Origin of the sequence: Bacillus sp. 166amftsu (assembly GCF_900107445.1) — a bacterium.
In the GTDB taxonomy this organism is placed as follows: domain Bacteria; phylum Bacillota; class Bacilli; order Bacillales; family Bacillaceae_G; genus Bacillus_A; species Bacillus_A arachidis.
In genome coordinates, this window is record NZ_FNQA01000022.1 from 1 (window position 1) to 47778 (window position 47778).

General features: G+C 31.1%; 51 protein-coding genes and 2 pseudogenes. 43 read left to right on the forward strand and 10 right to left on the reverse strand.

What is annotated here, in order from left to right; all coding sequences use genetic code 11:
• From BLV40_RS24435 to BLV40_RS24455, 5 genes and pseudogenes are all read right to left on the reverse strand, one after another.
• Positions 1-260, reverse strand: a pseudogene (locus tag BLV40_RS24435) (IS6 family transposase); the annotation flags it as partial.
• 208 nt (positions 261-468) lie between these two features.
• Positions 469-675, reverse strand: a complete 207-nt coding sequence (locus BLV40_RS24440; RefSeq protein ID WP_090694673.1) for a hypothetical protein — start codon at positions 673-675, stop codon at positions 469-471.
• A 320-nt stretch (positions 676-995) separates the two neighbouring features.
• Positions 996-3947, reverse strand: a complete 2952-nt coding sequence (locus BLV40_RS24445) for a Tn3 family transposase (RefSeq protein WP_090694675.1) — start codon at positions 3945-3947, stop codon at positions 996-998.
• A gap of 31 nt (positions 3948-3978) precedes the next feature.
• Positions 3979-4524 carry a recombinase family protein gene (locus BLV40_RS24450; protein WP_090694678.1) on the reverse strand — a complete coding sequence of 182 codons (546 nt, stop codon included), beginning with the start codon at positions 4522-4524 and terminating at the stop codon, positions 3979-3981.
• A 270-nt stretch (positions 4525-4794) separates the two neighbouring features.
• A complete protein-coding gene (locus BLV40_RS24455) occupies positions 4795-5493 on the reverse strand; it encodes a Crp/Fnr family transcriptional regulator (protein ID WP_090694682.1) in 699 nt (232 codons plus the stop codon).
• Between the two features lie 88 nt (positions 5494-5581).
• Between BLV40_RS24455 and BLV40_RS24460 the strand changes: the two genes are divergently transcribed.
• The 3 genes from BLV40_RS24460 to BLV40_RS24470 all read left to right on the forward strand — a co-directional run bounded on the left by BLV40_RS24460 (position 5582) and on the right by BLV40_RS24470 (position 8287).
• Positions 5582-6364, forward strand: a complete 783-nt coding sequence (locus BLV40_RS24460; protein ID WP_090694686.1) for an HAD-IIB family hydrolase — start codon at positions 5582-5584, stop codon at positions 6362-6364.
• Between the two features lie 143 nt (positions 6365-6507).
• Positions 6508-7200 (forward strand): M24 family metallopeptidase, encoded by a 693-nt coding sequence (locus tag BLV40_RS24465; protein WP_090694689.1) that lies wholly within the window; start codon positions 6508-6510, stop codon positions 7198-7200.
• A 442-nt stretch (positions 7201-7642) separates the two neighbouring features.
• Positions 7643-8287 (forward strand): alpha/beta family hydrolase, encoded by a 645-nt coding sequence (locus BLV40_RS24470; protein ID WP_090694692.1) that lies wholly within the window; start codon positions 7643-7645, stop codon positions 8285-8287.
• 1270 nt (positions 8288-9557) lie between these two features.
• On the opposite strand, the gene BLV40_RS24485 is transcribed toward BLV40_RS24470, so the two are convergent.
• Both BLV40_RS24485 and BLV40_RS24490 read right to left on the reverse strand, forming a co-directional pair.
• Complete coding sequence (locus tag BLV40_RS24485) at positions 9558-10472, reverse strand: Rpn family recombination-promoting nuclease/putative transposase (RefSeq protein WP_090694696.1); 915 nt, start codon at positions 10470-10472, stop codon at positions 9558-9560.
• 93 nt (positions 10473-10565) lie between these two features.
• Entirely contained in the window at positions 10566-11549 is a 984-nt protein-coding gene (locus BLV40_RS24490) for a DNA-binding protein (RefSeq protein WP_090694699.1), read from the reverse strand.
• A 356-nt stretch (positions 11550-11905) separates the two neighbouring features.
• On the opposite strand from BLV40_RS24490, the gene BLV40_RS24495 reads away from it, so the two are divergent.
• The gene (locus tag BLV40_RS24495) at positions 11906-13066 is read left to right on the forward strand and encodes a tyrosine-type recombinase/integrase (protein ID WP_090694703.1); all 1161 of its coding nucleotides are present in this window, start codon (positions 11906-11908) and stop codon (positions 13064-13066) included.
• A gap of 509 nt (positions 13067-13575) precedes the next feature.
• Here the strand turns inward: BLV40_RS24495 and BLV40_RS24500 are convergent.
• The 3 genes and pseudogenes from BLV40_RS24500 to BLV40_RS24515 form a co-directional block, all read right to left on the reverse strand.
• Positions 13576-14456 (reverse strand): annotated as a pseudogene (locus tag BLV40_RS24500) (Rpn family recombination-promoting nuclease/putative transposase).
• A gap of 517 nt (positions 14457-14973) precedes the next feature.
• Positions 14974-15246, reverse strand: coding sequence for an AbrB/MazE/SpoVT family DNA-binding domain-containing protein (locus BLV40_RS24510; protein WP_090694705.1), 273 nt, complete (start codon positions 15244-15246; stop codon positions 14974-14976).
• A gap of 136 nt (positions 15247-15382) precedes the next feature.
• Complete coding sequence (locus tag BLV40_RS24515) at positions 15383-15589, reverse strand: hypothetical protein (protein WP_090694708.1); 207 nt, start codon at positions 15587-15589, stop codon at positions 15383-15385.
• A gap of 227 nt (positions 15590-15816) precedes the next feature.
• Between BLV40_RS24515 and BLV40_RS29845 the strand changes: the two genes are divergently transcribed.
• From BLV40_RS29845 to BLV40_RS24705, 39 genes are all read left to right on the forward strand, one after another.
• Entirely contained in the window at positions 15817-16236 is a 420-nt protein-coding gene (locus BLV40_RS29845; protein ID WP_348519734.1) for a glycosyltransferase, read from the forward strand.
• Between the two features lie 63 nt (positions 16237-16299).
• Positions 16300-16596: a nucleotide disphospho-sugar-binding domain-containing protein gene (locus tag BLV40_RS29850; RefSeq protein ID WP_348519735.1), complete on the forward strand. Its 297-nt coding sequence runs from the start codon at positions 16300-16302 to the stop codon at positions 16594-16596.
• A gap of 271 nt (positions 16597-16867) precedes the next feature.
• Positions 16868-17023: a helix-turn-helix domain-containing protein gene (locus BLV40_RS29485; protein ID WP_244525451.1), complete on the forward strand. Its 156-nt coding sequence runs from the start codon at positions 16868-16870 to the stop codon at positions 17021-17023.
• A 297-nt stretch (positions 17024-17320) separates the two neighbouring features.
• Positions 17321-17512: a hypothetical protein gene (locus BLV40_RS29855; protein WP_348519736.1), complete on the forward strand. Its 192-nt coding sequence runs from the start codon at positions 17321-17323 to the stop codon at positions 17510-17512.
• Between the two features lie 117 nt (positions 17513-17629).
• Positions 17630-18304 (forward strand): RNA polymerase sigma factor, encoded by a 675-nt coding sequence (locus BLV40_RS24535; RefSeq protein WP_090694712.1) that lies wholly within the window; start codon positions 17630-17632, stop codon positions 18302-18304.
• A 75-nt stretch (positions 18305-18379) separates the two neighbouring features.
• Positions 18380-18754: a VOC family protein gene (locus BLV40_RS24540; RefSeq protein ID WP_090694715.1), complete on the forward strand. Its 375-nt coding sequence runs from the start codon at positions 18380-18382 to the stop codon at positions 18752-18754.
• Between the two features lie 142 nt (positions 18755-18896).
• Positions 18897-19415: a GNAT family N-acetyltransferase gene (locus BLV40_RS24545; protein ID WP_090694720.1), complete on the forward strand. Its 519-nt coding sequence runs from the start codon at positions 18897-18899 to the stop codon at positions 19413-19415.
• Positions 19416-19901: 486 nt separating this feature from the next.
• Positions 19902-21449: a M2 family metallopeptidase gene (locus BLV40_RS24550; protein ID WP_170833700.1), complete on the forward strand. Its 1548-nt coding sequence runs from the start codon at positions 19902-19904 to the stop codon at positions 21447-21449.
• A gap of 6 nt (positions 21450-21455) precedes the next feature.
• Positions 21456-22406 carry a hypothetical protein gene (locus BLV40_RS24555; protein WP_090694727.1) on the forward strand — a complete coding sequence of 317 codons (951 nt, stop codon included), beginning with the start codon at positions 21456-21458 and terminating at the stop codon, positions 22404-22406.
• Between the two features lie 2 nt (positions 22407-22408).
• The gene (locus tag BLV40_RS24560) at positions 22409-22762 is read left to right on the forward strand and encodes an HAD hydrolase family protein (protein WP_090694731.1); all 354 of its coding nucleotides are present in this window, start codon (positions 22409-22411) and stop codon (positions 22760-22762) included.
• Positions 22759-23457 (forward strand): glycosyltransferase family 2 protein, encoded by a 699-nt coding sequence (locus BLV40_RS24565; RefSeq protein ID WP_090694734.1) that lies wholly within the window; start codon positions 22759-22761, stop codon positions 23455-23457. Before BLV40_RS24560 ends, BLV40_RS24565 begins: the two co-directional genes overlap by 4 nt.
• A 14-nt stretch (positions 23458-23471) precedes the next feature.
• Positions 23472-24677: a glycosyltransferase gene (locus BLV40_RS24570; protein WP_090694738.1), complete on the forward strand. Its 1206-nt coding sequence runs from the start codon at positions 23472-23474 to the stop codon at positions 24675-24677.
• Between the two features lie 14 nt (positions 24678-24691).
• The gene (gene acpS / locus BLV40_RS24575) at positions 24692-25066 is read left to right on the forward strand and encodes a holo-ACP synthase (protein ID WP_090694739.1); all 375 of its coding nucleotides are present in this window, start codon (positions 24692-24694) and stop codon (positions 25064-25066) included.
• A 12-nt stretch (positions 25067-25078) separates the two neighbouring features.
• On the forward strand, positions 25079-25747 hold the full coding sequence (locus tag BLV40_RS24580) for a helix-turn-helix domain-containing protein (RefSeq protein ID WP_090694742.1): 669 nt from the start codon (positions 25079-25081) through the stop codon (positions 25745-25747).
• Between the two features lie 60 nt (positions 25748-25807).
• On the forward strand, positions 25808-26326 hold the full coding sequence (locus BLV40_RS24585; RefSeq protein ID WP_090694746.1) for a hypothetical protein: 519 nt from the start codon (positions 25808-25810) through the stop codon (positions 26324-26326).
• A gap of 60 nt (positions 26327-26386) precedes the next feature.
• Complete coding sequence (locus BLV40_RS24590; RefSeq protein ID WP_090694750.1) at positions 26387-27547, forward strand: NAD(P)/FAD-dependent oxidoreductase; 1161 nt, start codon at positions 26387-26389, stop codon at positions 27545-27547.
• The gene (locus BLV40_RS24595; protein WP_090694753.1) at positions 27547-28428 is read left to right on the forward strand and encodes a PDZ domain-containing protein; all 882 of its coding nucleotides are present in this window, start codon (positions 27547-27549) and stop codon (positions 28426-28428) included. The genes BLV40_RS24590 and BLV40_RS24595 overlap by 1 nt, the downstream gene beginning before the upstream one ends.
• A 2-nt stretch (positions 28429-28430) precedes the next feature.
• The gene (locus BLV40_RS24600; protein WP_090694757.1) at positions 28431-28676 is read left to right on the forward strand and encodes an acyl carrier protein; all 246 of its coding nucleotides are present in this window, start codon (positions 28431-28433) and stop codon (positions 28674-28676) included.
• A gap of 1 nt (position 28677) precedes the next feature.
• Positions 28678-30054 (forward strand): class I adenylate-forming enzyme family protein, encoded by a 1377-nt coding sequence (locus tag BLV40_RS24605; RefSeq protein ID WP_170833701.1) that lies wholly within the window; start codon positions 28678-28680, stop codon positions 30052-30054.
• Positions 30055-30064: 10 nt separating this feature from the next.
• Positions 30065-30817, forward strand: coding sequence for a class I SAM-dependent methyltransferase (locus BLV40_RS24610; RefSeq protein WP_090694763.1), 753 nt, complete (start codon positions 30065-30067; stop codon positions 30815-30817).
• Positions 30814-31242: an ApeP family dehydratase gene (locus BLV40_RS24615; RefSeq protein ID WP_090694767.1), complete on the forward strand. Its 429-nt coding sequence runs from the start codon at positions 30814-30816 to the stop codon at positions 31240-31242. Before BLV40_RS24610 ends, BLV40_RS24615 begins: the two co-directional genes overlap by 4 nt.
• Positions 31243-31248: 6 nt before the next feature.
• Positions 31249-31626: an ApeI family dehydratase gene (locus BLV40_RS24620; protein ID WP_090694771.1), complete on the forward strand. Its 378-nt coding sequence runs from the start codon at positions 31249-31251 to the stop codon at positions 31624-31626.
• On the forward strand, positions 31619-32410 hold the full coding sequence (locus tag BLV40_RS24625) for an alpha/beta hydrolase (protein ID WP_090694773.1): 792 nt from the start codon (positions 31619-31621) through the stop codon (positions 32408-32410). Before BLV40_RS24620 ends, BLV40_RS24625 begins: the two co-directional genes overlap by 8 nt.
• Before the next feature lies 1 nt (position 32411).
• Positions 32412-33254, forward strand: coding sequence for a serine aminopeptidase domain-containing protein (locus BLV40_RS24630; RefSeq protein ID WP_090694777.1), 843 nt, complete (start codon positions 32412-32414; stop codon positions 33252-33254).
• A gap of 264 nt (positions 33255-33518) precedes the next feature.
• On the forward strand, positions 33519-34259 hold the full coding sequence (locus tag BLV40_RS24635) for a sugar phosphate isomerase/epimerase family protein (protein ID WP_170833702.1): 741 nt from the start codon (positions 33519-33521) through the stop codon (positions 34257-34259).
• 13 nt (positions 34260-34272) lie between these two features.
• Positions 34273-34995: a phytanoyl-CoA dioxygenase family protein gene (locus tag BLV40_RS24640; RefSeq protein ID WP_090694784.1), complete on the forward strand. Its 723-nt coding sequence runs from the start codon at positions 34273-34275 to the stop codon at positions 34993-34995.
• Between the two features lie 27 nt (positions 34996-35022).
• On the forward strand, positions 35023-36570 hold the full coding sequence (locus BLV40_RS24645) for a class I adenylate-forming enzyme family protein (RefSeq protein WP_170833703.1): 1548 nt from the start codon (positions 35023-35025) through the stop codon (positions 36568-36570).
• Positions 36567-36830, forward strand: a complete 264-nt coding sequence (locus BLV40_RS24650; RefSeq protein WP_090694790.1) for a phosphopantetheine-binding protein — start codon at positions 36567-36569, stop codon at positions 36828-36830. The genes BLV40_RS24645 and BLV40_RS24650 overlap by 4 nt, the downstream gene beginning before the upstream one ends.
• Before the next feature lie 6 nt (positions 36831-36836).
• Positions 36837-37865: an LLM class flavin-dependent oxidoreductase gene (locus BLV40_RS24655; protein ID WP_090694793.1), complete on the forward strand. Its 1029-nt coding sequence runs from the start codon at positions 36837-36839 to the stop codon at positions 37863-37865.
• Between the two features lie 17 nt (positions 37866-37882).
• Entirely contained in the window at positions 37883-38908 is a 1026-nt protein-coding gene (locus BLV40_RS24660) for a hypothetical protein (RefSeq protein ID WP_090694797.1), read from the forward strand.
• 10 nt (positions 38909-38918) lie between these two features.
• Complete coding sequence (locus BLV40_RS24665; RefSeq protein ID WP_090694800.1) at positions 38919-39167, forward strand: phosphopantetheine-binding protein; 249 nt, start codon at positions 38919-38921, stop codon at positions 39165-39167.
• 5 nt (positions 39168-39172) lie between these two features.
• Positions 39173-40054: a hypothetical protein gene (locus BLV40_RS24670; RefSeq protein WP_090694803.1), complete on the forward strand. Its 882-nt coding sequence runs from the start codon at positions 39173-39175 to the stop codon at positions 40052-40054.
• A gap of 10 nt (positions 40055-40064) precedes the next feature.
• Positions 40065-41243, forward strand: a complete 1179-nt coding sequence (locus tag BLV40_RS24675; RefSeq protein ID WP_090694808.1) for an acyl carrier protein — start codon at positions 40065-40067, stop codon at positions 41241-41243.
• 50 nt (positions 41244-41293) lie between these two features.
• Complete coding sequence (locus BLV40_RS24680) at positions 41294-42244, forward strand: hypothetical protein (protein ID WP_090694812.1); 951 nt, start codon at positions 41294-41296, stop codon at positions 42242-42244.
• A gap of 81 nt (positions 42245-42325) precedes the next feature.
• On the forward strand, positions 42326-42838 hold the full coding sequence (locus BLV40_RS24685) for a glutathione peroxidase (RefSeq protein WP_170833704.1): 513 nt from the start codon (positions 42326-42328) through the stop codon (positions 42836-42838).
• Positions 42822-43925 carry an aminopeptidase gene (locus tag BLV40_RS24690; RefSeq protein ID WP_170833705.1) on the forward strand — a complete coding sequence of 368 codons (1104 nt, stop codon included), beginning with the start codon at positions 42822-42824 and terminating at the stop codon, positions 43923-43925. Before BLV40_RS24685 ends, BLV40_RS24690 begins: the two co-directional genes overlap by 17 nt.
• Positions 43926-43982: 57 nt before the next feature.
• A complete protein-coding gene (locus BLV40_RS24695) occupies positions 43983-45200 on the forward strand; it encodes an ATP-grasp domain-containing protein (protein WP_090694820.1) in 1218 nt (405 codons plus the stop codon).
• 287 nt (positions 45201-45487) lie between these two features.
• Positions 45488-46969: an amino acid adenylation domain-containing protein gene (locus tag BLV40_RS24700; RefSeq protein ID WP_090694823.1), complete on the forward strand. Its 1482-nt coding sequence runs from the start codon at positions 45488-45490 to the stop codon at positions 46967-46969.
• A gap of 47 nt (positions 46970-47016) precedes the next feature.
• A complete protein-coding gene (locus tag BLV40_RS24705; RefSeq protein WP_090694826.1) occupies positions 47017-47565 on the forward strand; it encodes a hypothetical protein in 549 nt (182 codons plus the stop codon).
• Positions 47566-47778 lie beyond the last annotated feature (213 nt).

Here is a 47778-nt window from a genome sequence, read left to right on the forward strand (position 1 = left end):
CTTTTTACTTTGATATATGTTTCATCGACTCTCCAAGAGTCATTGGTTTGCTTGAGATGACGACGGATTCTTTTGTCTAATTCAGGACCATACTGATGAACCCAACGCATAATCGTTGTATGAGCAACGATTATGCCACGTTCCGCCATCATTTCCACCAAATCACGAAAGCTCAAGTTGTACCGTAGGTACCATCTTACGGTTTGCAAAATAATATCATGATGATAATGCTTCCACTTGAATAAATTTCGCTTTTTCATACTGATCACGCACCTTTTTAGAGTAATAGTATCAGTATGTCCAAGATTTAGAGATTACTTGCAATTATCTTGAAGTTTTCGCACCAGAACCACCCCACTTATCAGTAGTCACTGTATCTAGAAAAAACCCCTTCAATTTACTTGCTGAAGGGGTTTCATATTTACATAATTATCGTTATTGGAAGTTAAATATTGTTTAAGAAAAGGTTTACTGTTCTTTATATTTTCCTGGATCATTAACAAAGAAACGAACTTCTCCACATGTGGAACAAACATATGGAATTACTTCACTATACGTTGCACTTACAACAGCATGTTGGGATGGTTTATTTAAAATACCAACACTGCCTCCCACAGCTTTCAGAAGGGATTTTGTCAATGGTATTCCGCATTGATTACAAATCTTTTCTTTCATATAGTTTCTCCTTCATATCTAATCATTTTCCTTATTGTACCATTTAAGAGAGCCGATTTGTTCAGATTTTCGGATGTATATGGTATACATGTAAGGTTAACATAACGTCTCATTATCAGTAGTCAATAATGAATAAAATTTTCGTTATGGGGGAATTTTGATTCTTTAGCTTGATGGACATGACGTGCTACCCCTACAATAGGATAATTTCTTTTTATAAAGGGGTAGCACCAACAAAACGCGAATTTCGTACGCTAAGCAAAATTTTATAAAGAAAAAGCCGATTTCCTGTACGCTAAGAGATAATCGGCTTCTTACTACTAAGTTATCTGTAATGGTCGTAGAGAGTCTAATGGTGCAATTTCTTTTTTACTAAATCGGTATTCTCCTAGGAAGTTAATGTGTTCCCATCCTAATGGAGAAATGTGTTTTAATAGTTCTTCATCCAATTTTTCTTTTTTCTTCAAAACGCTTATTGCTTCACTTAAATAAACAGTATTCCACACACTAATTGCATTAATTAAGAGGTTTAGTGCACTACTTCTTTGAAGTTGATCTTGTAGCGCTCTTTCTCGTAATTCACCATGTTTTCCAAAGAAAATAGCTCGAGCAAGTGCATTCATAGCTTCTCCTTTATTCAATCCTCGTTGAATACGTCTACGCATTGTTTTATCTGAAAGATAATCTAAGATGAAAATTGTTTTCTCAATTCTTCCTATTTCTCTTAGTGCCTTCGCCACTTTATTTTGACGGGTATAAGACCCTAATTTTCCCATAATCAATGCACCTGATACTTTACCTTCTCGGATAGAATGAGCTAGCCGTAAAACATCATCATAATTATCGCAAATTAACTTCATATTAATTTGTCCCCGTATTAAGGATTCTATATTTGAGAATTCTTTAGGTGATCCAATCGTATATAATTTAGAAGTGGCTAAATCACGTAACCGGGGCGCAAAGCGAAAACCTAATAAATGAGCCAATCCAAAGACTTGATCTGTATAGCCCGCTGTATCTGTGTAATGCTCTTCAATAACCAAATCAGATTCATGATGTAATAATCCATCGATAACATGTACAGCATCTCTAGCATTTGTATTAATTACCTTGGTGTAAAAAGAAGAAAATTGATCACTTACGAATCGATAAATGGTCGCTCCTTTTCCGGTTCCATAGTGTGGATTGAAGCTAGCGCTGAGAGAAGATACCCCAATTTGAACTCTCATACCATCCGATGATGAAGTAGTCCCATCTCCCCAATAAGAGGATAAAGGGATTTTATGCTGAAAGTTTACAAGTATAGATTGAGCACGTTGTAAGGCATCGTCATACATTCGCCATTGGCTAGCATGAGCTAACTGATGATAGGTGATATCTGGAGTTGCATCTGCCATTTTAGTTAGACCAATATTAGTTCCCATCGCCATCATTGCAGCAAGAGATATAATAATTTCATCGCCTTTAGGCGGTTTATTTGTTGATGCGTGAATCAGTTGCTGTTCAAAATTTGTCCAATTCGACACTTCTAGTAATAAATCCGTTAGTTTTATACGTGGTAACATATTGTATAGCTTAGCGCTTAGTTTCTTGGCGTCTTCTGGGACATCTCGTTCTAAGCGATGAATACGCAAACTTCCTTTTTCTAAATCTAAGCCTTCTAGAGAATTTATATTTTTAGAAAAGGATTGAATTCGATGCAAAAGGGTTTCAGTGCGCTCTTTTATGTATTCTTCTACTTGAATCGGAACCGCTAACCTGGTACCGATATTTTTACTCTTTGTCCATTCTTGTTGTGGAATAAGATATTCATCAAAATCTTTATGTTGTCTACTACCTACAATAGAAATATCCCCTGAGCGTACATAATTTCGAAGTTCAGTAAATGCGGCCAATTCGTAAAAATGTCGATTAATACTCCCGTCTTCATCATATACATATCTTTCCCAACGCTTGGAAACAAAGCTTAATGGGGCACCTTCTGGAACTTTTCGTTTTCCAGCTTCATTTAACTCGTGGATAGTATCTAAAGCTAATAAAACGGGATTTGCATACTTGGTAGATCGAAATTCTAATGTTCTGAGTAGTGTTGGCGTATACTTACGTAAATAATTATAACGACTTTCTAATAAATCAAGATAATCATAATTCATAGGACGAGATAACTTTTTTGCTTCCTCTACAGAGGCTACAAATGTATCCCAAGGCATCACCGTTTCTAATAATAAAAATGGATCTAAGTTTTCTTGTCTAGCTTTAATTAAAGCTGTTCCTAGATTCGCGTAATGATTGATTTTTTCATTAACTGATTTTCCATTCTGTTTTTGAATTTCTTCTTGCTGTTTCCTTCCTTTTAGTTGAAGATTCATAATCTGTTTATCATGAATTTCAAATGCTTGATCAACCAAATCCTGTGTTAAATCTATTAAATATGCAATTATGATTGCATATTTTTTGGTGCTGTGAAATCGTCGGAACGAGAAAGGTTCATATCTTGCTCCTATTCGAGATAATTGTCGTATTCGATTTGGATGTAACCCTTTGGTATCAAGCTTTAATGTTAATTTTCTTATGTAATCTAAGCGTTCAATTACTTTTAAAAATGCGTCAGGAGAAAATTGGCCAGGTATTTCTCTTAGCCAGGATAAATAAGTTTTTGAAGTATTAGGCATTGGATGGAGTAGGCTATCTAACTTTTCTTGTTGTGAAGAAGTCAAAGAGGATGTTAGTACTTTAAAAATTTTTTCTTCTGTACGCTTACGTACTTCCCATACAACTCGTTCTATTGTTGGTATTGCAGGTAAAATAATTTTCTCTTTTCGTAGTTCTTGTAATACAGTTTGAATCAGATACATTGTATTTCCATTTTCTAATGCATATGGTTCTAGAAATTTAGAAATCCTTCGATAATCACGAGTGGTAAAGTTACGATATCCATATTCTTTACGTATTTCTTCTAGATGTTCCCGCCTAGTAGGTTCTCGTTTTGCATATGCTTCATAGACCGTATGATCTACACCAATTTGTTTAGCAACAAACTTTAAGAGTCCTTCAGGAATTACTGGTATATTCGTAACAGTAATTCCTGGATATCTTATGACACAAAGCTGAACAGCAAATCCTAAGCGATTGTGATCTCTACGATGTTGATTAATAATTTCAAGATCTTCTGCAGAGAATGTGTAATGCAGTGCTAGCTCATGTTCTGTTTCAACAGAAATATGTAATAGTTCTTCCCTTTGTACAGGTGTGAGAAGTTCTTTTCCTCTCATAATATTTCCTCCATTTATAAAAGTAATGAGGTTATTTGTTAATGTATCGATACAATGTTGTTTTACTTAGACCGGTAGCCTCTGTAATTTGTTTAATGCTATATTCTTTACTTTGATACATTTTAAGAGCCATTTCTACCTTATCTGTATGTTTTTGTGGTCTTCCGCCTTTTTTCCCACGGGCTCTAGCTGCGTTTAATCCTGTTTTGGTACGTTCGCTAATAATATCTCTTTCTAATTCTGCAATACTTGCCATCATTCGAAAGAAGAATTTCCCCATAGCATTAGATGTATCAATGTTGTCATGAATAGAAATAAAATCTACACCCAGTTCTTTGAATTTTTCACTTAACTCAATTAGGTGTTTTGTAGATCGAGAAATTCGATCAAGTTTGTAAACGACTATCTTATCGCCTTTACGTAATACCTTTAGCAACTCTTCGAGCTGAGGACGATCTTTTTTTGTTCCTGTCATTTTCTCTTGATATAACTTATCTATACCATATTGTTGCAAAGCATCTATTTGCATATCGAGATTTTGTTCTTCTGTGCTGACACGAGCATAACCAAAAATCAAATTGTTTCACTTCCTATCTAAATATATCTATTAAAATAGTACCAAAAACCTTGTTGAATTAAAATAAGGAACTTTGTTTTTGGATATGGGTTTTGGTACTTGATATGGATGGATTTTTAACGCTTTTGTTTAAAAACAAACAAGTTCCATAAACGGTCGTTTTCGGTACGATAAATTCATAAAAATCACATCAATTAGGGGTCACCATATCAGAAAGAGAGAATTAACGAATTTTAAGGATAACCCCCGAGAAATCAGAGTTATCCATTTTTATTTATATCGGATTCCATTAGATATTTCCTCCAAACAGCTCCAATTCAATATACGAATAGAGTTTTTATCTCTTTCAATAATTTTCTTTTCAGATAGCGAATGAATAACTCGATTTAGATGTCGATATGTCGTGCCAAGTAAATCTGCAACCTCTTTTATATTGGAAGTCTTTAGCTCCATTCCAAAGATGTTATCGGGGTCAGGTGATATCGTGGACATAAGATAGCTCGCAAACTTGTTTTCCACAGATGCTAATAAATTTACACGAGAAGCTGTTGTACAAGTTTGAAGCTTATAGCTTACATGTTCTAAAAGTGTATGTAAAAACTGCGGATTGTTCATTTCATGCTGTTTTATATAATCAAAATGTAGTCCAATTAATAAGCATTCATTAACTGCTTTAACCTGTGATTGGACGGGAACGTTTCGAATTAATTCAATATCACCAATAATGGAAAATGGTTGGACAAATCGTAGTAAAAGTAATTTTCCAGTTTCAACACTTGATGTTATTTTCACTTTTCCTTCCACCAAAAATAATAATGATTCTAGTTCAATTCCCTCAAGTAAAATAATTTCATCTTGTTCATATTGTTGCAGTGTAAATGGGAGTTGTTTTTCTCGGCCAAATATTTCTTCAATATGATATTCTCGTAATTTTGTTTCAAGTAGCTTCAAGTCATGAATAAATTCCATATAATACTCCTTTTGGGACATATGTCCTTTTCATTATAAGATAAACTGATATGATAAGAACAATAAAAAATTTTAGGAGTGGCATAGAATGAAATTTGTATTCGATTTAGATGGGACAATTTGCTTTAAAGGTCAGCCTATTTCCGAAAGACTACTAGTATCATTAGAAAAACTAGTAGCTCAAGGGCACGAAGTCATTTTTGCATCGGCTAGGCCAATACGTGATTTACTTCCCATCTTACATGAACGTTTTCATCAATACCCAATGATTGGTGGAAATGGATCAATGATTGCAATTAAAGGGAAAATCATATCAACGATTAGTTTTGATGAAGAAACGCTTGCAAATATTGTTCAATTACTTAGAACTTATAATGCTTCTTATTTAATAGATGGTGACTGGGATTATGCCTATACAGGGCCAGCCACACATCCGATTTTGAATAATCTTGATCCAGAAGGACGTGCTAAAAACGTTAAATTGGATAAATTACAGTCAATCGTAAAAATTTTAGTGCTTACTTCAGACAATATGGAAGCAGTTGAAGAACGGCTTAGCAATATGAATGTTGTGGTTCACTCTCACGGAAACGAAGGAATCTTAGACATAAGTCCAAACGGAATAGATAAGTGGAGTGGATTGCAACAATTGGGTGTGGAAGAAAAAGAATATATAGCATTTGGTAATGATGCGAATGATATTACAATGTTTCAACATGCGATGTACTCTGTTATGATTGGTGAAAGCTTACAATTAGCACCGTTTTCATCTGAACAACTAGTATTAAGTGAGAATATAGAAAACATTCTAGAGCAAAGACTTAGTGAATTAGGAGATATAAATATAATTAAGAAGTTGGTAAGCCTATAAGGGGGAGAACTAGCGTAGCTGACACAGACTGAAAAGTAAAAATTATAGAAGTTCTGAAACCCTATAATTTACTAAAATTACATAAATGTGTTATTTTTGTATATTTAATTTCACAATACTATTATGAAAGGTGAGAGGTAGTTTTGAAACAATCCCTAGATAAGAGACGTTTAGCTTTACGAAAAGCTGAATGCAAGGCCGAAGATCTTTTCAGAGCGATTGAAGAAAAAGGGATACTACGTAGTGATGTAACTGAAAAACAAATCAATCGAGAAATTTATGAATTGGCTTTTCAAATGTTCGGAATCAAAAAATATTGGCATAAACGCATTGTACGAGCTGGAAAGAACACATTATATCCTTATAGAGAAAATCCACCAGATTTAACGGTGCTAGAGGGAGATATTATCTTTCTTGACTTCGGTCCTATTTTTGAAGATTGGGAAGCTGATTTTGGTAGGACATACGTCCTTGGAGAAGATCCAGTCAAATTAAAACTACGTAATGATATTGAACAGGCCTGGGAAGAAGGAAAAGCCTTCTTTCAATCTAATCCTACTATCACAGGTAGTGAACTTTTCTCATTTGTTTGTGATCTTGCCAAAAAGTATGGGTGGGAATATGGAGGTCCACATGCTGGTCATCTCATTGGTGAGTTCCCACATGAACAAGTTCAAGGAGAAGAAGTTGAGAACTATATTCATATTGATAATAATGTTTCCATGAGAGAACTTGATAAGAACGGTCAACCGCGGGATTGGATTCTGGAGATACATTTTATTGATCGAGAACTAGAAATAGGCGGTTTCTTTGAACAGCTATTAACAGTTGAATAGATTGTATAGTGTATACATAAAGTTTACACAACATCTCATTATCGATAGTTGAAAAAAGAAGAAAGGCCATAACGACAAGGCATATGGTCTTTCCCTCTTTATTTAGGACTGATACCAGCGTAGCTGACATAGGCCGTAAAGTAAGAAAATGAAAAGTTCCTAAAACGGTGAGTAACGGAACTTTACTCGGAACCACGGTCCAATTATTACCAGTCATTAACATATACTTTGTAGCTGGTACTACCCTTAATAAGTAACTTATACTTTATGAAATAATTAAAGCCTAATTTCTCGTTATTGTAGCTTGAAATTAGGCTTTTTTATATGGTGACCCCTATGTTGTATTTCCTTAGCGTACGAAATTCGCGTTTTGTTGGTGCTACCCCATAAAGAATCGGTAAGGTATGTTAGAATATTCATAAAAGTTATAGAGGAGAAAACAATGAATGTTCATAAAAAGAAGATACAAATCAACGACACAGCAATTAGTTACACACACATAGAAGTTGGTTCCAAAACCATTTGCTTTATGTTTTCTGGAGCAGGATATCAGTACGATAGCCCGTTGTTTTATTATTCGACGATGGTAATGCTTCAAAACAACATCGATATTGTCCATATTCATTACTCGTATGATGAGCAAACAATGAAAAAAACCAATGAAGAACTAACTAAGATAATGATGGATGATATTAATCCCGTGATGGTGGAAGTTTTAAAAAATGGTCAATACAATAATACAATTTTTTTAGGGAAATCACTCGGAACCATTCCAATTGCAAATGAGCTAATGAAGAGAGATGAATTTTTAAAGTCAAAAATGATTTTACTTACCCCGCTGTTGAGGTCCGATTCAGTATTTGACTCTATTTTTAATAGTCAACATCAAGGACTGTTAGTTATCGGGAATAAAGATCATCATTACAATTCAACTCAAATTAACCGATTAAGTAACTCGAATTTAAAAATTGATGTTGTCCAAAATGCAAACCACTCCTTAGATATTGAAGGATTTGAAGCAACAAATTCAATTTTAGTTTTATCCGAAATAATGAAAAAACTTCAAGAAACCATCAGTTCAAATTAACCATAAACTGGTATTATCAATAATTCAACAATTAGTATGCTAATTTATTTTAATTTTGTACTTCAAAACCGAACCCGTTTGTTTACTTTTATTCAGCCTTTTTATGTACACTATTGATGGAATAATAGTCCGCTATCTATATTGATTTTGTCACCGCCACGATTAACAAGCTTAATCTTAAAGTAATCTTGACCACCTGTGAGATGACCTTGAGAGTTCAGCTCACAGGTGGTGTTTATTTTTCTTAAGTTGATGGATGTGTGGTGTTATGCTCTGAAGTGAAAGTAAACAAATATGTAAAAGTTTACTTTCATTTTTAAAAATATTTACAACTAATTTTGTAATAAATTTCTCAATATAGATGTAACTGTTATCTATGGTTTTGATATTTAAAAATATAATATAATAAAAATAAGATGGTTATTACCCTTTGTTTTACTCCTTATGCTGAAGATAAGATTGCATTCTCCGGTCTTATCTTTTTTCTTTCTAGAAATTTAATGCAAAAAAATAGAATCCTTACCATAAGGATTCTTGCAACAGGAAATAACAAAATATAAATAAAAAAAGAATTACTTATATTATAGTTTATATAACGATAATATAATATTGAGAAATGTTTCCATAAATCTAGTATGTATTACGTAGCAAGTGTAGAGATCACCTGTTTGGGGTCACCTTAAGGATTTTATAATACCCTTAAATACAAAAAACATTATCCTTTCTAAATAAGCTAGATTAGAAAGGATAATGTTTTTTTGCTTTATGGATAGCGATGTAGCGTTACCACAACAATTAATTAGGAATCATAAGCCTTTGGTGAACTACCCGCCACTTAAATTCTAAAGAATTTTGAAGTGGGAGCTTCTCAGTTCCACGACGAAAGCAACCTTTTGTCTCCCTGAGCGTTACTTCGGGTTATTCCACCCCTAGATGTCCAACGCTTGGACGTTCTTTTTTACGGTTGATATTTTACGCAGGAACCGAATGGCTTGGTTTTCGCGCTCTGTTTCCTTCCTGCAACCTTATATATCAAGTTATCAAAGAACTTCATATGTCTAGTTTATCAAAAGTTTTTGGCTAACGCCAAACCGAAATTCATCTCCCACCTACCGTTGGGCTATCTCCCTGCACACGCTTGAGGAAGGAGAATTCTTTCGTATAAAAGTTAAATACACAGTATATTCAACCTTTCCAGGAAAAAAAGAATAAGAATGAAATAACAAAAGCTTTGCAAATCTTTTCGCAAAGCTTTTTATTATAGTACATATTATAATAATAGCTTTCGTATTTCTTCTGTACTTAGACCAGTAAATTTTGCAATGTCTTCTAATGGCATACCATTTTTTTTCATACCACGAATTAATTGGATTTTCCCCTGTTCAATGCCTTCTTCTCGTCCTTTTTGAATTCCTTTCTCTAAGCCTTCCTCTATGCCTTCTTCGCGAGCATGAGCTATTTTAGCTTGTTCATCTAGAAGTACCTTCTCACGTGCTTCATACGCTGTTCGGAAAGATGAATCATGACTCATATTTTCCCATTTATTCATAGCCTTTTGTAAAATTGGATCTTGATTCATTGCAATCTCCTCCAATGTTTGAGTTAAATGTTCGTCTTCATGTGCTGGTAATAATAACATCCAGCGAACAAATGTATTTTCCCATGGATTCACTTTTTCTTCACGCCATTGTTTCACAAGTTTCGGAATCTCTACAAAATGAATTTCCATATCATTACTTAAGATTTGTTGTGTTTTCGTATTCCATAACTGTCCGATTGTATGAAAGGATTCATCATTAGAAAACAGTATAAAATCTAATAAATTAATGGTAATTGTTTTACGAAGTGAACGGTATGGCATTCCCTCTTGCATTTGGGATGTGTAGAGCTTACTCCAATAGTATAAAGATCGTTTTACCATATCATGTGTATTTCGAAGTTGAATTTCAATATTCACTTGCGTTCCGTTATCGAGTGTAGCTAATAAATCTAAAATAGATAACTTATCATCTTCATAAGATTTATGAAGATGTGGATCCTCTAATTGTAAAGAGGTAATAGGTGTATCTAAAGATTCTTCTAAGATGGCGTTTAGAAATCCAGTTAAGATTTCTTCATTCCCCTTTGTTCCGAATAATTGTTTAAAAGCAAAATCGATTCGTAAATTTACTAATTTTGTGGACATGGGTTTTCTCTCCCTGTCTTTCTTTTCTTAACTGTATTGTATAAAATAGTCCTCTGTATATGCAAATCTCTTAAGAAACTTTTCAACAGAAGCTTAATGTTTATACAGCGCATGTTGATTAATTTTATCTTGGATTGCGCTTGCAATGAATTCTTCGATCGTACTGTTAGTTTCTTCAACTATTTTATTAATCGCTTGATATTCTTTGCTGGACATCGTAACGGGTTTAGTCACGCTGCTGCTATCTAAATACACACTATTATTCACACGCTTTATTAATTTTCCTTCTATTAAATATGGTGTTAAAGTTTCAATCCATTCCATCTGCATACCCATAGGTAATTCAATGAGGGACTGACGCACATCAAAATACAAAAAACCTTCTTCTTCAGAAACCTTCAGATTCCTTGGTGAAACATACTGTAGTATTAAATCAACCAGTTGAAAAGAACTACTACGCAATTGATCAGATTTTGGTATACGAAATTTAACAAATCTTTGATGATGGCTACGTGGTTTTTCGGATAATTTATATGCCGGTACGTACCCTGATTTTTTCGCTTCCTTTAAGGTAAATTCACTTCCAAATTCATCAATCAGCATAATATCTCCACGCTTTGGAATAGAGATGACTCTTGCTATCGTATTCCCCTGAAGGTACCTTTGGAACAGGACTGTATTATACTTTTGAGAGTATGTATACAGTGAATTTGCTTGATCAAATCGATGTACAAGTTGACGTAATTCTTCTTCTTTAATGAATTTAGTTTTGCGGTTACGATGTTCCTGTATAGTGGTCGTTAACTCTCCATCTTTTAACCATTTTTCTAATTGATAGGTGCTTACATCATATTTTTTACTAGCTTGGTATAGCGTAAGCCCTTCTGTTTCCCTTTCCTTTTTTATAGTTTCAACATCTTCTTTTTTGAAAAGAAAACTTCCATCTAAACGCCATGTGTCTTTATTTATCGGAACTAATTGCTCTTGCTTTATAAGATTGTTTATAACGAAATTACTAACACCTAAATATTCTTTCGCTTCTGTTGTATTCATAATGATTTGTTGATTCTCATTCATGTTATTCTCCCTTTTTTACTTGTTTTATATTTGAGTCAATCATTTATGTAGTTTGATTTTAATTTCAAGAAATATATAACTGTAATTTATTATATCATAGATATTGTTTTATATTTTCTTGCAAATATATAAAGTTTATTTATATTTACTAATTAAATTATCATTTGTGTTTTATGAAACATAAACATAAGTTATTTATAAATTTAAGATAATTATAACCATAGAAAATGGGAGATTTTCTATAGTCATATTACACTTTCATTTTTATAAAATTTAATCTTACTATATAAATAATTTTCAATGTAAATCAGTTATAATAATAGATATAAAAGAAATTAATAAGGAGTTGAATAACAATGAAATTTGAATTGAATACAATTCATAGTGAAACTTCTTTAGAAAATATAGAGAAACAAAAGCAAAATTTCTCAAACATAATTTCATTATGGAATCGTGATTATATTAATGAAGCTGAATTTAAAAAGGAAAATAATGAAAGAGAAGATTTATATACATATGATGGATTTTCAGATGAAGAAATATTGTACTACTACTTGAATCGGCAAACCCATTTTGACCAAGAGAAGCGTATAAAGGATGCATCTAGGACTCTATATGCACGTGATTTAAGCCAGTTTTACTTCTTTATTAAACAAAGTACAGAATTTCTGCAGCAAGATGTTAAAGATTATGAAGTTGGCCAAGTTTGGAGAAACCTAAGAAAGAGGCATATCCGAAACTATCAAAAGTGGTTATCCCAGGAGGCAATCTCCTATCAATCAAAAGAAAAGTACAAAGCATCTACGATTAGTAGGAAACTTGGTGTCATCCGTTCTTATTTGAAATGGCTATATGAAGTTCAATATATCCAGGAACCTCTTCATGTGGAGATTCTAAGTACGATCATTAATAAACGCCATAAACCAAAACGCGAGTTATCATATGAGGAAGTGAAGCAGTTGCTTCATTATTATAGGGACAATGAAATCAATTACGCTCTATTATCGGTCCTAGCTACTACAGGGTTACGTGTTGCAGAAGTTGCGCATGCAATGTGGGAAGATCTTGAGTATGACGCTATACGTGGACGTTACTATTTAACAGTTGATACAAAGGGAGATAATGAACGAATTGTTTCTATTAATAAAGAGATTTTTAATCGGATTGTTGCATTTCGAATACGGAGAAGGTTACCTATAGACATTGGGAATAAAAATGGTGGGACTATATTTCAAACAAAGAACCATACTGCTTATAGAGAGAATTACTTGTCACAATACATCTCTAAAATCATTAAAGATACTAAATTACCCTTTACAGAGAATACACAAATTACTCCCCACTTTTTTAGACACTTTTATGTACAGTATTTGTATGATTACAAAGGATTACCACCTCATGTCATCGCAGCCGCAGTTGGCCATAAAAATGATCGGACGACAAAAGAAAATTATCTGAAGCAGAGATTAACGAAAGATAATGATGCTGGAAATTTAATTGCGGAAGCTGAATTTTAATTTTACTGCCACATGTCCCATTTCGTTTTCGTCTTACATGACTTCAGTAGCGTTGTTTATAGTTATGTACTTTTTATATAATAAAAGTAATTTCATCACTTATTTTTCAGTGTCGAGTTCCATAGTTTCTTCGCCAAGCTTCCCTAAAAATCAAACATATTCATAGGGAAGCTTGTAGAACCTTGCTATAACGAAGGTGGAACTATTTCCCAATTACTGTTGAAGGAGCTTAGAAGTGGAAATGATAAGAGACATTTTATTATCTAAAATAGATACATTAAATGAAAACGAGAAACTACCCCCAAATAAAAAAACGTTATTCTTTCTTAACAAAAGTGAATCACCAGCAGCAAATACATTTACATATAGGGGTACCGTTCTAAGCAATTGAATTAAAGAAAAGCGAGTGGATGGAAGAATAGAGGACAGACAATACAGAGTACAAGAATGCGAGTGCAATAAACAAAAGCTTTGCGAGATCTTTCGCAAAGCTTTTATAATGATACGTATTATAATAGTATTTTTTGTATTTCTTCTGTGCTTAGACCAGTAAATTTTGCAATATCTTCTAACGGCATTCCATTTTTATGCATACCACGAATTAATTGTGCACGCTCAGCTAATTTACCTTCTTCTTTACCTTCCTCATGAGCATGAGCTATTTTAGCTTGTTCATCTAGAAGTACTTTCTCACGAGCTTCATAAGCTGTTCGGAAAGAAGAATCATGGCTCATATTTTCCCATTTATTCATTGCCTTTTGTAAAATTGGATCTTGATTCATCGCAATCTCCTCCAATGTCTGAGTTAAGTGTTCATCTTCATGGGCTGGTAACAATAACATCCAACGGACAAATGTATTTTCCCATGGATTTACTTTTTCTTCACGCCATTGTTTCACTAATTTTGGAATCTCTACAAAATGGATTTCAATATCGTCACTTAAAACCTGTTGTGTTTTCGAATTCCATAATTGCCCGATGGTGTGAAATGAGTCTTCATAAGAAAATAATATGAAATCTAATAAGTTAATGGTAATTGTTTTCCGAAGCGAACGATATGGCATCCCTTCTTGCATTTGGGATGTATAGAGCTTACTCCAATAGTACAAAGAGCGTTTTACCATATCATGTGTATTTCGGAGTTGAATCTCAATATTCACTTGCGTTCCATTGTCAAGTGTTGCTAATAAGTCTAGTATGGATAACTTATCATCTTCATAAGACTTATGAAGATGTGGGTCTTCCAATTGTAGTGATGAAATAGGTGTATCTAAAGACTCTTCTAAGATAGCATTTAGAAAAATCCAATTAAGATTTCTTCATTCCCCTTTGTTCCAAATAACTGTTTAAAAGCAAAATCAATTCGTAAATTTACTAAATTTGTGGACATGGGTTTTCTCTCCCTGTCTTTCTTTTCTTAACTGTATTTTATAAGAAAATTCCCTACACATGCAAATGCTACTGTTACTATTGTAGCTTCTTTATCATTTTCCGACAGAAGTCTCCCTCTTCAATTTTTCGTGAAGGTGCGATAGCACCAGCAAATAGGTGGGAGATGAATGTTGATTGGCGTAAGCCAAAATGTTTGCTTTCATATACTTGTACAGATTGCTCTTTGAATACTGAAGATATGAGGTTAGTTGCAGAAAAATCGTTGCAATCGTAAAATCTTCAACGCTCTATCGCCCCACGCTTGCCGAAATTGTGAAAATCAAGCTTAAAGTAGGAAGCGTGGTGAGTCAACATATAAGATATTTAAGTTCTCATCGTAGGAACTACGGGCAGAGCCTGCTAAGATAACTGGTGGATCCATCGGTGTTCGCAGGGATTTCCCACTTCAAACAAACTGCAAGGTCGTTAAGTGGGGGTAGTCCAATATGTAGAGTTCTTACTAATATTTTTCTATTTCACAAGATATTGCTTAATTCTTTTACTAACAGTTCGGTGCCTTTTGGACTAAGAACAATCTTGCCTTCTGCTAGAGAACAATTTCTTTCCGAAACATCTCCTGTTATCATACACGCCTGGTGAGATTGATATTTTTGTAAAATGATCTTATCATCTTCTACAAAGATTTCCATTGGACCTTTTTCTTCAATCCCTAATGTTCTTCTAAGCTCCATGGGAATAACAATACGCCCTAATTCATCAATTCTTCTAGTAATCCCTGTTGATTTCATAAAATCTTACCCTTTATTAGTCTAATTTCTTCATATTTATTATAAGTAAATTTTACCACGCGGAATAGTTTGATATACTCATTGAAATATGATTGTCACACATAAGAAAAAGCCCTGCTATATAAGCAAGACTTTGTCACACAATTGTATATCTACTATCCTCTGAAACACACAAATTGGCCGTATCAATTCTTACATGACATTTCCCCAATCGTCGCTTGACTTCTGATTTCAACTTTTCGTTTGCCTCCTCTAAAGAACGTGCTGGAATGATTGCGGATTGTAAACCTTTTTCCTTGCCACCATACACTACTGAAAAATCAATTTCATACCGATGTATCATGGTTCCTCATGTCCCTTCTTTTGAAATCACTTTGTCCATTCAAACGAAAGATAAATACCAATATATAAGTAAATATATGCAATGTTTTCTAAAAAGTTGTCCATTATTCTCTTATTTCTTTAAAAATCTATATGAACCCTTTAACAAATTGAATAAGAAAAAATCTTGGGGATTAGAGCAGTTAACTTATCACTAAGTCTATAGCAGTTGATATATCTGTTTTTTTAATGGAACTATTATTACACATAGTGAAATCCATGGATAAAATTATAGGCATAATTTTAGAAGGGGTCAAAGAAGGATACGATTATGTTATATATGATAATAATTTCGCTGTTGGATGGATCATAGCAGAAGTACTACAATTACCTAAAATTTCTTCATGTACAACATTTGCAATTACTAAAAAAATCTCCTCCGCTCTTATGAAAAATCATGGAGAGGAGGAAGAAAAATCTCCTTTATATCAGGAAATTATGTGCATTTTGAAAAAATGGGAAGATACTTATGGCATTACCCTTAATGAAAAACAAAATGTGATGACATGTCCTGGAGATATTACAATTGTATATACATCCAAAGTATATCAACTAGATGTAGAAGAATTTGATAATTCTTACATATTTGTTGGACCCTTTATTACATAACGTAAAGATGTGGAGCCTGTTTCCTTAGAGCGAGAAGAAGGAAACAAACTCATTTTTATTTCTATGGGAACTGTATTTAATCAACAGCCAGACTTTTATCATACATGCTTTGAAGCATTTCGAGATAGCCCGGTTACTGTCATATTAGCTGTAGGAAAATGTACTGATAGTAATCAATTTAAAAATATCCCTCCTAATTTTAGGATGTATAATTACGTTCCTCAATTGGATATACTGCAACATGCTGATTTATTTATTACGCATGGAGGAATGAATAGTTCCAGTGAAAGTTTATATTTTTGTGTTCCTATGCTAGTTATTCCCGTTATGGGGGAACAGCCTATAATACTAAAAGGATAGAAGAATTAAAAGCAGGGGTTCAATTAAGTCGTAAAAAACTTACTCCAGAGATATTACGTAATACAACAATGCATGTATTATCGAATGGTTTTTATACAGAGAATAGCTATGAAATTGGAGAATCTTTAAAAAATGCTGAGAGATATAATAAGGCAGCTGATGAAATTGAAACCTTTAAATAAAAAAAGGTATTAAATAAGGAAAAACGGTTCTGTTGCAAGGTTTGAAAAAAGCATAAACAGAACCGTAGCAGCTATTTGATTAGTAAACAATGTTATCCCAGAATATAGCGACTCGCTTGTTTAAAGAATATCATACAATACCGAAAAATCTTCCTTATGAATTGACTCGTCGTGAAATGGATGTATTAGGGTATCTTAAAGAAGAACTTCGATATAAAGAGATTGCAGCAAAGTTATTTTTATAAGAAGGAAATGTAAGAAATTATGCTTCTTCTATTTATATGAAACTGCAAGTTTCAGGAAGGAGAGAAGCAGTAAAAAAAGCGGTGGATGAAGCTTTTTTATAAAAAACGTAAAATCTAATTGGGACTATTTAAATTGATTATTTTCTCCCTTCCTCTTATTGAGGCGTCACTTTGAAGATGATTTTTTGTTTTATTTTAATAAAGGGATATTAAAAGATTTTGTAGAATAAATGATTCGGGAGAGGTGAAGAGATTATGCTATATGTAGAAACGTTGGGAGAATTGGCGGTATGAGGAATATATACCGAGAGACAAATTTCTAATTTGTTATACAATGATAGAACAGGAATAACCATCTTGTGCAATTCTGTATCAAAATTTGGTGAATCTGAAACAGAAAGATTTCAAGTGATGGGTAAGTATGAAATATATAATCATAGAAATGAGGTAATTCGTCTCTTAACTGTAGGAACTACTGGGATAGCCTAATCAATTAGAAACCGCTAGGTTTCCGTACTTAGGAATCTTCCACTTCAAACAGTCCATAAGGACGTTAAGTGGTGAGTAGTTCAAACATTATAGAATATATAGAGGGGATGATAAATAATGGATTTTAAAGAATGGATAATTCCTTATCAGAAAGATCTTTCTCAATACTGTTATTACCTAGCCGGTACTAAATGGGATGCAGAAGATTTAAAGCAAGAAACTATGTTCAAAGCTTTTCGATATTTTAAAGAAATTATACAGCACCCCTCCCCAAAGGCTTATCTTTTTAAAATTGCTTCAACAGTTTGGGCGGATTTTTATCGGAAAAATCCCATTTATCAAATAAAGTTAACAGAAAACTCAAATTATAATGAAGACTATGAATCTCCTTTTCTTTTAGAGGAGGCAATGAAAATACTTGTCAGTATTCTTCCTCCCCAACAAGCAACCGTATATTTGTTAATTGATGTTTTTGGATTCAAACCCAAAGAAGTAGCTCTATTATTAGAGCACACTGAAGGAGGCATAAAGGCTGCTCTTTATCGTGGTAGAAGAAAATTAAAATATTTAAAAAACAAATACAAAAGTAAAGGCAACATAGAGAATAATCAAAATTCCCAATATATAAAGGAATTTATACAAGCTTTTCGAACAAATAACCCTTTACTAATACGAGATGCATATATTTTATTATCCTTAAATAAAGTGCAAATTGAGCAAACCACATTTAGAACAACAATATTCTTTTCATTTACAGATTTAGAAGGAAATATTTTAGTGGTCAATGTGTAAAAATTTTTATTTTAGCGTATCTATTTACTTCCTTATCACGTTATTTATATTGAATACTTTTTAGGAGGGAAATTAATGTTAAAAATAGGAGCAGTTTTTATTCCTGTGACAGATATAGAAAAATCTGTAGAGTGGTATAAAGATCATCTAGAATTAAGTTATATAGATACTTGGCCAGACGGTGAAGGTGCAGATTTTTATTTTAATTCTGAGAAACAATACTTAAGTCTTGTAAAAGTCGAAGGGAAACAATCAATGAATTTTACAGTAAATCCAAAATACCAAAATCCATTTTACAATTTTACAACCAATGACTTAGAGGGGACACATAAGAGATTGCAGCAAAAAGGGGTGCACGTTACAGATATTAGAAGTGATGGTCCTATAATAGGATTTGATTTTTATGATTTATTTGGGAACAAACTAGGGGTAATAATTGATAAGAAGTAAAAAATTATAATTTCTTGAGCGATTTATTAATTATCAGTTTAAGTTAAGTACATTCAATATACTTTTTGTTTTTTTAAAGGTGAGGTACGGAAATATGTAGAATTCTTAGTCAATAAAAAATTTTTATGGAGGGAATATTTAAATGCTCGATACTAACCAAATCTTATTAAATAATTATCAAGTATTGGTAGCCACAAATAAGGACGAAGATCATGTACTTTATCTATTAAAGGATGTTGCGAGTTGGTTAAAAGAAAATAATATAGACCAATGGAGTTTCTTATCAGAAGGTGGAGAAGACCAAGAGATTAGGCAGGCTGTTACTAATGGAGAAACTTTTGTTATTAAGAAAAATGAAAAAATAGTAGGTACATTTACTCTTTATCAATCACAAAGTGAATGGGATCAGCATATTTGGGGTATTTCAAGTGATAATGCAGTATATCTTCATAGATTAGCTATTACTAGATCAGAGATTGGTTCTAGTTTAGGAAATGATATCTTGCAATGGATACAAAATTATATTAAAAGTGAAGGTATAACGCTAATAAGATTAGATTGCGTGGAAAATAATAATAAGTTAAATGCTTTCTATTTGAATAGTGGATTTGAAAAAGTAGGCATAAATGATGAGCATTCTAAATTTGAGAAGAGATTATAGAGGTTTTTAAAAACATTACACAATTGTGTAGTGTTTTTTTGTGGGACTTGCACGCTAAATTTAGTATGTTAAAAAGCATATAAAAATGAAAAGATTATTCTGCTTTAGTTTTTTAGTTAAGCAAATAAATACTATCAATAAAATTAGCCCTTCTTTAATATTAGTATAAGGAGAACAAGTGAATAAGGGAGGTGTTGGTCATGATTCCTGTTGAATTAATTCCATTGGAGCTTGAGTATTCTGAGATTATTATTGTAGATTCAGATGATAACTATGGAAATTATGATTAAAAGTTACTTCTACTTGAGAATAACTTACATTCTATATAAAGATTTTGCATTTCTTCATAAAAAACTCCTTAATTAGGGGGTTTTTATTTATTGATTTAATATTGTTATTAGCAAAATAAGCAGAGTAAATTACAAAGTAAAACATATATGATAGAAAGAAAGGAGGTAGATTAAGCTGATAAATAATAATATCTGGTTGTCTATTATCAATCAAAAACTGGACGATAGTTTTGCTAATATGATGCATTCTTTATGGATGATAATGACCGATAAAAATCGTTCTTGGGTTGAGGAATTTGAAAAAGATGAGGAATTATATTTCAATAATTTGAAACAGCTTAATAAATTTCTTGAATCTTATCAAAACATAATTATTAATCAAGATAACAAGAATGAGAAAAGACAAAAAGAAATTTTACACTTAGAAACATTAGAGATATCTGATAATGAATTACATCAAAAAGATAGCCAAAACTTATGGAATACTCTTCACTACAACTTAATCACAGATAAAGTATCTTTCAGGGGAAAGGATTTAACAAAACATGATAGTTTGAAATTATTGAAAGAACTTAATAATCCAGCTGAGAGAAAAGAGCTATGGATAAGCTATATGACTTTAGGTAAAAAAATAGCACCTGGGTTAGTGGAGTTAGTTAAACTAAGGAATAAAATTGCTAAAGAAAAAGGTTTTACAAACTTTTATGAACTAAAACTATACTCTCAGGAATTAAATGCTGATAGCTTAAACGATATAATTGATGAATTAAGGAATAAATTGGATCCAATTTACTCAGTTGTAAAAAAAAATATTGATAGAAGGATAAGAGATAAATTCAGGATAAAAGATGGTTCTCCATTAAAACCATGGCATTATATGGACCCGTACTTTCAAAAATATCAAAAAGAAGATTGGGATTTGAAGAAATTTAAACAAACTGACTTCTTAAAACAAATATTAAATGTTTTCAAAGCCTATGATATTCAATTAGAGGAGATTGTAGCACGCTCATACTTTACCGAAGATAAGAATAAGAGTCCAGAAAGTTTTTGTCTAAATATTGATAGAAATAAAGATATAAGGATTTCTTGTAATATTGATTCAGACATTAATGGTCTAAAGGTAATTCTTCATGAATTGGGGCATGCTGTTTATGAGGAATATTTAGGAATGGATCTTCCGTTTCTTCTCAAACAACCTTCAAGCATCTTCTTAAGTGAAGGTATAGCTTTATTATTTGAACGCTTAATAATGGATTCATCAATACAAGATAGCATAAACTTAGATGTGTCTATACAAGAAAAAAATTTTTTTGAGAATATTTTAGTGAATTTATATTGGACTATAACAGTTGTGAAATTTGAACAAGAACTTTATGTTAATCCTGATCAAGATTTAAATAAACTATGGTGGGAATTAGTAGAAGATATACAACAAATATCTCCTTCGGACGACCCGAATATATTGGGGCTTCCAGTTTGGGCAACAAAATCACACCTTACGACTCTCCCGGTGTATTATCAAAATTATCTTCTTGGACAAGTACTAGCATCACAATTCGAATTTACCTTAAATAAGGTCAATAATAATCAATGGTTCTCTCAAGAAGGAATTGTAAAGCTAAAAGAAAACATTTTTTCTTTAGGTAAATTATATCCTTGGAAAGCGATTGTTAAAAAATGTACAGGAATGGATATGAATCCTGAATTTCTTATTAATCAATTAACAAAGGTAAAGGAGTAGGTAGTCTTGAATTCGTTTATATTAAACTCTCGAAAATTCAACTCCGTTACACTTAATAATGAAAAAGGCTACGTTTCGAAAACCTCCAGTAACCCCGATATACTCATAGATGAAATTAACTGGTATAGGAGCATACCTGAAAGCATAAAAAAATATACGCCACAATTACTTAATTTTTCTACTAAGAAATCAGCTCCTTATCTTAACACTTCTTATTTACCGTTTCCAACGCTTTCATACTATTTATTAAATCAACCTGAAGATGATTTGCTTTGGGAAAGAATTTTTTCTCAAATTGAAAATCTCTTTAATGATTTTGCAAGATTTTTAGGTAATTTGAGTCATGAAGATATTAGGAGGATGTACATTACAAAAACTGAGACTAGAGTAGAACTATTCTTAGACCAAAACCATTTAGCGAGAAAAATGTATAGTAAAAAATTTTATACCTTAAATGGTAAAGTTAGAAAAAATCCCTTTGTAACATTTGAAGAAAATAAAGGAGTAATTGAAAAGATTATTAATAAAGCGAAAATTCGACTAATTCATGGGGATCTTTGCTTTTCCAATATATTTTTTGATATAGCAACAGATCAATTATATATTGTTGACCCAAGAGGAGATTTTGGAAAAAAAGGTATATTTGGAGATGTCCGATATGATTTAGCCAAGATACGACATAGCCTGTCAGGATATGAAAGAATAATAAATAATGAGTTCAGTATTCAATGTTCAGAAGGGGAGATTAATTATTTGTTATTAAAAGAAAAAGAGGAACGAAAACTCCAATATTATTGGGATATTTTTACAGGTAATTCAATAGCAGAAGTAAAATTAATAGAAGCTTTATTATATTTATCGATGTTACCCCTTCATTATGAAGATTTTAGTAGACAGATGATTTTATATGCTTTAGGTACTGAACTATTAGATAATGCACTAGAAATGGGAGGTTGAGTATGCGTATAGTTATTGACTTAGATGGTACAATTTGTGAGTTAAAAAAAGCGAATCAAAGTTATTATGATGTTAGACCAAAAGCGGGAGCAATTCAAACGCTTTATAAATTAAAAGAAGAAGGGCATGAAATAATTATTTATACTGCGAGAAATATGCTCACATGTAAAGGTAATATCGGTAAAGTTAATGCTAATGTCGGGAAAATTACATTAGACTGGCTGGCAAGCTATAAAATCCCCTTTGATGAATTAGTTTTTGGAAAACCTTACGGTGATATATATATTGATGACCTAGGGGTGAAATTTGAAAACTGGGATCAAGTAATGGGGACGATTGGTAATAAAGAAGTATGAATATTGTAATGCCGATGGCAGGTAAAGGAAATCGGTTTATTAATGCTGGTTACCTTACACCCAAAATGTTAATTAAAGTTAAGGGATTTCCGATGTTTTATTGGTCCTTAATTAGTTTAAAAAGGCACTTTGATTTGTCGAATATTACTTTCATATGCTTGGAGGAACACTTAAATTCTACTAATTTAGAGAAAGAAATAAAGCATTACTGTAATAATCCTAGAATTATTGGAATTCAGAAGCCGACAAGAGGACAAGCAGAGACAGTTCTTAATGCAGTGTCAGAACTGGATTTGGATAAAGAGTTATTGATATTTAATTGTGATACTTATTTTCTCAATTTAAATTTTTCTTTAAATCAAGATTTAGATGGAGAAATAACAGTATTTACATCTAACAACCCTAATTATAGCTATGTCAAAGTAGATAGTAATAATCTGGTAAAGCAGATTATAGAAAAAAAGGTTATATCAAATATTGCTACAATTGGCCTTTATTACTTTAAATCAACAAGGCAATATGTTAAGACATGTGAATATATTATCCGAAAAAATAAAAAATCGTGTGGTGAATACTACGTATCAAATGTTTATGAAGAATTAATTAAACAGGGATGTAAAATAGGTATAAATCAAGTTGAAAAATGTTATCCTCTTGGATCACCAGACGATAAAGAAATTTTCGAAAATCTATAAGCTAGGAGGAAGAAATGAAAAAAGTCTTTTTTGGTTTAAGTGGAGGATTAGGACCTGTTCTCCGATGCCTACCAATAGCATCAGAGTTTAAAAACAGAGGTTATGAAGTTAGCTTTTCAATCTATGATAAAAAAAGTGAAAGTGTGATAAGAGAACAAGGATATCGTATTTTAACTGATGATGATCCAACTATGCCGAAGGAAAATTTATTAGTACCGTCAAATGATAATTTCTATAATCTGGATCATTATTACTCTCAAATGGGATTTTTAGATAGTGAATTCACTAGATCCTGGGTGTCGCATCGGATAAATATGTTATCTGAATATAAGCCTGAAGTTATTTTTTCCGATATGAGCATAAACACAATTATAGCAGCTAAATATTTAAAAATCCCTCTAATTTCAATAGTGCAATCTTGTTATCATCCTGGAGGAACTTCTTTAAATACCTGGCCAAGCCCTCCAAGAAATATTAGTAAGGTAACGCCAATATTCAATCAAATATTAAGTGATTTGAAACTAATGAAAATCAACAGAATAGAAGAATTATTTAGCGGTGATATTTCTATAGTTCCAGGAATAACTGAATTAGATCCTATTGATACAAATGTTTACCAAAATGTATATTATACCGGACTAGATAGATTTGATTTAGTACTAAGTAATAAAACTTTTAAAAGTGATAATAAATATATACTTGTGTATCCAGGGAGATTAAAAGATGTCACGGGTAATACAGGAATAAAGATAGTAGAATCAATTATACAAGCGTGGAAAAATCAAAAACAGAGGATTGTAGTTTCTGTTGTGGGAAAAATCCCACCTGAACTTCTTAAAGAGGCAACTGATAACATAGAGTTTATTCAATACTTCACTACAGATATTCTATGTAATGCCCAATTATTTATTCATCATGGAGGTCATGGAAGTTGCCTTTCTTCAATAGCATACGGTGTTCCATCCCTTATTATACCAACACATTCGGAGAGAGTGTACAATGCGCGCCAATTTTGTCAGCTTGGTTTAGGAGACTTTATTTTGCCGGACACTTTTATTGCTCCTCATTTATTTAAACTTGCAAATTATATGATTAGTGAAAATTCATATAGAGAAAAATTGATCAAACTAAAATCGAAAGTTAAAAGTGAAAAATATCCAACTAGTTCAGATATCTATAAATTAGCGTATTCCCTAATAAAAACATATTCTTCTAAATAGAGGGGGGTGAAGTTATGATATTTGGATGTGGAATTGATATACAAGAAATTAATACTATAAAGAATATTATTGAAAAATATGGAGAGCGTTTTTTAACAAAAATTTATACCCCTGGAGAAATTTCTTACTGTAAAAGGAAAGCTAATTATCATTCTTATGCGGCTAGATGGGCAGTAAAGGAAGCTCTATTTAAAGCATTAGGAACTGGGATCAGAAAAAAATCACAGTTTAAAGAAGCAGAAGTTGTATTAGACCCTCAAGGGAAACCAGAAATTTCTGTAACTGGTGCTACAGAGGAATTTATACAAAAAGAAAATTTGTCCATATGTGTAAGTATATCGCATTCTGGCAACTATGTTGTAGGACAAGTAATTCTTTTTTTTAAATAAATAAGGGATCTGATGATTGTATTGAAAACGTTGATAGTTGTTAAAGAAGATAACATGGTATCTAGTCAAGAAAGTCGTATTACTCCAGAGTTAATTCTCCTTTATGAAGAGAGTTTTAAGATTATAACTCACTGCATCAGAAAGAATAAACCGAATCTAGTTGTATTTGTAACATTTGATTCGGCCATTCCAAAAGATTGGGATGTCCGACTACTTAATAGCACGAATTATATAATTTTTCAAAATGTTAATAAATATAAACTACCTCAAGTAATTCTCTATTTAAATTCTATTACAAGTAGACTTGAACTACCCAAACTATTAAAAAATAAAGTAATATCTGACTCTATTAGATACATTCTAACAAACTTAAATAATTCTAACTTATCGATTGAACTTGTATCTTCCAAATTTCACCTAAATCCTCATAGGTTTTCTAAAAAATTTAGAGAGCATTCCTCGATTTACTTTAAAGATTTTTTAATTAGGGCAAGAATGATTTATGCAAAAAAATTGTTATTAAAAGATATTTCTATTACAACTGTTTGCTTTGAAACGGGTTATGAAGATTTAACTCACTTTTCAAGAATGTTCAAAAAAAAGTATGGCATGACCCCTTCGCAATATAAGAAGCAGAAAAAACAAACTAGATTACAATCAAAAGCAGAGAATGAGTTTTGATGATGTTATAACATAAGGATATCCCGGGATATAAACAATATTAATTAGGAGGTTTTGTTAATGAAAAGTATTACAAGACAAAAAACATTAACTTTAGAAACATCTTCAAGCTCTACAACTCTTGAATTAAAAGATGGAAGAATGGAAGAACTTAAGTTTGAACAAGTTAACCCTACTCAATTTACTGTTAGTGATTCAGAATTCAATATTAAATCAGGCATCAATGTGGAATTAGAAATTCAAAATGTTGATTTAGTTGCAACTTCTAAAATCTTGTGGCCTGGTAAAGTAGTTAGGGTTCGCGGAGGAGTACATGGTCAAGGAGAACCAATTAAAGCCAAAGCAACAATTCCGTTAAATAAAAAAATTACTGACGGGGTGCAAGGGGAGTCTTTCCTTTATTGGGTAATTGAAACGCCGGAGGGTAACCTAACAAATAAGCAACCGATTCATATGAAGGGGTTAATTAAAGGGATACCTCCAAAAGATGCAACTTTTACATCTGAAAGTGTTATTCCTCTATATAATGATAATGATGATCAAGTAGGTACCCTTTACGGTTGCCTTCAGTCTAACTAAGAAAAAAAGGGAGGGACATAGATATATATGTTCCTCCTCAATTAATTTAGGAGTAGGTCTATGCAAAATGTTATTATCGTTGGTTCAAGATGCGCTGGAGCTTCCTTGGCTTATTTTCTTGGAGAATTAGGATATAGGGTACTTTTGTTAGATAAATTTAAGAGTCCGAAGGATCCTGTCCTTTCAACACATATTTTAGGTGGTGAAGAAATTTATGATGATTTGAAAATAAGACAAAAAATTGATAAATGCGGATCACCTATCATTAAACGTATGAAAATAGATTATGAAGGACATGTATTTGAATCAGACATTGTTGTTACGTCTCGTGTGATTGGTATAAGAAGAGAAATACTTGATAATCTACTATTTCAGCAGGCAGCAAATAACCCTAATGTTGAAATTAGGACCTCAGCCACAGTGCAGAATGTAATATATGATAATAATAAAATTATTGGGGTTACTTACAAAGATGCACAAGGGAATTTTCATGAGGAATATGCAGGGGTAGTTATTGGAGCAGATGGGAGAAATTCTCTAATTGCAAGAAAGGTAAAAGCTAAAGTCTTATTGGAAAGTGAGGAACTTCATTCTGTTTATTATACCTATGTAAAAGGTCTTAAGCCGATGCCTTTACCTACATTCGAATGGTTTTGGCATAAACAAGGGGTTATCTTAATAAATCCTATTGATTCATCTCTTCATTGTATAGCTTTAATACTTCCAAACGAAACAAAGCCGCAAGAAGTGAAAGATACCTTTATTGATATGCTCTCAGAAGTAAAAACATTAAAACCAAGACTGCAGAATGTTAAATTAGCTAAACCAGTAAAGGGATTAAAAAACATTAAAAATTTTATTAAGAATTCTTACGGACATGGATGGGTCTTAGTGGGAGATGCTTCGAATCATTTACATCCAATTAGTGGAATAGGAATTGATAATGCTGTGAATTTAGCTCGTTATTTATCAATTCAGCTAGATTGTTTCTTTAAAGGAGAAAAATCTTGGGCAGATGCAATGGAAGATTATCAATTATTTCGTGATGAACAAATTATTCCACAATATCAGAATTCTTTAAGGACTCTTCAATATACGAAAGAGCTCCCAGGAGAGAATACAAATTTTTACTCAAGTATGTTGTGTACATTTCCTAGTTATATAAAAAAACTGTGCCTTAATTCAGAAAGTATATTAGAAAAATTAAGAGGTGAATTGTAATGGAAAACAAAGCTATCAATGAAATATACTTTGATGCGCCAATTCAGGAGGTATGGTGGTCAATTTCTACTATTAAGGGAACGAATACATATTTGACCTATACAGCACAGACAGATGGCCTAGAAGATACTCCAAAGGTGGGTGATATTTATACACTAAATTATGGAGATATAATAAATAAGTCGAAAATAATGGTTTGTGAGCCGGAGAAAGATTTTGTTTTGAGTGATAACTATGAATCAATATCTCCAGACGGAAGTGTTGATATTTTTAGAGTAAGTACACATTTTCATCTAGAAGAAGTTGATTCAAAGGTGAAGTTAACATTAGAAGTAAGTGGATTTATAAATGATACTTATGGACTTTGGTTTAGAGAATGCATTGAAATGGGTTGGAGACGTTCTTTATTAAATTTAAAATCCGTTTTGGAATTAGGTTTGGATTTAAGAACTGAATTATTTAGTTATCCAAGACTTGGTGTTCTAAACTGCACAGTAAATAAAGAACAATGTTTTGAGACGGGAGTTAGCGAAGGGCAAGGGAATTATCTGCTTGAAGTATTTCCAAATAGTCCTGCAGAAAAATGTGGCTTACAAAGAGGAGATGTTATTCTTGAGATTGATAAAAAGCCCGTTAAGAATTATGAGGAATTTGTAAAAATTATTTCTACTTTCTATGGAGATAAACGCCCAGCTGAAATAAATTATTGCAGAAACAATCAAAAATATACTACTTTGGTTAGCCTTTCATTAGAAGATTATTTTACGGGCTTAAATCTCGAAGGTGATACCTTTGAAAGCATAAGAGAAAAGAGAGAGAGAATTTCTAAGCAGAGATCAGCAGCTGGATCTATTTGGAAGGAAGATAAGGAGGGAAAATAAATATGGAGTCCACTAAACATAAAATTTTATCATTATTAAGTAGTGAACATTCTGGAGTTTTTCCAATTGAACAAATCCAAGAACATTTGACATTATTTGAAATTGGATTTGATTCGGTTCGATATATGGAATTTATAGTATTGGTAGAAGAAATGTTAAATATAGAATACCCAGACAACTTGTTAGACATTGATTCTTCGATGACTGTCAGAGAAATTATTTCAACAGTGCTTACGGTTGATGTTTAAAATGATAATAAATAAACTAAAAAAATTTGGAGAGAAGGTTTGTATTCTTAATAACAATGTAACGTATAGACAAATTACTGAATACTCACAACATAATTATTTGATTTTAGAGAAATACTGTAAAAATAGAATTATTCTGTTGGACATATCTCTAGGATGGAGAATGGTCCCAATTATATTAGGGGCTTTAATGGCCAAAATAACTATTGTCCCGATAGACCTCATAAGAACCCCCTACCTCGAGGAGAAATTATTTCCAGATTATCTGCTAATAACCTCTTCTAATATTGATTATAAGGGAAAACTAATTACAACTTTTTTTGAAAAATCATATTACCATAACGGAGATGAAGAGCTAAAAAATATTGCATTTATTATGTTTTCTTCTGGCACTACCGGGAAACCAAAGGGTATAAAGTTAACATATGAGAATGTCTTTTCGAACACAGAGAGTATTCTAGACTATTCGAATTTAAATAGTGAGGACAGAGTATTAATCATTAGACCTTTTACTAATATATCAGCAATTACAGGGGAGCTACTTCCTAGTCTATTAACTGGCGCTAGTATTTTTATAAAAGATCTACGTACTTCACCACTTGCATGTTTGGAGACAGCTTTTAAATATAAAATAAATATTCTATTTACTACTCCATCCATTGCTTTGAAAATGTTATGTTTTGATAAAGAATCTAAATTACAATCAATTAAGCTTCTAATATTAAGTGGTGAGCAGCTAACTAAAGGGATGTATCATAAAATCAGTGCTTATAATCCCAAAATGCAGATTTGGAATGCTTATGGACTATCTGAGGCTTCACCACGTATAAGTATAAAAAAAATAGAAGGTTATATTTTTGAAACAGGTTGCATTGGCAGGACATTAAAAGGTGTTAAATATAAAATTATTAATGAGACTGGTAATTGGGTTAACGAGGGAGAAACAGGAGAATTATGGGTATGTGGACCAAACATAATGGATGGTTACTATTTAAATAAGACTCTTACACAAAAAAAGAAATTTGATGGATGGCTTGCAACAGGAGATTTAGCATACTTCAAAAATGGAGAGCTCTTTATAAAGGGAAGGAAAGACAATATGATTATAAAATATGGAATGAACATATTTCCTGAAGAAATAGAAGAAGCTATTTGTTCACATCCTGAGGTTGTGAATGCATTAGTTTTTACTTCCTATATTAATGAGCAACTTAATATAAATGCAAAGGTAATAAAAAATGTAGGCTCTAATTTATCAGCTGAAGAAATTCATAGATATTTAATTTTAAATTATAAAGATACGAGAATAAGAGTAGATCAAGTAATGATTGATAATCAATTAGAGTATACGCCATCAGGTAAAGTTCTTAGAAAATAGAGGTGATATAATGAAACAGGAGTTATGGAAAGATTTCTTTTCTACTGATTATATAGGTTTCTCAGAAGTTATATTAAATAAAGAAAGAACTAACTTTGAAGTAAAGCAACTAAAGCGCCTTATACCAAATAAAAATGTTAAAATACTTGATTTAGGATGCGGACAAGGCAGAATTACAATTCCACTTGCAAAAGAGGGCTATAATATTATAGGTTTGGACGCTTCAGCTGATTTACTTAATGAAGCGATGTATAGAGCAGAGAAAGAAAAAGTGAATGTGAATTTTTTGCATGAAGATATGAGACAAATATCATACTACAATGAATTTGACATTATTTTGAATATGGGAACAGCATTCGGATATATTGAAAATTCCAACGAAGATGAAGAAGTATTAGCGAAAATTTATAAAGCCCTTAAACCAGATGGTATTTTTATACAAGAAACTGAAAATAGAGAAATGAAACTTAAAAATTTGATGGGAAAATTGTGGCATGAGATGAATGGTCAACCAGTTTTTTCAGATCGAAAATTCGATATTACAACAGGTCGGTGGGAGGAGATCATATCTTGGTATATCAACGGTTCTAAACAACAGAAAACTTTGAATCTTCGTTTATATTCAGCGACTGAATTGATTAAGATGCATAAGGAAGTAGGATTTAAAAATATTGATTTATATGGTGGCTTTGATTATTCGCCACTTTCTATGGAGAGTGAAAGATTATTAGTGTTATCTAAAAAAGTTAGAGTTGCCCCATGAATAGAGAAGTGGATAAGTATTTAGAGCTTCTTCCTCATAGATCCCCTTTTAGGTTTGTAGATAAAATTGTTAATTATGATTCAGGAAAGTCTTTAACCACTATATTTTCATCAACCAATATATATAATTTATCAGAAATTCCTATAACTGTGTTAATTGAAAGTGTTGCACAAACTGCAGTTTTGCTAACTCAATTAGAAACAGAACCATTAAACGCAAAGGAATTTCCATTATTAGGTAGTATAGATTCCACTATTGAAGAAGAGCATTTTGAAATGGGTGATGATTTTATTATCAAAGTAGGAATTTTAAAATTGTTATCTAAAAAAGCTGTTCTTGTAGGAGAAGTGTATAACAGCAGCTATGCTAAGATTCTTACTGCTAGCATTACAGTTGCAGTGTCTATTAAGGAAGAGGAGGGATGAGAATTTTTGAAAAAAAATAAGCCATGGATCCTCTTTGATAATATTATTACCAAAGAGAAAGAAAAAATTGTTACTATGAAATTCATTTCACATTCCGATTATTTTTTAACAGGACATTTTGAAAATTATAGTGTATACCCTGGAGTCTTGCTGCTTGAAGGAATAAAGCAGTCTGCAATGGAGATGGAATGCTTAATGGGATATGAGCTTCAAAAAATTCAGGCAAGATTTTTGCAACCAGTTTTACCCGGTATTATTGTAACCTATGACATTAATTTAATCAGAGAAAACGAGTTGATTGAACTAAAAGCTGAGGGAATGAGTGAAGATCTCACTCCCTTTATTAAATGTAAGCTGACATTTAGGAGGTCGAGAAGTGCTTGAAAAAACAGTAGAGTTTTATGATAAAGGTAAGATTGCAGGTATATTGCATCTTCCGCTCAACAAAAAGAAAAAATGTCCTATAGTAATTTATTGTCCGGGAAAAAATGGTGAAAGGTATGAAGTGCATCGTTTAGCCGTTAAATTTGCAAGGTTTTTAGCAAAGAAAGGAATAGCATTTTTTCGATTTGATTATTATGGATTAGGACTTAGTGATGGGTTTTTTCATGAAATGACTACCTCTTCAAAAGTGTCAAACGTAATCAAGGCAGTAGATTTTATTAAAAAGAGTGAATATGAATTTTCAGATATTTCATTTTTAGGCTTTAGTGATGGAGCAAGAATTGCAGTAATGGCTGCTAACAAGTGTAAAATTAACAATATTATTCTCTGGAGTCCATTATTTGCTGAATTTAGCGGTAACTTTCCTAATGGAAAAAGACCACGATTTGTAAGGCACTCTCAATATAAAGACTATTTAGTTATGCCATGGGCTGGATTATGGGTCAGCTTAGATTTTTATAGAGATTTAAATGATATAAACATTGAGAAGGAGTTAAAGAAATATAATGGGAAATCCTTAATACTATATGGTGATGATGATCCATTAATCATTGAAGAATTTGAAAATCTAAACACTGAACAATATGAAATTTACTTTAATACTAATAAAAATTGTGTAAAAAAAGTTAAAGGCGCTGGTCATTTGTTTACGTCTAAAAAATTCGAAGATGTTTTAATGACTAACTCTTATGCATGGCTAAAAAACTTAGAGAGTGTGATTTAATTTGTGGAAACAAGTAAGATTTAATAATGGACAAATTTATGGGATTATTAAATCTCCTTTGGATGAAATTCCTAAAACTTTGGTTGTTACTTTGGCAGGGCTAGGACAAGCAATGAGTGAAAAAAATTACATGTTTTCAAATCTACGAAAGTCTCTATCTATAGAGAATGTTATGGTCGTTCAATTTGATTACATGGGTCATGGTGACAGTTATGGAGAATTAGGCGATACTTCTTTAAAATCCATGATAAGAGACGCCCAATCGGTTATTAACTCTGTACTTAAGGAATATGATACAATTGAACATTTAGTTTTAATTGGTAATTCCTTAGGTGCAGTAATTGCAGTAAATTTATCTTTACTTTATGAAAATATAATAAAAAATACCCCTATTCTAATTTCTCCTCCTGTTAACCTTCCTACTTGTGATGAAATTTTTTCTAAAACGGTGATAGAAGATTTAAAAAAACAAGGGAAACTAGATTCTCAAATACTTATACCTGGTTATGATTATTATACATTAAGTGATTTTGATAAAAAACAATATGAGTATGTTACTAAATTAGGCAGCCATCTTCTTTATCTTCATGGTCAATGCTTATCATTTCAAATAATACAAGAAATTAATGAAATTCATTTAAGTAGGGAACTAATTACTTTAAAGTCAGATGTGAAAATTATAATTGGTGAAAAGGATAAAGAAACTTTTTTGATTCTAAATAATTTAAGCAAAAAAGAACTTTTTCTATTAGACAATGTTCATTACTATCATCAGCATCCTGCGGCGATGGATCAGTTAATTTATTACTTAAATGAAATTATCATGTCAATTAATAACAAATAACTGTAAAGTTTAGCAGAGTTTATTTTGGGGATTTATGAGAGAATTTAGCATATAACGAGAGATCGTTATATAATTCCTCATCCCCCCCTATGAGGTTATCATCCCCCCACCGGTTGATAACCTAAATAAGATCATTCTATAGATTTGATCTTATGATTGTCTCGGCAAGTTCCTCCTTGCCGAGTTTAATTAATCAAACACAAGGAAGTGGTATGAATAAGTAAATTTAAAAGTTCAATTCATCTATTCCCCTGGTGTACAGATTTGGAAGAGGGACTTTTAAATCTAAAAAATCTGTCTATTTCTTTTTGTGAGTTAAGTGCTAATTACATTTTACATTATAAAGATAAATTAGATTACTTAATCAATTTGTTTAACAAATATCAGATATACCCTTCAGCTGTTTTCACATTTGGGCACTTTAACAGATATAAAGATAGGAAAAGAATTTTATTTTATCATGAACAGCTAGCGTATTGCTTAGATATTCTAAATATAAAAAATGTTATTCTTCATCCAGGTCATATGTCAAAAAGAAAAACTTTTGCGATAGATAATGATTTAATTATAATGATCGAAAAAATTTATAAGAGATACGAATTTCGTGGCATTGAAGTAGGAATTCATCCGCATATTGGATCTCCTGTTTTTTACAAGGATGAAATAGATATACTGATGGATAGGTTATCTAAAGAAAAATTGCAAATTAAACTAGTTCCAGACTTAGGGCATTTATATGAGGCTTCTATTGATCCGATTAAATTTATTTACCAATACCATAATAAAATTAGCAATATTCATTTGAAAAATATCCTTCCCATATCTTCTCATTTTCGTAGGGGGAAATTTAGTACGTTAACACATGGAGTAATAAATATACCAGAAATTATGTCTGTATTAAAAAATATTAAATACGAGCAGTGGATTACACTTGAAATTGAAGACAAAGAGGTCACATATGACATCTTAAGTGAAAACTATAAATATTTATTAAATTATACTTAAATAGGAGGTAGTTATGGTTCTATCACCTGAACAGTTAAATTTTTATGAAGAAAATGGTTATCTAGTTGTAAAAAAATTATTTTCTACAGAGGAAGTAAACAAAATAATTAAAGAATGTTTTCAAGTATGGGTTGAAATGTTGAGAACGAGTGAAATGTCACAATTTGATTCGCTTGAAAATATATTTCCAACAATAACTGGTATTCATAAAAGAAATGAAAGTTTAACTAAGTATATGCTAGATCCCAGAGTAATAGATATTTTAGAAGCTATTGCAGGTGAAGAAGTTCTAGCTTTCTTACAGAATTATTACTTTAAAGCACCAGGAGGGAAATCAATCCCTATTCATCAGGATAATTGGGAAACATGTGCATATCCAGGAACGACCTATGCAGCATGGATTAGCTTGGATCAGTCTGATTCAAAAAATGGTGGTTTATTTTTTGTACCTAAAACACAGAATTCATCTATTCTTGAAGATCAATCTAACTTGATAATCCAAGAAGGTTTACAAGCGATAGATCTTACTACAGGGCCGGGTGATGTAGTGTTTTTTAATGGAAATATATATCATGGGTCTCATAGTAATACATCTAATAGGTTTAGACGGACCTTTTTAACTCATTATGTAGGTAAATCTGTAGAGAAAATTGCCATTAACCATCACAGTCTTATAGATAAACATGGTAATAAAATCAGGAGGAAATATAATTTATCACCTCGCTATCATAATTAGAAATTTACAGTATGGAAGGTGGAAAAAGTGGAAAATGTGGCCTCATGGCTTGAGGTAAGTAGTCTTACTTATCAAGATAAAACTGCATTGGTTACAAATAGTGGTTCGTTTTCTTTTACAAAATTAGAAAGTATGTCTAGTTCTCTTGCTCATTATCTAAGGAATAACGGAGTGATGAAAGGTGAACGCTTACTAATTTGTTCTAATGAACATCATTATGTAGTAGCTGCAATATTTGCCACTTTAAAAATAGGGGCTGTTTTTGTAGTGATTCACCCTGAGACTCCAAAAGAGATGTTAGAATATTATATTTCCCATTCAGGAGCAACCGTAATTCTAACTGATCACGCTTTAGATCTAGAGGAAACATTGATTAATCAAGTAAAGTTAAAGATTCAAACATCTCATCCAAAAAAAAAACAGTGGGAAAATATAATTGAGGTTCTTAGAGAAAAAAAAGACAATTTTAAGGCAGTTAAAGTGTCATCTTCAGATATTGCGGCTTTAATATATACATCAGGCAGTTCAGGAAACCCTAAGGGAGTTATTAGTTCTCATGGTAATATTAACTTTTCTACAAACGTCATCAATAATTATCTAAACCATACTTTTGAAGATAATGTACTTTGTTTTCTTCCTTTATCATTTGACTATGGACTGTATCAAATATTTCTGTGTATATCTAAAGGGGCAACACTAATAGTTCGAAACTCTACTTATTTTGCTTTTGAAGCACCTGGAATCATTGAAAAATATGGTGTTACAGGCATTGTCGGCGTTAGAAATATTTTAACTACTTTTTGTAAAATAAAAAACATTAAGGGTACGAATAAGATTAGGTATATCACCAATACAGGGGAATATTTGGATTACTTTACTATAACTGAATTACGGAAATTAGTTCCAAAAGCTGATGTTTTTTTAATGTATGGACTGACAGAATGTAAAAGGGTATCATATCTTCCCCCTAAATTAATTGATATAAATTATAAATCTGTTGGTTATCCATTAAATGGTACGCAAGTTTCTATCGTAAATGAATATGGAGAAGAGTGTCAACCTTTTGTTAAAGGTGAATTACTAGTTAAAGGACCACATGTTACTATAGGATACTGGAATGATAAAACAGAAACAGATAAAAGATTTGTTTATTTAAATGGAAACCGATACCTTAAAACAGGAGATATTTTTTATAAAGATAATGAGGGACTTTTGTATTTTGTAAGTAGAAAAGATTTCATGTTTAAAAGTAAGGGATATAGAATTGAACCTGAAGAAATTGAATCCCAAATAAAAAAGTATGTACCTACTATTGATGATATTATAGTAGTTGATTACTTAGATACAAGTGATAATACTATTAAAATCGGATACTTTGTAAGTGTAAATACATGTGAGTATGAAAAAGCAAAGAAACAACTTCAACTGATGATTAAGAAAAAAATTGAACCTTGGAAAAGGCCCTCTAAGCTTATTATTACTAAATCCCCACCTCTTACAAATTCAGGTAAAATTGACAGAAAAACAATAAGAGCTAAATTTGAAATTGATGATGAAAAAAAGGAGGATCTATGAATAGACAAACAATATCTAATCAAATTGTTTCTATTCTGAGAAAAGAACTCAACCTAGATAACAATTTTGTATTAAATTTTGAAAAAAATCTTGTGGAATGGTTTAATCTTGATTCGTTAATGCTAGTAAATATTTTACTTGCTCTAGAAAAGGATCCAATTCTTAAAATGAATGTAGCAAACTTAATATATGAAGATCTTGAAAGTCTAAATACACTCATTGATTTTATTATATGCCAAACTACTAGCGAAGAGGAGTAATAGCTATTGAAAATTGATTATGCTTACTTTTGTCCGAGTTATAGTAAATTAGCGAATGTCCAAAATATTGAATATAGGATGAGTGAATTATTAAATACTTCATTATATCTTGAAGAGGCTGGTTTTGAATCAGTATTAACGGCTACAGATTCTGAATCATATGATCCTTGGATTTTGTCCTCATTTTTATTGCAAAACACTAAAAAACTAAAAACAATTATCGCTGTTAGAACATCATCTTTAGAACCTGTATATACTGCGAGAATGATTTCTACACTTAGTCAATTGTATAAAGATAGAATCCATTTAAATGTTGTATCGATGGGGGCAAAAGCTGAAATGAACAAAGAAAACGTTCATCTCAATCATACGGATAGGTATTTGAGGACATACGAATTTATGGATATATTAAATAACTTATTAGAAGGTAACTCTCCGTATTCATTTAATGGAAAACATTTTCGTGTAAAGCAGTCAACACTTTTTCCTAAAGTTAATGGTGACAGACCTTTAACCTATGTTGCCGGCAGTTCTCCTGAAGCAAGGAAGGTAGGAGCAAGGTATGGAGATGTTTATATTTTTTGGGGAGATAAATTCGAGAGCATAAAAGAAAATATTAAGGATTTTAAGGATGTTAGTTTAGCCTCGAGAAATGTAGAAATTGGATTACGGATAAATCTTCTAATCCGCGATAATAAAAGACAAGCATTGGATGATTTAGAAAAGCACTTAACAAGTTTAAATTATAACCCAAGACTTATTTTGTCAATAATGGGGAAATATAGTGACTCTGTAGGCTACAACAAAATAATCTCCTTATTTAAGGAAGCAAAATTACATGATGATAACTTGTATACTGGAGCTATAGGTAATAAATTAGGAAGCGTGCCATTTATTATTGGATCACCAGAAGAAGTAAGAGATTCCTTAAAAAGATTTGTAGATATTGGAATAAGTAAATTTATTTTCTCTAGTATTGATAATAATGATGAAATCAAGAGGATAGGTGAAGAGGTTATTAGTCATAAACTATAAGTAATGTAGGTGTTAGTATGAAATCATTAAATGTTAATCAGAATCCTGGATTTGAATTAGAGTGTTATCACAATGTCAGACTAAGTATTCTTGATAATAATGAAGATTTTATCAATTGGTTTCATTCACATTTTGTAAATCTTGTTTTATATAAAAGTAATAAAGAAATTGTTCCATATATTAGATTTGAAAATCATATTGATATTTATTCCGAGGTTTTATCAGAGGAGCCAGTAAAAAAAGTGGGAAATTGGGTAGATAGTATTAAAAAATGTATAGATCATAATAATTATGTTATAGCATTTTTAAATTGGAGTAATATTTTACAATCGAGGTATTATAAAGAAGATAAAGATATGGTTCATGAATGTTTAATATTCGGATATTGTGATAAGAATCAGGAATTTGAGATATTAGCTTTTGATGTGAATGGCCTTCCTTATACAAAGGTAAGTATCCCATTTTCAATTTTAAGTAAGGAACTGGATCATATTATAGACTTTCATCTTAGGAAGCAGAAATGGTTTACGTATTATGGCTTCCCAGTTTCAAAAATAATAAAAAAACCATTTAATTTTAATAGTTTAAACAAGCAAAAATTATTTTTTGGAATGGATAGACATAGGTATATTAGTTCCTATAACAATAATTCAGAATTTGCTGGAGGTTGTAGCATAAATTTATACCTTTCAGAATTATTCCAGAAAATTTGTGATGAATCTGAGCATCACAAACGTAATGATTTTTTTAAGCAAAGTGAATACTGGAAAATAATGAATTTAAAACTAATTCTTCATAAGAATATTATGATTTCTCGTATTAAATTATTAAAAAATCAAAGTTTCTCATATGAATTAATAAAGATAGAGGAATATTTTGTTAAATGTTTGCAAGAATTAAAAATAATTTTAGCTCTCTCTAAAAAGTTTACTAAAACAATGGATTTGAATTATCTTCAAAATATTTCAAGTCGATTCAATAAAGTGTATGAACATGAATTTCGAGCTACCTATCAGATGTTAGATTATTTAGTTAAATTATAAAGGAGTTCATATGGATAAAACGGACTTAAGAGATAAAGTAATTGAAAAGGTAAATGAAGTATTATATGAAAAAGTTTCAAGAGAAGATAGTACTAATCTGTTAAAAAGAGGATTAGATTCTATAAGTTTTATAAGAATCATTGTGTTATTAGAAGATGAATTGGAAATAGAAATTGAAGATGATGATATTTTGCTAGAGAATTTTAATTCAGTAGATACGATATGCAACTTAATTTCTAAGTATATAGTGGATGAGTGAATAGAATGGACATTGTTAAAATTGAAAACGAAAAATTATTTATGACGATTCCAACAGTACAAGAAAACTATAAAAGAAAGAATCGCTCAGTAGAAAATGTTGATTATTCATCATATAAACAAACGTTATATGATTTCCGGGTCGAGAAAATTCAAATGGGGAATCACATCGAAAACTGTTTTATTGATAACCCAAGAGAATATATTAAAGAATTATACAAAAAACAAACACAGAAAATTCGCGATATAAAATATATTATAACCACATATCATAGTTATCCATTGCTAGAAGAATCCAGCACAGCAATTTATAATAAAAAGCTGGTTGAAAATCGAGGGGCATTAGCTTTTTCAATCTGTGATAATGATTCATTAGCACCAATATTGGCATTAGACTGGTTAAGGAGAACTAAATCAAATGGCATAATTATATGTTTAGAACATGTATATAAAGAAGCTGGTTTAGGGAAATATCCTTTAGAATTTCCAATTCAAGATGCAGCGGCTCTGTTCCAAATTAGTAATTCCAAATTAGATTATGAAATAAAAGGATATGTTTTAAAAAACCGTAGATTCGACAGGCCCTTTCATGAAGAATCCTCTTTACATTCCTATCAATACATCATTAACTTTTTATCTTACTTCAACTTATTACCTCATGAAGTTATCGCTATTCCCCAATGTAAAAATCATAACTTTTTAAAACAAATTAAGAGTCTTTTTCCGTGTATTTATCATAAGAAAAGATCTACTAATCTTTTTACTGCAGATGTGTACTATTCTCTAAGTGAATTAGGAGATTTTGAGGAAAGTATTAAGCATATTCTACTTATGAAAATTTCAAATACAGGAAACATAGGTTTAATTTTGCTGAAAAGAACCAGGTAGGTGTTATTTTGTGGCATTTATAAAAAATGTTGTTAGCTTTATTCCTAATAATATAGTTCCCCTGCAGGATTTTGTTAGTAAAGGTACATTTGATGAAAGAGAGTGTTTAAATCTACTAAATCAGGGGTATAAATCGGTAGCTGTAGATGAGAAGACTAGTTTAGAAATGATAGTAAATGTTTTAAATCAGTTATTTTTGGAGAAAGAAGTAGATCCCTTAAAAATAAAATATTTAATTTTGACATATCAACTCTACTCTTTTCCATTTGAAATCAATATTTTAGATGAAATAAAACGTCATTTTAAATTAATTAATTGTATGGCCTATAGTGTGAGGGAACTTCATTGTTCAACACTTTTAATGGGAATAGAGATAGCAAATACCTTACTAGAAACTGAGAGTGAACAATCATCAGATGCTATTGTAATATCTGTCGGAAAAAGTGTAATTCCTCAAAATAGATTTGATGGAGTATTTATTACAGGAGATTCTTGTGTAGCGCTACATTTAAGTCAGGAAAAGAAGGGGCATCAGATAATAAGTATAAAAAATATCACTGACTCTCGTACGATATTAACAGGTGAAAAAAAAGGCGGCCCAAGATGGGATATTTCATATATGGTAAATATGGTTTCTATCATCAAAGATATTTTAACAGAAAGCAAATTAAGAATAAATGATATTGAAAAAATTGTTACGAATAATGCACCTACAGAAATGTGGGAATACTTGGCTAAGCTACTAAAGGTGCCAATAAAACAATTTTTTATTGAAGGAAGAGAGATCTTTGGTCATTATTTTATGTCAGATATTGCTTTAAATTTAGAATATGTCTTAGAGAATAAAATATTAAAAGATGATGGATATTTTTTACTTCTTGCCTTAGGAAGTGAAGGAGCAGCAGGATGTATTTTGTGTCATTCCGACAGTAGCAGAAAAAAGATAAGGAGTAATATTATGGAAAAACAAATAATGGAAATGATTGTCCAAACAATAGAAAATCCTGAGCTAGAACTTAATTTACAAAGTAGCTTACAAGAATTGGGTCTAGATTCAACAAATATAGTAGAAATTCTAATTGAATGTGAGCTATTATTTGATATCGACGTCCTTGATAACGATTTAAACCTAGACGATTTTAAAAATGTTGAAGATATTATTGATTACATTGAAAAATTAATGAACTAAATTTTTCTCAATATCACTGTTTATAAAATTACTTGAGGGGGGGATTGGAATTGCAACTTAATTCTAACATTAATCACAGCTGCTTTAATATTATAATTGATAGTTGCTTAAGGAGGTTTGGCTTTAATGAGGTTTTATTCTGGAATCAAATCGGCCTTTATTATAAGAAAGAGAATACTAATATCACTTTAATATCTTCTTATAAGACATTTAGTGAAACCCTTCCCATGTACGGTTTAGCGGTTGAGGAAAAATTTTATACTAATGTTAATGAATTTTTATCGGACATAAAGAATTATCTACGTACCGGGATATCAATTGGTTTAGAGGTAGATGCATATGAACTGCCATATTGCCTTAGTTATAGACAACAACATTTACTTCATACTTTCGAAATTGAGGGTATCACTAAAAATGCAGTGAAAATTGTTGATCATTATTACAGATATAAGGGGACTGTTAATTGGGATATTTTAACAAAGACCTTTGATTCAACAAGAAAACACTTTAGAACAGGACCATCACTTTTTACACTCAAAAAAAGTGGGGTATTAAAAATAAATTCTCCTAAAAAAAGTATTCAAGAGAATATTAAGGCTTTAAATGGCGAAATAAAATATAGTAATACTGATAATACAGGCATATCAGGTTTAAAGGCCATAAGTTCAATAAAAAATGACGTTATAAATATAATATCATCAACAGAAAATCAACAAGAAAGTACCTCAATGCTATCAGAGTATTTTAGTAAACTAAAAGAGGTTGCTAATTCTAGATATAACTTTAAAAATTATCTTAGTTACTATAATTTAAAGGATGCAGCAGACCTTAGCGAAGTCTCATACCAAAATTGGATGGCATTTGCCAATATTATTTTACGATTTCTCTATATGAAGAATAAGGATACAGTTAAAGAAAAGTTAAATTATAGAGCACACAAGATTATCGAGAATGAACATACCTTGTTAAAATTACTAGAAAAAGCTGAATTAATAGGATAGTGGTGTGAATATGTGAATAAAAAGCTCTTACTAGCTTTATTATATTCTTTAAACACTTTATAGAAAGGACATAAAATTATATTGAATAATTTCTATGATATTAAAGCTGTAAATAGTAGGAAAGAAGAAGTAAGTATGAACGCTTACAAAGGTAAACCTTTATTGATAGTCAACGTCGCATCTAATTGTGTTTTTTCAAAACAATATAAACTTTTAGAAGAGATTTACCAGAAATATAAAGGTAGAGGTTTAAATGTTCTAGCTTTCCCTTCAAATGACCATGGGAATCAGGAACCTGGTTCATTGGATGAAATAATTAATTTTTGCCATTCGAATTTTAATGTTAGTTTTGAGATTTTTAATAAAATTCACACTGTAGGTATCCGTAGGCATCCACTTTTCTCTTGGCTTGTAAATCATTCTGAGGATCAAAGAGATATAAAATGGAATTTTGAAAAGTTTATAATTTCAAGAGATGGGAAATTAGTGCAAAGGTTCGAAAGTACGGTAAGACCTACAAATCCTAAAATAACTTCTTTAATAGAAAACCTAATTAAAGATAATGGAGCGCAAAAATATGATGGAAGAGTTTAATATAAGTCTAGCTGAAAAATTATTACATTATTCATTAGATATTAAAAAGGGAGATAATGTTTTTATAGATGTATATGGGCAATGCGAAGATTTCATAGAAATTTTAATTCAAAAGGTTTATGAGCACAATGGAACCCCCTATCTTTATAAAACAAATCTTAGACATTTAAAAACAATCATAAAGAATTGTGATATAGATCAAATGAAACTGATAGCAAAAAATAAACTACAGATAATTAATAATATGGATGCATTCATTAGTATTCGCGAAGATAGAAATCTATTTGAATTTAACGATTTACCGCCTGATAAATATAATATATATACAATGTATTATCAACAGCCTATACAAATGGCTATGGCCAGTATCAATAGGTGGATGATATTAAAATATCCAACACATGGGATGGCACAACATGCCAATATGAGTTTTAGCCAACTACTCCTTATGTACCAATCCGCTGCTATGCTTAATTACACAGATCTTTATGATAAAGTGCTCCCATTGAAAAAAATATTAGACAGTACAAAACATATTAAAATACTTTCTGAAAATACCGATTTAGAATTCACAAAACATAATATTCCTAGTTTTATTTGTGATGGGAAATATAATCTTCCAGATGGCGAAATATTCACTGCTCCTAATTTGAACTCTGTGAATGGTAATATAGCCTTCAATATACCTTCATCTGTAATGGGTAAAACATTTAATAATGTAAAATTAAAATTTGAAAATGGCCGAGTAGTAGATTTTGAATGCGATAACCCAATAGAATTTGGTAATTTAATTTATTCTGACTCTGGGGCATGTAGAGTGGGAGAGTTTGGAATTGGATTAAACCCTAATATTAGGAAACCTACAAATAATATTTTATTCGATGAAAAAATGCTAGGAAGTATCCATATAGCCCTTGGACAATGTTTCCCAATGACTGAAAATGGGAACAAGTCTAAACTACACTTTGATTTAGTTCAATCACATTTAAAAAATTATGGAACAGGAGATCTATATTTTGATGGAAAATTAATAAGGAAAGATGGCAGGTTTATTCTTCCAGAGCTTGAAGAATTAAATTTTATATAAGGTATCATAATTTAATATATTAAAAAAGATTTATTATAAATGTGTAGGTGAAATTATATGAAACCAACTATTCTATTTTTGAATCGCTCAAAGCCAGAGGTATATCTATCTTCAAACAAGCAATCCTTACTTTTTGATTCAAATAAATATGGAATAATTATGATAAACCATATCGCAGTTGAACCATTACCGGAAAAAATTACAAATCCATTCTTAAGTCAAATATTTATAGACCTGAATAATCATAATGAGGTCATAAAAGAAGTAAAACGCTTGAATAAAATATATAGTATTGCCGCTGTCATATCTCTTACTGAAAGGGAACAAACATTAGCAGGAAAAGTTAGAACTCTATGCAAAATAGATGGTATTTCATATAAGCAATCATTTTATCTAAGAGATAAAGTAATGATGAAACAAAAGTTAAAACATTATAATTTATTGTTACCCCAATTTATGGCTTTACAAAAGGATAGACTGTCAGAAGCCTTCGTTTTCTTAAAAAAACATAATAAGGTAGTATTTAAACCACGTTCGGGAACAGGTTCAATGGATACTGTTATAGTAAGAAATGAAGGTCATTTAAAAGAATTATTGGATAATTACTATGAAAATATAGATAGTTTTTATTTAGAAGAATTCATATCGGGAGAAATGTATTGTGTCGATAGTACTATTAGTGAAGGAAGAGTTATCTTTTCCGGAGTCATGAAATATCAAAGTAGTACACTGAATTTCAAAAAAAATCGAAATGTTTTTAGTTGTATTATCCCCGAAGATACTGAAATAGTAAATGCAATAAAGAACTATACAAAAAAAATAATAAGTATATTTAACATTAATAAAGGTGCAACACATTTAGAGGTATTTGTAAATCATTTAAACCAAATTATTTTCTGTGAAATAGCCTCTAGGCCGGGAGGAGGATATATAGCCCAAGCTTTAGAGAATAGTTATGGCATAAGTGTATATGAATCAGCAATCAAAGCTGAACTGAATGAGCCGATTTTATTAATTGAGAACAGAAAAAGGTACTCTGGATTTTTAATATTCAATCATGCTCAAGGGAAAGTTAAAAAAATTACTTTACCAGAAAATAAAAATTACAGTTGGATATTATTACATGAAGTTAATGCAAAAGAAGGAGATATTACAAATACCTCTCAATTTATTACCGAAAATATTGCTACATTTTTGATAGATTCCCCATCTTATAAGAAGCTAATTGAAAGGATAGAAATTATAGAAAAGAAATTTAGCGTTTCTTACTATTAGAGATAATTGTTAGTTTTTAAGACTTGCATACTAGGGTGTGCACATTATTATACAACACATTTTAATATGAGAATCAGCATTAATAATTAATATAATGTTCTTTATTTCTACTCCAATAAGATTAATACTATTTAGACGCTCTTAAACTTAACCATTTGTAAAATGAGGAACCCTGTTTATTCGAGGAGGATTCTAAGCATACAGAAAATAAAAATTTGCAATGTGGAAATTTATTTTGTATTGGTAGAATCACTTTTAGTATTTTTATAATTTAAGGTGGAATAAAAATGGAAGAAAACTATTTATCGATGTTTAATAAGCAGGTCATTAAGAATCCACACAAAGTGATTGCTGAAGACGACACTGGAACTTATACTTATCAAAAAATAAATCAACTTAGTAATCAACTTGCGCATGCTATTCTTTCTCATAATGTAAAAAAAGAAGATCTCATTGCTGTAACAATGTACCATGAATTAGATTTATTAATTACTCTAATTGCAATTCTTAAATCAGGTTGTGGATTTGTCCCGATTGATCCCGCAATGCCCTTTCAAAGAATGAATAAGGTACTTTCAGAAAGTAAAGCTAAATTGATAATAAGTAAAAGAAATTTATCAGTTAATATTAGCCAAATTGATCCATCACAGAAAAATGTAAGTGACTATGATAACACTTTGCCTAAGATAAATATTGATAAAAAAGATTTATGCTACTGTATCTTTACTTCAGGTTCAACTGGGAAACCAAAGGGAGTAATAATTGAACACCTTTCCCTTTCTAATTTGATTCATGGATTTGAGAAGAGTATTTTATCAAAAAAGTATAGTTCTATTGCTGCCCACACAAGTATTTCATTCGATATTTTTATTGTAGAGACATTACTTCCTCTAGCACTTGGAATTAAAGTTATTTTAATGCCATTACGGGTGCAAAAAAACCCTCGTTTATTTACTAAATTCATAAAAGAAAAGAGAATAGAGATTTTACAGCTTACGCCCTCTAGATTATTACAAATTACTCAAAGTAATCCTGATACACATTATCAAGATTTGAAGTTAGTTCTAATAGGAGGAGAAAAGGTACATGCCTCAGTTTTAGAAGATTTAAGTGTTTCGTCAGATACGAGACTTTTTAATGTTTATGGCCCCACAGAGACAACAGTTTGGGTAACGTTTAAAGAAATAGATAATAAGACTAGGTTAACGGTAGGGAAACCTTTTCCAGGTAATCAAATAACTATACTTAAGGATACTTATGAGGTTAAACAGGGAGAAATTGGAGAGGTTTGTATTACTGGTTTGAATGTAGGTAGGGGTTATATAAATACTAATCAAAATAATAATTCATCCTTCGTTCTAAAAAATGGAAAGCGGAGTTATTTGACTGGAGATGAAGGGTTCATAAATAGCAAAGGTGAACTTGAAATTTTAGGCCGATATGATGAACAGGTTAAAATAAATGGTTTTAGAGTAGAATTAGACGAAATCAGGAATTGTATTTTAATGCACCCTAATATTAAGAACTGTATTGTTACAGTGACCAAGAAAGATATTTTTAATAATGGAATAGTTGCATTTGTCGAAGTGAAAAATCAATTATTGTTAAAGGAATTTAAAAATTTTTTAATTGGTATGTTACCAAATTATATGTTGCCTTATCAAATAATACCTCTGAACAAGATACCTTTAACTTTGAATGGTAAAGCTGACAAACAAAAACTAATGGATTTATTAAATAGAAAAACTAAGGATCAAGTATTCTTTTAGAATTTTTGTAATAATACAAGGCCTAATTTTAATAAGGAGGTACTGATTTGTTTATACCAATACATTTAGATAGCTATTGCAATAATATTGGAGTAACCTCTAATGATACTATTTATGAAGGAAATTTAACTTTAAATGGATCATCTTTACCGTTAGAAGGTCCTTTTTGTAAACAAGTTTTTTATTTTGAACATATCCCTTTTTATATGAAGAAACTATCTAAATTCGACAACATAGCAATGGAGGGGCAAGAAATAAAAGTTAACGCGTATAACGCAAAAAATATTCATATAATTGGGAATTCTGTATCAGGAAGTTATTTTGATGACATATCTTTTAAAAGTGAAGGCGAAATAATTGAAAGAAAAAGATTAAGTCTAACGGACTTTATATCAGAAGAGCCTGTTTTTAATAATCAGCTTTTTTACAGATTTACAAAAATAAACAGTCGACAACCTCTCCATCTTAAAGGGAGTTTATGGAAACAATCGATAAACTTTGAGCCTAGTATTAATGTAGAATCAATAATTTTAGAAGATAACCCTTTTATACATATCTTTGCAATAACTATCGAAGAAGGGTTAAAAACTCATTAGGATGCCTGTCTTAAAGTAGTTATTTTTAAGCAAAAGTGAAAACAAGAAATAATATTAAAGGAGGTGATATAAATGAGCTTTGTGCTAGTTAATTTTACTAAATCTGCAGAAGATAAACAAATTGCTGCAAAGGGATCAGCAGAAAAGAACTTAGTAGTTAAGCATTCAGATAATAAGTAATTTAAACAAAGTTGAAAATAGCATTAAAGGAGG

Bases quoted from the DNA above. Each gene is read 5' to 3' on its own strand.
- BLV40_RS24440 (WP_090694673.1), bottom strand. From the start codon at position 675: ATGAAAGAAAAGATTTGTAATCAATGCGGAATACCATTGACAAAATCC.
- BLV40_RS24445 (WP_090694675.1), bottom strand. From the start codon at position 3,947: ATGAGAGGAAAAGAACTTCTCACACCTGTACAAAGGGAAGAACTATTA.
- BLV40_RS24455 (WP_090694682.1), bottom strand. From the start codon at position 5,493: ATGGAATTTATTCATGACTTGAAGCTACTTGAAACAAAATTACGAGAA.
- BLV40_RS24460 (WP_090694686.1), top strand. From the start codon at position 5,582: ATGAAATTTGTATTCGATTTAGATGGGACAATTTGCTTTAAAGGTCAG.
- BLV40_RS24470 (WP_090694692.1), top strand. From the start codon at position 7,643: ATGAATGTTCATAAAAAGAAGATACAAATCAACGACACAGCAATTAGT.
- BLV40_RS24485 (WP_090694696.1), bottom strand. From the start codon at position 10,472: ATGTCCACAAAATTAGTAAATTTACGAATCGATTTTGCTTTTAAACAA.
- BLV40_RS24490 (WP_090694699.1), bottom strand. From the start codon at position 11,549: ATGAATGAGAATCAACAAATCATTATGAATACAACAGAAGCGAAAGAA.
- BLV40_RS24495 (WP_090694703.1), top strand. From the start codon at position 11,906: ATGAAATTTGAATTGAATACAATTCATAGTGAAACTTCTTTAGAAAAT.
- BLV40_RS24510 (WP_090694705.1), bottom strand. From the start codon at position 15,246: ATGAAATCAACAGGGATTACTAGAAGAATTGATGAATTAGGGCGTATT.
- BLV40_RS24515 (WP_090694708.1), bottom strand. From the start codon at position 15,589: ATGATACATCGGTATGAAATTGATTTTTCAGTAGTGTATGGTGGCAAG.
- BLV40_RS29845 (WP_348519734.1), top strand. From the start codon at position 15,817: ATGGAACTATTATTACACATAGTGAAATCCATGGATAAAATTATAGGC.
- BLV40_RS29850 (WP_348519735.1), top strand. From the start codon at position 16,300: ATGGGAACTGTATTTAATCAACAGCCAGACTTTTATCATACATGCTTT.
- BLV40_RS29485 (WP_244525451.1), top strand. From the start codon at position 16,868: ATGTTATCCCAGAATATAGCGACTCGCTTGTTTAAAGAATATCATACA.
- BLV40_RS24535 (WP_090694712.1), top strand. From the start codon at position 17,630: ATGGATTTTAAAGAATGGATAATTCCTTATCAGAAAGATCTTTCTCAA.
- BLV40_RS24540 (WP_090694715.1), top strand. From the start codon at position 18,380: ATGTTAAAAATAGGAGCAGTTTTTATTCCTGTGACAGATATAGAAAAA.
- BLV40_RS24545 (WP_090694720.1), top strand. From the start codon at position 18,897: ATGCTCGATACTAACCAAATCTTATTAAATAATTATCAAGTATTGGTA.
- BLV40_RS24560 (WP_090694731.1), top strand. From the start codon at position 22,409: ATGCGTATAGTTATTGACTTAGATGGTACAATTTGTGAGTTAAAAAAA.
- BLV40_RS24565 (WP_090694734.1), top strand. From the start codon at position 22,759: ATGAATATTGTAATGCCGATGGCAGGTAAAGGAAATCGGTTTATTAAT.
- BLV40_RS24570 (WP_090694738.1), top strand. From the start codon at position 23,472: ATGAAAAAAGTCTTTTTTGGTTTAAGTGGAGGATTAGGACCTGTTCTC.
- acpS (WP_090694739.1), top strand. From the start codon at position 24,692: ATGATATTTGGATGTGGAATTGATATACAAGAAATTAATACTATAAAG.
- BLV40_RS24580 (WP_090694742.1), top strand. From the start codon at position 25,079: ATGATTGTATTGAAAACGTTGATAGTTGTTAAAGAAGATAACATGGTA.
- BLV40_RS24585 (WP_090694746.1), top strand. From the start codon at position 25,808: ATGAAAAGTATTACAAGACAAAAAACATTAACTTTAGAAACATCTTCA.
- BLV40_RS24590 (WP_090694750.1), top strand. From the start codon at position 26,387: ATGCAAAATGTTATTATCGTTGGTTCAAGATGCGCTGGAGCTTCCTTG.
- BLV40_RS24595 (WP_090694753.1), top strand. From the start codon at position 27,547: ATGGAAAACAAAGCTATCAATGAAATATACTTTGATGCGCCAATTCAG.
- BLV40_RS24600 (WP_090694757.1), top strand. From the start codon at position 28,431: ATGGAGTCCACTAAACATAAAATTTTATCATTATTAAGTAGTGAACAT.
- BLV40_RS24605 (WP_170833701.1), top strand. From the start codon at position 28,678: ATGATAATAAATAAACTAAAAAAATTTGGAGAGAAGGTTTGTATTCTT.
- BLV40_RS24610 (WP_090694763.1), top strand. From the start codon at position 30,065: ATGAAACAGGAGTTATGGAAAGATTTCTTTTCTACTGATTATATAGGT.
- BLV40_RS24615 (WP_090694767.1), top strand. From the start codon at position 30,814: ATGAATAGAGAAGTGGATAAGTATTTAGAGCTTCTTCCTCATAGATCC.
- BLV40_RS24640 (WP_090694784.1), top strand. From the start codon at position 34,273: ATGGTTCTATCACCTGAACAGTTAAATTTTTATGAAGAAAATGGTTAT.
- BLV40_RS24650 (WP_090694790.1), top strand. From the start codon at position 36,567: ATGAATAGACAAACAATATCTAATCAAATTGTTTCTATTCTGAGAAAA.
- BLV40_RS24660 (WP_090694797.1), top strand. From the start codon at position 37,883: ATGAAATCATTAAATGTTAATCAGAATCCTGGATTTGAATTAGAGTGT.
- BLV40_RS24665 (WP_090694800.1), top strand. From the start codon at position 38,919: ATGGATAAAACGGACTTAAGAGATAAAGTAATTGAAAAGGTAAATGAA.
- BLV40_RS24670 (WP_090694803.1), top strand. From the start codon at position 39,173: ATGGACATTGTTAAAATTGAAAACGAAAAATTATTTATGACGATTCCA.
- BLV40_RS24690 (WP_170833705.1), top strand. From the start codon at position 42,822: ATGATGGAAGAGTTTAATATAAGTCTAGCTGAAAAATTATTACATTAT.
- BLV40_RS24695 (WP_090694820.1), top strand. From the start codon at position 43,983: ATGAAACCAACTATTCTATTTTTGAATCGCTCAAAGCCAGAGGTATAT.
- BLV40_RS24700 (WP_090694823.1), top strand. From the start codon at position 45,488: ATGGAAGAAAACTATTTATCGATGTTTAATAAGCAGGTCATTAAGAAT.